The following is a 48,159-nucleotide window of genomic DNA, read 5'->3' on the forward strand; positions in this document are numbered from 1 at the left end:
AATTAATATCATTATTATAAGCTAAAAAGACAGTTAAAGGTTTAATTTATTCAACCTTTAACCGTCTAATAATTTAATGGACTTTTTCAGTGCCCTCCGAGCAGCACCGAGGATACCCATCATTTCTCCGTGGAAAGCGAGTATCCTGAAGCGAAAATAAGTTGTAAGAATCTATAACAAAAATATTATTGCAAAATTCTAATTTTATAGTAAAATTAATTTTATTCAGATAAATGCATAGGAGGTAAGTATGGGAGCAATCGAGAAAGTCAGCAGATTTGCAGGTAAGACATTTACATTTTGGGTGATTATTGTAGCGGTATTAGCCTATATGTATCCTGGAAACTTTAAATGGTTGGGGGGCTATGTTGTTCCGTTACTAGGAATTGTAATGTTTGGGATGGGGCTTACCCTTTCAGCAGCAGATTTTAAAGAAGTATTTCGCAGGCCGAAAGAGGTTGCTTTAGGAGTTGTAGGACATTTTATTATTATGCCGCTACTGGCGTTTTTATTGGCAGTAGGGTTACATTTGCCGAAAGAAGTGGCAGTAGGGGTTATACTTGTTGGCTGTTGTCCGAGCGGTACTTCCTCCAATGTAATGGTGTTTCTGGCAAGGGGGAACGTAGCATTAGCCGTTTCGATTGCATCGGTTTCTACAATTCTTGCACCAATCTTTACTCCTTTGCTTATTTTTCTATTAGCTAGTAAATGGGTACATATTAGCGTCGGTTCATTGTTCTTATCTATCGTTCAAGTAATTATCGTTCCATTATGTCTTGGATTTCTAATTAAAAAGTTTTTTGGCAAGCAAGCTGCTGCGAGTACGAAAGCAATGCCGCTCGTATCTGTTATTGCAATTGTATTGATCGTATCAGGAGTTGTAGCAGGTGCTCAAGCACAAATTGCCAAAACAGGCTTACTTATTTTTGCCGTTGTAATCCTCCATAATATTCTTGGTTATTGTCTCGGCTTTTTCTTTTCACGTTTATTTGGAATGGACTTATCTAAGCAAAAAGCAGTTGCAATGGAAGTTGGAATGCAAAATTCTGGATTAGGAGTAGCAATTGCCTCTACAAGCTTTTCACCATTAGCAGCTGTTCCAAGTGCTATTTTTAGTGTATGGCATAATATTTCAGGATCCATTCTCGCTTTTATTTTTAGCAAAATTGATGACAAACATAAAGAAGAAAAGGATAAGGATAAAAAATTGGCAGGATAATTGTTAGCAACTTTTAAAGTAACTAGTTTCAATAACGCAGAGTGCAGACGAACCCCCAATGAATCTATGGGGGTTTGTCCTGTTTTTTAGCCTTCGGACTCGAGTGTTAGCTTTGGAAAACTGTCTATTTAACATAGAAGACTGCAAGCAAACTATTGATATAGTATTTTAAAATAAAATATAGTACTTTCGTTATGGATACACAGATTCATATTTTATTTTAATCTTTGGCAAACGGTCATATCGCTTTTTGTATTATTTCCCTTAAAACAAATGTTTTTCTTCATCTAGCGAATTGACTAGATAAAAGCAAAAATAGGTCAAAAACATCAATAAATTACTTCAACATAGGCTTTCTTTTTTGGTGGGTTATCTTTTTTTAGGGAATGGGGAAAATTTCCTAATATACAAGACTAATTTTCAATTATAATATAGAAAGTAGTGGTAAAGGTAGGAAGTCGGTGAAATAAATTGGATGTCATGGAACTTGGATATGATCAAGAAAAAGATAAACTACTTCATGAAATTGATCAATTAAAAATAGAAAATGAGAAGTTGAAATCAGAACTAAGTACTACGAAAGAAATTAGCAAGTATCTTAATGAAAGCGAGCAACGGTTCGAGCAGTTGTTTAATAATATTTCTGATGCTGTTTATTATTTGAAAATAGATAAGGAAGGGGTTTCGGGGAATTTTATTGAGGTTAATAAGATTGCTTATAAAAGATTAGGCTATACCCGTGAAGAGATGTTAAACATGTCTCCCTTTGATATCGATTATCATGAAAGAGAAGAGCTTATACAAATATTAGAAAGCATCATGAGCACTGAAACACTCATATTCGAAACGATGCATGTTTGCAAAGATGGTACGCTTATTCCGGTTGAAATTAAAACCCATAATGTAGTCATGGATGGTGAAACATTTACATTGTCGGTTTGCAGGGATATTTCAGAAAGAAAGCAAGCCGAAAGGGTTATACGAGATACGAAAAAACAATATCAAAGATTAGTAGAATCTTCAACAAACGGGATTGCTGTTTTACAAGATGATAAATGGGTTTTTGCAAACGAAGCGGCATTAAAGTTGTTTGGCGCTCATACTAAAGATCAATTACTTGGAAAAAGTATATACGATATGCTTTATCCAGAGTTCATAGAGAAATATAAAATTCTTACTAAGTTTGGAGGGAAACATGCGAGATTAAATAGCACCTGGAAAAACTTAGACGGAAGAGAGATTCATACAGAAATTGTTTCAATTCCAATTATTTTTAGAGATAGAGTCGCAAAGCAACTCATTATTCAAGATGTAACAGAACGTAAACAAGCAGAGGATTTAATGATTCAAGCGGAAAAGATGAATGTTGTCGGTCAGCTTGCGGCTGGGATTGCACACGAGATAAGAAATCCGTTAACCTCATTAAAGGGATTTGTACAGCTCTTTCGCTCAGGAACAGTTCCTAATGATAAATTTCTTAACATTATGGAGAGCGAATTAGAGAGGATCGATGTTATTTCTAGTGAGTTTCTTACACTTGCCAAACCGTATAATGTAGATTTTTCTCCTGTTGATATACAAGAGCTTTTGAAAAATGTTATCGCCCTATTAGGTACGGAGGCTTCTAAGCAACGTATTTCTATTGATACAAGCTTTTTAAATGAAACAATTATTGTAGATGGAGTAAACGCAGAATTAAAAAAAGTGTTTATTAATCTTATCAAAAATGCGATTGAAGTTATGCCTGACGGGGGAACTATTAAAATTATTGTCGAGAATAGCGAAGAGGCCGTTGATATTTCTATTCAAGATCATGGCATAGGGATGACAGATGAACAGTTAAGGCGTCTAGGAGAACCATTTTTTACGACGAAAGAAACAGGAACGGGATTAGGGTTAATGGTTACATATAAGATTATTGATCATCATCATGGTGAAATGAAGGTGAAAAGCAAATTGAATGAAGGGACAACCTTTACTGTGCGCCTACCTGTAATAACATAAGGCACAGTATATTTGGGTTTTCCGCTGATTTTGTTTAATGGATGAAAGGAGAATGAGGGCTTTAACGACGATGTTAGAGTCCTTTCTATAGTCATTTTGGTAAATTGATCATGTCAGTAAATGTTGGATAATCATTACTCATTTTCATAAATAATGGTGAAAGTATAGGATCTGAGCTTTATTACGATCAGGCTATTTTCTTCATTTTTCAAAGCAATTAAAATGAATACATGGTCTCTTTTCATATATATCCACAACTTGTATAATGCAAGTTGTATCAAGAAAGTTTGGAGTCCAATAGCAAGGAGGAGAAGCATGCAGAAATCTATTTTTCACTGTTTATAAGTAATTATTCATATTCGTATGTCTTAAAAATGTTCTTTATGCACGACCATTTCGAAAAAGAAAGAAGGAAAAGGATGTGGCGAAGTATACAATCGTTGATAGAGAAACATGTATCGCGTGCGGATCTTGTGAGGCCGTGGCACCGGATATTTATGGGTATGATGACGAAGGGATTTCCTTTGTCTTGCTAGATGATAATAAAGGTACTGAAGCTGTTCCTGATGAGTTCATAGATGATATCGTTGATGCTTTTGAAGGATGTCCTTCAGAGTCTATAAAAATTGCAGATCGTCCTTTCAATGGCAACCCGCATGCATTTGAATAGAATCTCCATACATTTTAAATAGGTAAAAGAGAATATGATTAAAATTTTCAATATTACAAATATTTTCTGAACTGGAAAGTCGGCGCAAATCTTATACTTAATTTTTTTAATCATCTAAAAATAAACTAGATGATAAATGCTGTCCAAATGAAAGGGGAATTTATGATGACAAAAATGAAAGTAGTTAATCTTGCCTCGGTTACTTTTATGAAGGAATTGGATACTTTGGAGAAAAAGTTAAATCCTTTTCCAATATACGAGGAATTTCGTAAACATAGCCCCGTTCGTTATGATCAAGAAAGAAATTGTTGGGATATATTTCTATATGAGGATGTCGATTACGTTCTTAAACATTATGAATTATTTTCTTCCGAACAGCAGCGATTAATTAGAAGAGATAACATGTTACGAATGGACCCACCCCGTCATAAACAATTGCGCGATCTTGTCAACAAAGGATTCACACCCCGTGCGATTAAGGAGCTGGCACCACGGATTCAGGAAATAACTGAGCAATTAATAAGTAATGTATTGGACCAAGGCGAAATGAAGATGATTGATGACATGGCGATGCCTCTGCCAGTCATTGTCATTGCCGATTTATTGGGAGTACCGGCTGAAGACCGAGAAAAGTTCAAAGTATGGTCTGATATACTAGTAAAAGGTGTGGAAGATCCTCAGCCGGAAGTTTATGAAGCGGTAAAACGTGAGCAGGAAGATGTTCACCAGCAATTAAAAGAATATTTGTCTTACATCCTAGAACGGCGACGTTTTCATCCTCAAGATGATATTATTTCATCATTGCTTTCGGCCGAAATTGACGGAAATAAACTGACAGAAACAGAAATTTTAGATTTCAGTATTCTGTTATTAGCTGCCGGCAATGAAACAACCACTAATTTGATTACCAATGGTGTTCGTTTAATGACAGAGATACCCGACATTCAAAGACAAGCGAAGAGTGATCTTTCTTTAATCCCTTCAATGGTAGAAGAAGTACTCCGCTATTATTCACCGGTTCAAGCTCCATCAAGGATTGCAAAGCAAGATATTGAGCTGCAAGGCGAGTCAATAAAAAAAGGTGATATTGTCGTAGCATGGGTTGGCTCAGCAAATCGTGACGAAGCAAAGTTCCCTGCTGCAAATACTTTTCAAATTGATCGAAAGCCAAATCAACATTTGAGCTTTGGAAAGGGCATTCATTTTTGCTTAGGTGCACCGCTTGCGCGTTTAGAAGCACAGATCGCGTTTGAAAAAATGTTTACTCATTTTACCAATATTCGTTTGAAAGAAGCGGCACAAATTAAAAGAACACCTGCCCCGCAAATGTTCGGAGTAGTTGAGTTCCCGATTACATTTTCTTTGTAAAATATTTAGAGGGTGAGGCCCCCTGAACGTCCGCGGAAAGCGAACCTCTGAAGCTGCTTTCCCTGCTGCCTTTTTTGTACGTAAGAAAGCCTTTTTTAATTTCCTCTTTACCTGACAAGTAATCTTCGATATAATTTTAATTGATAATGATTATCAATATCAAAAAAGTGCAGGTGAAGCTTAAATGGGAAATCTATTAAGAAAGTCTGTCGAACTTAAAAAATCACAACTAATCCATAAATTATTAGATTTAGGTGTTTATAAAAAATATGATAAACAGCTATATGAGCTGCCGCTAACAGTTTTAGAAAAAGAGTATCAGGTAATGAAAGGCGTTCAAAATAATTAAATACTGAAAGGGATAATGCCGCATGTTGCATTTGAAAAATCAATCATTTCAAACATTGATAGATGAGAATCGGCAACAAATATTGGGGAATAAAGAGGAAATAGAACAGATTTATAAGCGAGTAGACCAGAAGGCGATGCTGAATGATAAACGCGACGCTAACAGTCCAGCTCGCAATTAATATTTGGAAAAGGCTGGGATAAAACTCAAAAGTGGTTAGCTCAAGACGAACATTGCACAAATCAGTTCCAGAAATATACGTAGCCGCCTGCGGAAAGCGAAGTATATTGCCAGAACGGGGTTGGAGCGCAATATTCGAGTTGTCTTTAGCTAACATGCTTTTGTCCCAGCTTCCGGACTGTAGACAATCTTCCTGGAAATTAAGTTTGTTTACAGCTTTTTGTTTTAAACTATTTAATGCCGTTTTTATACATAAAACTATAAAACTAACAGGTACGATACAGCCATACAATATGAAAAAAATGTTAAATTTTGTCGAAAAAAGTAAATAAATTTCTTGAAAAGGCAGGTATTACTATTATAATGAGAATAGGACTTCAAAAAATGAATACGAAAAGGGCAAATTCATTGAAAAATGAAGACGCAAAGCTATAGGGACTAACGTGTTGCCAACACTATGTCAGCCAGTTACCGATTATATGATGAAATGAGACACTTATCGGTATAGGTATGTCTCTTTTTTTATGATTAAATAGGCGGTGTCTTCGTATTTGAATTCAGCCCCTTCAATTAAGGAGAGGACAGAAGACGATGGCACAATTTCAAGTTGATCATAAGAATAAGGCATTTATTATTACTTTAGGCGGATTTGCAGAAACTGAGAAGGCTTCTAACTTTGTAGCGGATCTAAAGAAGGAAGTTGCAAAAATTCAAGTCAATCAGTTCACCTTGATCGTTGATTCGGCTAAATTAAGAACGTTTAAAACCGAGATTTTACCAGTTTTAGAAACGAGCTATGGTCTATATATGAGTTTAGGATTTAAAAATATTTTAATGGTTAAACCGGAAAGTGTCACACCACGATTGCAGCTTAAAAGGATTGCAAAGAAAGTGAATTTTTCCGGAGAATTTATTGATAGTTTACAAGAAGCATTGAATGTTTCAATGCATAGTTAAAGTTATTTAAAGATGAATGTTGCATGATGAAACATAAGGAGATTAAAAAATGTCAACAAATGTCATTTTAAAAGAAGTATCTGTGTACCATCCAAAAAAGGTTATGAATAATGACTATTACGTTACACATTTTCAGCGTCAAGGCAATGATATCGGCCGTTTGCTTGACGCTCTTGGCCGCGAGAATCGTTATGTTGCAGATTATAAAACAGAAACGACTTTAACGATGGCGATTGCAGCTTCAAAACAAGTTTTAGAAGAAAGCAGTTTATCGGGAAAAGATTTAGATATGATTGTGTTTGTATCTGGAACACCTGAATATTTTTGGCCCCCTAATGCTGTTGCGATCCATCAGGCTTTACAAGGGAAAGAAGAGGTTATTGTGTACGATATGAATGTTGCCTGTGTTGGAATGGTTGTTGCTGTCGAACAAGTTAGCCGTAATATGCTAGCAAATCCAAATATCCAACGTGCTTTAATTGTCGGCTCAGAGCAGATGCATCGCTATGCAAATGAAGAGGATGCCGTAACATATGCAAGCTTTGGAGACGGAGCTGCTGCAGTCATTTTAGAAAAAAATCAAACAGACAACAGCGGATTTATTGATTCTGCTTATAAAGTAAATACTGAATCGATAGATAAAATTACATTTCCAGCATGCGGCGTTTCGAATATGTTTAATGCAAACATTGCTGATCGGGATAAGAAAATTAAATGGGAAAATGTGAATAATGATAATGCTTTTATGTCTACTGTAGAACTGATTGAAAAGTTACTGAAGCGTAATCACGTCTCAACGAATGAGGTACAAGCTTTTTGTTTTTCACAGCTATCAAGGAAAAATATATATAAAGTAAAAGAAACGTTTAATGAGGATATTAAGAAGTTTCCAATTGTCGGCACTGATTATGGCTATACAGGCTCCGCTAGTCCTTTTATGGCGTTTGAGCGTGCAGTACGCACAGGTCAGGTTAAAAAAGGAGATTATGTCATCTTTTGGTCAGTGGGGGCAGGTACGGCAGCTTGTGCAATGCTATATAAATATTAAAGAGGGTTATTTTTAAGGGGGGGCGTCAGATGAAAATAAAAGGGATTACGTCAGGTACATTTAAAACATATGTATTACCATCTATAATCATCAGTGTTTTTTTGTTAACAAGTCTTTTAACGAAAAATGAATATGTAAAGCTATGGATCATCATCATTGGCGTAATTGCATTGATTGTATTAGGCTTATGGTCATCGATTCGTTTAACGGCTAGAGTAGCAAAAATGAAACAATATGTGCAAGATTTAGAATCCGGAAATTTTGCGAATATCGCTAAAATAAAAAGTAATGATGATTTCGGTACGATTTTCGAGTCATTTCATAAGGCGACTAACCATATTCGAGAGCTCGTTGGGGAATTAAAGAAAGGCATATATGATGTAGATTCTAACTCCGATGAATTATCGGCAACGATGACAGAACTTATTTACATAATGGAAGATGTAAAGGAAACAACAAATGAGATGGCGCACGGTTCATTAGAATTGAGTGCTACTACTCAACAAATCAGTGCATCAATAGAACAAATTGAATCTGGAACGAAAACATTAGCTGAAAAAGCAAATGAAGGAGAGCATATCGTTCAAGAAATTAAAGTGCGGGCAACGCAAGTGAGAGAAGATGCAAAATCGGCGGCTATTTCATCTCATAATATGTATACTGAAAAGGCAGAAAAAATTATGCACTCGATCCAACAAGCGAAAGTAGTGGATGAAATTAAACTATTGGCAGATACGATCGGAAACATTGCAAATCAGACGAATCTCTTAGCTTTAAATGCTTCAATAGAGGCAGCGAGGGCAGGTGAAGCAGGCAAAGGTTTTTCAGTTGTTGCGGAAGAAATTAGAAAGTTAGCTGAGCAATCTTCAAAATCTGTTGATAATATTCGTGAAATCACCCATCAAGTTCAACAGGCATTTTCAAACTTGACTGCCAACTCTAAAGAAATATTAGACTATGTTGATACGAAGGTACAACCTGACTATGAAAAATTAGTGAAAATCGGTGTTCAGTACGAAAAAGATGCGGAATTTATTAATCAAATGTCAAATGAAATTGCCCAAGCAACGACAGAGATGGCAAGTGCGATTGAGGAAGTAAATATGGCAATTCAAAATGTATCTGCTACAAGTCAGCAATCAGCTGCTGGAACAGATGAAATTTTAAATAATATATCAGAAGTTTCCTTAGCTATTAAAGAGACAGCAGATATGGTTCAAGCTCAACATCAATTAGCCATGAACATTAATGCAAAAACAACTCAATTTCAATTATAAGTTGAAATATTCGAGAAACGGAAATGCACCTCAAATTTGGGGTGCATTTCCTATTTGTTCTACATCATTTTTCCTGATTTTTGAAACTTAAATTAGAACAATACGTATTATTAGATATAAAATGATAGCAGATGAGGAGATAGACATTGATACATTTCATTAATGAATTGATCGTTTTAGTTTTGACCTTTCTTACTTTAGTAGGTATAGGGGCTCTTTGGCTTAAAATTAAAGATAAAATAAAAGAAATGATAAAATAAGTCATTATACTAATAGTCAAAAATATTTTGCATCTTATTTTAATCATTGTTATGCTATCCTTGTAATGCAATATAGTTGCATTATGTTTTTTTGGATAACTGTGTTGTTTTGCAATATAGTTGCGAAGGAGGAAATATATTTGTCTTCAACCCAGATTTTAAAAGGGATTCTAGAAGGGTGTTTGTTATCCATTATTGCGAAGAAAGAAACATACGGTTACGAAATGATGGAAAAATTATCCGAATATGGGTTTACTATGGTGAGTGAAGGGAGCATTTACCCGTTATTATTGCGAATGAGAAAAGAGGGGCTTGTCACTACGAGCCAACATAAGATTTCATCAGGCGGCCCAAGGAGAAAATATTATTCTCTTACGGAGAAGGGTCAGAAAGAATTGCTGCAGTTTAAAGAACATTGGGAAGTCATTTCAAATAGTGTAGCTCGATTATTGGAACAGGGGGGATGAAGAATGAAGTTGTCAGTGAAAAGCCAAGATTTTCTAGAGCGTTTAAGACTTTACTTAATTTCAAGCGGGAAAAATGAAAAAGAAGTTAAGGAATTAGTGGAGGAGTTAGAGGATCATTTATATGAGGCTGAGAAACAAGGAAAAAATATAGGTGAAATCATTGGCAAGTCTCCAAAAGACTATATGGAACAATTAGCGAATGAAATGTCTTTTGATCTTATTGGGTTTTTAAAGTATGTTCCGATTATTATTTTTGGTGCCTTAGCCTATATGATTATGGATGATGCACTGAAAGGAAATTTGGCGTACTCCATTTTACAATTAAGCGGGTATCCTGTTCTATTCATCCTTTTAATGCTGATTATCGCATTCTCATTTAGAAGACTTGCGGCTACAAAAATGTCTAGAATAAAAGAAATGTTGATTATTATTCTTCTTGCGTTTATGCAAATTGCCGTCTTTATTGGGTTCATCTATGTAAATAAAGTTGTTGAAACACCAATGATTTATTTCGGGACGATCGGAAAAATCGTTATGATTATTCTTTCGCTTATTTTTTTCATTACGGTTTCTTTTTGGATTAAAGCGTGGTTTCCAATTATGATTCTAATCATACTAATAGTACCAGAAATGATCATTCGGGCAACAAATTTGCAGGAAAGTACCAAACTTTTCATGACAAGCATCAGCATGCCAATTTGTTTTGGCATTTACTCAGTCATTACAATCATTGATAGCAGAAAGAAAAAGAATAAACATCATTCTATTTCCTAGTATTCAATAAACATAGCAATTCATTCAATGTCAGCCTTAATAAAGCTTAAAAAAAGAGAGTACATAGGCATCTCTTTTTTATAAGCCTTATATCAATAAATTAGACCGAAATTTATTGATAAATGGTCAGTAATGCTAAAAGAATAAAAAGAATTGCTTTTTAAATGTCAGCTAGTTCATAGGAGCGCAATGTTTTCTTTAATTGAACTTGTGGGGTTCCTTCTTTTTTTGCCTTTTGCATTTCTCTATGCTCTTGAACATGTTCTTCACGGGAAATCCATGCTTTAAAGTTTTCTTCAGATTCCCATTTTGTAACGATTGCATACTCAATACGATCACGATGTTTTTTTCTCCAAATTTCTGTTGAAAGAATGCCTTCAGCATGTGCATTCTCAGCTTTCGTTTTTTTACATTTAGCGATTAATCTATCCTCATTTTCTTTACTTCCTTCAAAACTAGCATGCATAATAAACATTCTCTTTACCTCCTGCATTTGATGACATCATTATAACAGATATTGATAATCATTATCAATTTTGTGTAAAGGAGATTTTATTAGATATATAGAATGAGGATTGGTGATTTTACAGGGAGTTTCCCGTGGATAAACAGGTGAACGTTTTGACTCGGCCTATTACTGAAGCAGAATTTCCTGAATAACTGTATATCTTTCATCATGCTCATATATTCTTGAAGAGAAAACATAAGCAAAAACCTATAAAGTAAAGATTCTTACGATAAACTTTTATCACTTGGTGATTGAACGCAAGGGGCGACACTCCTGCGGGAACTTGCGACGAGGAGGCTTTCCAAACTTCCCGAGGAAAGCGAGCCCCTATAGCAGAAATCATACCTGAAATTTTAAAAAATAAATATTTGCCTGACTGCAAATCTTTTAAAGAGGATTCTGCTCTGTTAATGAATATTTTTGGTTGCTATCTAGAGGCATCAACTGAAACGATCATAATGTATCCGCAGATGATGGATTTTTACTGTATTTGTTTAACATAATCCTCGAAAATCGCTGGTTCATCGTGAAATGGTGCAATGCATTCAATTGCGTTTTCCGTAAAAGGATGAATCAAATTAAGTTTACGAGCGTGGAGAGCTTGTCTTTGAAAAATTGTTTTTCCGCCGTACAATGTATCTCCAGCAATTGGGTGACCAATAGAGCTCATATGCACTCGGATTTGATGTGTTCTCCCAGTATCGAGCGTACATTCAACTAGTGATAATTGTTGCTTATGAAATTGCTGTTTAACGGCATAATTTGTTTTCGCAGCCTGCCCTGTTTTAGAAACCCTTCTTCTAGTCGGATGATGGCGGTCACGTCCAATTGGTTGTGTGATTACACCTGAAAGCGGGTGGGGTGTTCCATGAACAAGTGCCCAATATGTTCTTTTAATTTCTCGCTTATTCAGCAAATGATCGAGAATTGCATGACCCCATGCATGTTTTGCAAATAGCACTGCTCCAGTTGTATCGTGATCAAGTCGGTGTACATGGCGGACTCTGCATGCTTCACCATTTTGTTGATAATGAAAGGCAATTGCATTTGCTAATGTGTTTGTTTGTCCTTCTACGTTTGGATGAGTATCCATTCCTGCAGGTTTATTGGCAACGAGCAAATGCTCATCCTCATAGAGAATCTCAACCGGATGATATTCAGGAACTACTCCAAAATCTTCTTCTTTAAAAATGGCAATGGAAAAAAGATCATGAGCTTTCAATGGCTTGTTCCAGCTGAGATTTTCCCCATTAATTTGTACAGCCTTATCCATTCTAAATTGGTGCAACATTTTCTTTGGGGTAGACCAATGTTCTTTTAAAATCGTTTCAATCGTCATTCCATTCAACTTATTTGGTAGTTCAAATTCAAATAGATTTCCATTTTTTTTTGCTTTCATCATTATGTCCTTTCATTTAATGCTTTTATTGTGTTAAAACCTCGTTCAACCATCGTTTCAAATAGCGGTGTGCCGCTTAATAGTTTACTTAACATATTATTTGTTTGCTGAAGTTCTTCTTTTGTATAAATGTTTTCCAAAGTCTTATACAATTGTATTTCAGCTTCGATAATAAGCGAATATTTTTCTTCCCCAAGACTTGTAAGAGCAAGCTGGATGTATCGTGAATCCTTTTCATCTTTAATCCGTTTAATTAATCCGTCTTTTACCATTCTTTCAATTAATCTTGATGGGCTTCCGTCTTCACAAATTAATAGCTTTCCTAATGCTTTTAAAGTAATTGGTTGTCTCGTTTTTAAAATGCTAATAACTTCCGCTTGAGAAGGCGTAACTCCAATATGTTTTAGCTGAGTTTTTAGCATTCTGTTTCCTTGCCTTTGCACAGCGAGAATAAGATATCGAAATGCTTCTGCTTCATTAAATAATGGATTCATGCTTATTTTCTCCTAATCTCGTTCTTCAATAATAGCTGGTAATATATTAGGATCGTGGTTTGCGATTACGCGAATGCAGTCTTGCCGTTCGGAAAAATTTTTTATCCATTTTAATGATTGGTAGGCGGCTTTTTTGTTTGTTGTAATCCCTGGTAATATCATGTGTTCCCATGATTGCTGCGAATAACCGACATCACTTGCTAAAACTAGCCACTTATTACCTATTTTAACCAAAATGGAAATCATTCCATCACTATGCCCAGGTGTATGCACAAGATATATTGAGTGATCTCCAAACAAGTCAATTCCTTGGTTGGTTGGACCAAAAGGAATACTTGAAAACGGAAAGGTGTCGATAGCTATATCATGCCACATTGATTGTATATAGCCAATTTTTTTGTGGGCTGCATTCCATTCTATGGCACTTGTAAGAATTTTTTTCGCGTCTTTTACATGTTCTAAACCGCTAACATGGTCTGAATGTAAATGAGTCAGTAAAACAATATCCAAATCTTTACTTTTAAGTCCTAAATGATTTAGTTGCTCGGCGATTGAATCACCTGCAGGAAGATCTCCTTTGAACATAGAGTAGGCTAACTTCCCTAAATGTTTCTGTTGATGATTCCTCATATTTTCGTGCCAGCCGGTGTCTATTAATATTAGTCCTTTCGGATGTTCAATCAAATAAGAAGATACAGGTACCCAGATCTTTTTATTTTTCCCGCGCAGCCAACCTGTATAGGGAAAAGGATGTAAGCTCTTTTCCTTATATGCTAATGCCCGATCAATATAGACCCTTCCCGTATGTAAAATATGTACTTTCATTTTTCGATCCCCCAAAAAAATAAATGATGTGTCATCTATTTCCAATAATAAATGACATGTCATTTATTATCAATCATTATTTGAAAAATTTTATTTTAAAGAAAATTATTTCAATACTGTTGTATAATATTATTTAGAAATAACGATAGAGGGGGAAGTGTAACAGTGGATATTATTTCGATGAGGCGCGATTTCCATCGTCATCCTGAAATTGGTTTTACAGAATTTCGAACGGCTTCAAAGGTTGTTGAACGATTAACATGTTTAGGTTATGAAGTGATTTACGGGCAAGATGCAATGGATGGAAAGTCACGTCGTGGTTTACCATCCGATGAAGTGCTTGAATCGTGCTTTAATAGAGCTTTAAAAGATGGGACCAACCCTGAAATCATTGAAAAGATGAGAGGCGGATATACTGCAGTTATTGGTGTTTTGAAGGGGAAAGCTGATGGACCAACTGTTGCATTTCGCTTCGACATGGATGCATTACCTGTTTGTGAAAGTGCAGAAGTTGATCATATTCCCAATGTCGAAGGCTTTCGATCTGAGTATGAAGGCAACATGCATGCTTGTGGACATGATGGACACACAACAATAGGGTTAGGTCTTGCAGAAAAATTAGCTGATCAGCAGTTTGCGGGGACAGTTAAATTCATTTTTCAACCTGCTGAAGAAGGGGTACGAGGGGCTTATTCTATTGTACAAAAAGGTATGCTTGATGATGTTGATTATTTATTTTGCCAGCATTTAGGGACAGGTGTTCCATTAGGTGAATTTCATGGCGGATCTACTGGATTTTTTGCAAGCACAAAATTGTCAGCCCATTTTCGAGGAGTTTCATCACATGCCGGTGCTTCTCCAGAGGAAGGGAGGAATGCGCTTCTCGGAGCTGCTACAGCTTTATTAAATATTCATGCGATTCCGCGGTTCAGTTCGGGCACAACGCGAATTAATGTAGGTGTTTTGGAAGGAGGGACTGCTGCAAATATTATTCCTGATTATGCAAAGATGGTCATTGAAACAAGGTCTATTTCTGAAGAGGTTAATGAAGAATTAGAGAAACGTGTTCGTGATATTGTCAAACATAGCGCGGCCATGCATGAACTTGAGTTTGAAATTGAAATGATAGGTAAGGCGATTCCGATTAGATGTGATCAATCCTTAGTTGATTTAGCGATAGAAGAGGCAAAACAAGTGGACGGTTTTACTTCTTTCAAGCCATTCAGAGAATCTGGTTCAATTGGTAGTGAAGATGCGAGTTTTATGATAGAACGTGTTCAAAAAAATGGTGGTCAAGCTACATATATGGTCATTGGAACAGACATTCCAGCACCACATCATCATCCAAAGTTTGATATTCAAGAAGAAGTGCTTCCGAGAAGTGTAGAATTACTTAATCGCATTGCAAGGCGAATGTTGTAGTTAATTGTTATGGACGGTTCCTCTAAACTTTATAAAACAATATATTTTAACATACTATAAAAGGGTGGTTTAATTGCATATTTTATGGGATTTTGACGGAACATTATTTGATACGTATCCTGCTTATACAAACATTCTCTCTCAAGTTTTAGGAGATACAGAGAATAAACAAGAAATCTACGAAAAGTTGAAAATTTCTTATTCCCACGCGATTAGTTACTACAACATTTCCAACGATCAAGAAGAAAAAATTAAAAATTTAAAGAAAAAACTACCTCCTCACGAAATTAAGCCGTTTAATGGTGTAGAAGCCATTTTAAAATATGCCAATAAAAATGTAATCATGACTCATAAGCATAGAGACGGAGTTGAAGCCATCTTAAAATATTATGGATGGGATCCATATTTTGTTGATATCGTAACGATTGACGACGGCTTTCCTCGTAAGCCTGATTCATTGGCCTATTTATATTTACACAAAAAACATAAAATTGATTTAGTGATTGGGGACAGAGAATTAGATTTATTACCCGCAAAAGAATTAGGAATTGCAACGTGTATATTTCAAAGCGATAGTAATGTCGCTGATTATCGTTTACAGGATTACTCGGAATTTTTCAATACTACTATTTCATTAGCAACATAATATATAAGTTTTTTAAACGCAATGAATGATGCTTACAATCAGAGTGTAGCGGGGAGAGAGAATCTGCAGGCGAATTCGAGTGGCTTCCGAACTGCCCGCGGACGGCGGTCCCTTGAGGCAGACATCAGCCTCTACGCATATTTGGGCAGCCAAATAAAAAAGCTGTAAACAAATCTCCTGTTTAAGAAGGAGTTTGTTTACAGCATGAGAGGCAGGGACAACATTTATATTAGCTAAAGAAACTCCGAATATTGCGCTCCGATCCCGCTTCGGAAATAGACTTCGCTTTCCAAAGCTGATTCGTGCAATATTCGTCTTTAGCTAAACAGTTTTGAGTTTTGTCCCCAGCCTCATCTTAATGCTCCATTAATTGATGCAGTGGAACACTTTGTTCATATTGCGGTTCGTTAAGCGGAAAGATTCTTGCGGTTTCATTGCTTTCATCCACATGTTGAATATAAATTTGTGTACCGTTATAGGTTACATTTGCCATAATAGGTGAAGAAGCAATTTCTTTTGCCCGTTGTATGTTCACGTTTTAACAACCTCCAGTGCAACGTTTAACAGTTATAATGTCTCCGACTACATATGGCAATATTCTTCACAGATCAAATCATTTCCAAAATGTTGGATCTTTTTTTATCAAAAAAGGATTTAGAGCATATAATTTTTATAAACGAAGTGTAGATGTTAGAAGAAAAATGGAATGAAGGCTAATGCTGCAATAGCGCCGAGTGCTACGCCCCAACCGAAGCCCCAGCCTACGCCCCAACCGTATCCACCGCCATAGTATCCATAACCATATCCGCCTAAATTCGGTCTGCCTAAAGGACGAAGGAACACTCTGTTTGGTGTAACTCTTTCAATAATACCGCGATGAATACGGCCGTTAATCGTTCTGATTTCAACAGCTCTGCCAATTCCTCGCCGACACATGCTGTGATACCGTGACATAGTATGCACCTCCCAGGAAAGATAAATTTTTTTGTAACCACTTATATGGTATGTGATTTTTTAAAAACTGAATGGTTATAAAACACAAGGCTTGTGCGGAAAGAGAGAATTCAAATCGAACAAGCCTAACATATAGTACCTTTCGGAGGATGAAATCATAGGATGGTTACAAAAAGAAGGAGTTGACATAATGACATATGATTATCAGGATGCCTTAGCATATAAGGGAATATCAGCAGCCCATCCTGGAGGATTTTCCCTTACAAAAAAGGTATTAGCGAAAGAACATTTTTCTTCACAGGAGAAAGTGTTGGATGCTGGATGTGGAACAGGTCTTACTTCCGCCTATTTATCGAAGGAGAAACATTGTAAAGTATATGCAATTGATATTCATCCACAAATGATTAAACGTGCAACGGAACGAATGAAAAAGGAAAAACTACAAGTAAGTATTGTAAAGGGATCGCTTGAAAAGCTGCCTTATCCAGATCATTTTTTTCATACAGTAATCGCTGAATCATCTATCATTTTTACAAATATCCCTTTAGCTTTAAATGAACTATATCGCGTTCTTAAACCAGGAGGAAAGCTAATTAGTATTGACATGACATTAGAAGAAGATTTGCGTCCTCATGAATTAGCACAATTAAAAGGCTTATATCATATTGAACATTTTCCTAATGAACAAGAGTGGCTAGGCGCTTTTGAAAAAGCAGGATTTAAAAAGGTTGAAATATTAAAATCTAATACGATCCTTCAAGAGATTGAGGAATATACATTTTCAGACAATGAATTGAATGTAATGCCTGAAGAGCTACCTTCAGATTTTAATGACATTCTAAATGAACACGGCAAAATGATGATGCACTTTGCCGATAGACTCGGTTACCGTGTGTTTAAAGCTGAGAAAAATGATTAGCATGATATCAACCTAGTGATATGTAATATCGCTAGGCTATTTATTGTTAAATTATAAATATTTTTACTTGTTAAATTATTTATTGACATTCCTATTATATTGGTGTATTGTTTGTTTCGTAAACGACAATTTAAAACTATGTTTTATAATATAGAACAAAAGAATAAGATATTTATAGCTTCATTTTTATTTACATAATAAAGAAAACGTTTTCTTTATTAAAGTTATTTACTAGAGCCTTCTAAAATAATGAATAAGAGGTGCTATAATGGGTCATACAAAAGAGATTATCGAAAAATTAGGATTTCCGAGCAGCGATCATCATGAATTGCCAACCTCTACAAAAACGTTTTCCGATGGTGCACAATATCGGATTGAAATTCCAAGTGTTGAAGGTGTAAAGTCGTTTGAAGCTGTATTAGAAATGTCCGCTAAACTAAAAGTTCCTATTCATCGTGTTTCACAGGGGAGCGGGATTATGCTTTTAACAGATAATGAATTAGAAAGCATGGTTCATTTAGGTCGGCAGGAAAATAGGGAGCTTAGTCTGTTCGTGGGGCCGCGTGGAAACTGGGATATTAATCCAATGTCATGGTCGAGCGGAGGCAAAATAATCGGGCAGCGGATTGAAGGTATGGATCAGCTCGTTTATGCAATTGAAGACATCAAAAGGGGATGCAATGCTGGCTTACGAAGCATCCTTGCAGCGGATGAAGGACTGTTATGGCTTGTAAACGAATTTAAAAAATTAGGTGAGCTTCCTCGCGATTTAGTCGTCAAAATTTCCGTACAAATGGGGCAATCTAATCCTGTTTCTATTAAACTAATGGAGCAAATTGGGGCAGATACATTTAATGTTCCAACAGATTTAACGCTGGCACGTCTTTCTGCCATTCGTAAGGTGATTGACATTCCGATCGATATCTATGTAGAAGTGCCAGATGACATAGGGGGATTTATTCGTCATTATGAAATCCCTGAAATTATTAGGGTTGCTGCACCAGTATATATTAAATTCGGATTAAAAAATGCACCTAATATTTATCCGTCAGGCACCCATTTAGAAGAAACCTCTATTGCATTATCAAAGGAACGTGTTCGCCGCGCCCGTATTGGATACGAAATGATTCAAAGGTATGCACCACAACTTAAAACATCAGAACTAAATACTAAGCGTGCAGGGGTTCCTGTTGAAAGCAACACGCCTTTCGTTTTATAACCCGTTACTCATCCTATATTTGCAGCTACCATCCTTAAGCAGTAAAGGGGATGCAATATATTAGGAGAAAGGTAATATTTCTTTAAACATAATGTTGGCAGTTTATCGTTAAACCTATCATTAAGAAATGTGGTGAAAAAATGGAACAACGTCTGAAGGGAATTATTCCACCGATCGTGACACTATTTGATCAACATGGAGAGATCGATTGGAAAGCAAATCAAGCATTAGTAGATTGGCTGATTGATCAGCGTGTGCATGGACTCTTATTAATGGGAAGTACTGGAGAGTTTTCAGCATTGACAAACGCAGAAAGAAAAGAATATGCGGAAAAAATGACAGCATACGTAAATGGAAGAGTCCCAGTATTGATTGGCACAGGAAGCACAGCTTTCAAAGAAGTGGTTGATCTTGCAACACATGCACAGTCTGTTGGTGCAGATGGGATTTTAGTTGTAAATCCTTATTATTGGAATTACAGTGAAGAACAACTATATGATTATTATGCTAAAATATCCCAATGTGTATCAATACCAGTCATTATTTATAATATTCCTCTACTAACAGGTCAATGTCTTTCAGCTGAACTCATTCATCGCTTAGCGGTCAATCATAAAAATATTATTGGCGTGAAAGATACGATTAACGATATTGGCCATATTCGCCAACTGTTAATTACTGTGAAAAAAGATCGCCCAGATTTTCTGATATTCTCAGCTTTTGATGACCATTTACTGCCATCACTGCAAATAGGAGCGGCAGGGTCGATCAATGGTATTGCAAATTTTGCGTCAGAGCTGTTTGTACAGCTATATGAACACTATCAAAGCGGCAATATACAAGCAGCGATCGAATTGCATAAGCAAATAGTGCAATTCATGTCAATCTATGATTATAGTACTCCTTTTTACACTGCTATTAAAGAAGCTGTGAATCAAAGGGTGCTGAAAAGGAGTACTGGTGCTAGATTTCCGATTGAAACAACTGATGATGAGTTAAAAAATAATGTAAAAGAATTTTTATTAAGCAACAAACTTATCCAATGATTGCTGTTGATAACAGACTAATCTGGAGGTGAGTACATTAGCTGCTCACTTGCTAGCTGACAATCTACTCACTGGAAAAACTTCCGTATCAATATTGTTCATTCGTGCTATTAACTTTCTACTCCTTTTATAAGAAAGTTAAAAGCTTATTATATAATTTTTTAACATCGCTTACATTTGAAACTAGGCGATGTCTTTTTTTGTTAGCGATTGACTATAGGTATCATGCCGTTGCTTTCAAGGGGATAAGCGACTGTAAGCAGGAATTGAAACTTTCTATATAGAATGTTGTAATGACAACTGTCGGGAGGGCGGTAGAATGAAAAGGGGTTTGGTAATTAGTGCGGGAATAGTATTAGTTGTTATGGTAATTGGAATTGGATATTTTTATATGAAGAAAGGGGAAGCTGAAGCAACTCAAGCACCAAAAAGTAAGTTGACGAAGAGCGAAGAAGCAAAAGTAAAAACAGAAATTAGCAATAGCTTCTATTCAACAAAAGGGAAAATACCGGACTATCAAAACATGAGTGAAAACGAACTAATGCAGGAAGTTCATGTGATGACACATCAAAAAGTTGCAGCAGAGGAAAAATGGGGGTCTTCTGAAATTACAAAAGCTAAAGTTGATCAATTATATAATGTTATAAAAAATAAACAGTTTACTGATCATGATCTTCAAACAATGCTGTTGAGCATTTTACAGCCATGGAAAAAAGGCGACTTTAGCAATGCTGTTAAGGCCCATAATGAAATTTGGAAATATCAACATGGAGATGTTGGAAAAGCAACACGCCTATTAACAGCTGAAGAGGAAAAGAAATACATAGATCAACATTTTAATCAGAACAAGTCAAACGGATAAACCTTTATCTAGTCATTTTAATCCGTTGCATACATAAGAGGCTGGGACAAAACTCAAAAGTGGTTAGCTAGAGACGAACATTGCACAAATCAGCTCCGCAAATAAATGTTGACTACTGCGGGGGGCTCATCAGCCGCCCGTGGAAAGCAAAGGACATTTCCAGAGTGGGGTTGGAGCGCGCAATATTCAGAAGTTCTTTAGTTAATATTCTTTTGTCCTAGCCTCTGTTTGTGATTCCGTTTGTATGCACTTTTTTATTTGCAACTGATAGTTTGATACAATGTTAGCATTAGCAGTTGAGAAAAAGGGGAATATTATATGTTCAACATTTTTATTATTGAAGATGATAAACAGCTAGTAACATTACTAGAGAGTCATTTACATAAATTTGGATTTGCAACAAAGTCAGTCGCTAACTTTGCTGCAATTACCGAGGAATTTAAGCAATTTGACCCGCATCTTGTGCTTCTAGACGTGAATCTTCCTAAGTTTAACGGCTATTACTGGTGTCGCCAAATTAGAGCGATATCTACATGCCCAATATTATTTATTTCAGCTCGTGCCAGTAAAATGGATCAAGTGATGGCACTTGAAAATGGGGCAGATGATTTTATTACAAAACCATTCGATTATGAAATTGTGACAGCGAAAATTAATAGCCAATTAAGACGAGCGTACGGGACTTATGCAAATGCCAGTAATGAACGAATGGTAAATGTCGCTGGCTTGCAGCTCGATGTTGAGCGCTTAGTACTTTCAATAGACGATCAGTCTGTCGATTTGAGCCATACTGAGGTTAAAATTTTAGATGAATTAATGAAAAAGGTTGAGAAAGTTGTAAGCCGTGAACGGTTATTAGAAAAAATTTGGGATGATCAGGCGTTTGTTGATGATAATACATTAAATGTATATGTTACACGGGTGCGAAAAAAATTAACCGAATTACATATTTATGATGCGATTGAGACGATTCGTGGTCAAGGATATCGCTTAGTGCCGAATTGGGGTACAAAGTTATGAGGATTTTTATTCGTGAACAGCTGCCCCTCATTGTTCTTTATTTTTTACAATTATTCATCGTCACAGCGATTTACTTGTTAGATGGTTATCACCATTTAATGATTAGTTTATATACCATTTTTTTAAGCACTTGTCTTTTGGCTGGCTATCTTTGCTATCGATATATAACAAACCGCTCATTTTATCGTCTACTAGAGAGACCGTTGTCAGCAATGGAAGATTTTAAGAATGAGGTCGGAAAATCTCCCTTATCTGAAAGTTTACAACAGCTTCTTATGAGTCAATTCGCTCATTATAGAGCAGACATACATCATTACAAATATAAACTTGAAGACCATATACAATTTATCAATCAGTGGGTACATCAAATGAAAACGCCGATTTCCGTTATTCATTTAATTATCCAAAATGAGGACGATGCCCGGTTTCATGCGATTGGCGATGAGCTAGAGCGTTTAAGAAAAGGGTTGGAAATGGTCTTATATACGGCTCGTTTAGATTTGTTCGAGCGTGATTTTTATGTAGAGACATTGGAACTTGAAAAAATTGTTCGAATGATAACATCAAGTCAAAAACGGCTGTTTATTCGCAATCATGTTTTTCCATCCATTAATATTCCTCAAAACTTAACAATTACTTCTGATGAAAAATGGTTATCGTTTGTCATTACCCAGCTCATTACAAATGCGGTCAAATATACAATTGGTGAAAATAAAAAAATCTATTTTTATGGGTACAAGCATGGAAACCATCAAATATTAGAAGTGCAAGATCAAGGAGTGGGGATCCAGCAGGCTGATTTACCACGCGTATTTGAACCATATTTCACAGGCGAAAATGGAAGGCAATTTCAAGAATCAACAGGGATGGGATTATATTTGGCAAAACAAATTTGTGAGAAATTAGGTCATCAACTTGAAATCGAATCAACGCTTGGCGAGGGGACGACTGTTCGTATCATCTTCTAAGGGAAAACAAAACCTTACAAATCTGTAAGTGAACTGTAATGTTGCTCCATAGTTTAGAAGCCGGGTTCTAGACTAAAATGAGGATATAAAAGAACAGGGAGTGAAATCCGAATGTCCATTTTACAAGTGAAGCATTTAGAAAAAATTTATGAAGGAAAAGTTGCCTTTAAAGCGTTAAATGATATTAACTTTTCCATAAATAAAGGTGAGTTTGTCGGAATTATGGGTCCATCAGGCAGCGGGAAAACAACGTTGTTGAATGTCGTTGCTACAATCGATAAACCTACTTCTGGAGAAATTTTAATTAACGGGAAAAATCCCCATCGTTTAAGCAGGAAAGAAACAGCATTATTTAGAAGGCATGAACTTGGTTTTGTCTTTCAATATTTCAATTTATTAGATACGCTAACCGTTGAAGAAAATATTGTTCTGCCGCTTACACTTGATGGAGTGAGTGTGCGGGATATGGAAAAGGAACTGGAGACTGTCGCTGAAAAGCTTGGGATTATTTCTATTTTAAAAAAGCGAACGTATGAAATCTCGGGTGGACAGAAGCAAAGAACGGCTATTGCACGAGCAATCATCCATAAACCATCTTTATTATTGGCAGATGAACCAACTGGTAATTTAGACTCGAAATCTTCAAAAGACGTAATGGAAACTTTTGAAACAATTAATGAACGGGATGGAGCAACATGTTTAATGGTCACACATGATGCTGTCGCTGCCAGCTATTGTCATCGTGTTATTTTTATTAAAGACGGCCAATTTTATAATGAAATTTATCGTGGTGATAATCGTCAAGCGTTTTTTCAAAAAATTATAGATATGCTTGCATTGTTAGGGGGTGACAATCGTGAGCTTTCGACAATTCGTTTTTAGAAATGTAATTCGCAATAAAAGAACTTATTCAGCTTATTTTTTGAGCAGCTCTTTTTCTGTTCTCATTTTCTTTGTTTATGCACTATTTATTTTTCATCCGGATATTAAAAAGGGTGTTACTGCAGCAACTGCAGTTCAATTAATGACAGCGGCAGAAGTTATCATGTACGTCTTTTCATTTTTGTTTGTATTTTATTCTGTCAGTACGTTTTTAAAAACGAGAAAACGTGAGTTTGGTATCCTCATTATGCATGGAATGACAAGAGGACAACTTGTGCGTATGGTCTTTTTAGAGAATATGATCATTGGAATAGGAGCGATCATCCTTGGGATTATGATGGGGATCATAACTGGAAAGCTCTTTCTGATGATAGGTTCGAACATGCTCGGAATTAAATCACTTCCATTTTATTTATCTCCGAAGGCATTATGTTTAACGATTATAGCTTTTTTTGTTTTATTTTTTTGTATTTCCTTATTTACAACCATTCTTGTGCAAGTGAATAAGTTAATTGATCTATTCCAATCAGGGGAGAAACCTAAGAAAGCGCCTAAAGTTTCAATTATTTTATCATTATTGTCAGCTATTCTTTTGTTTGTCAGCTATTATTTAGCTGCGACGACAACGCTTAAGACAATACTATTCCGTATATTGCCAGTTATAGGTATGACAATTATTGGAACTTATTTTTTCTATACGCAGCTATCTGTTTTTATCATAAAGTTATTGCAAAAAAATCGTTTAATCTTTTGGAAGAAAACAAATATCGTTACAATCTCAAGTTTAGCATATCGTCTGAAGGATAATGCTAATATGTTTTTTATGGTAACAATTGTTTCAACAGTTGCATTCTGTGCCATTGGAACTTTAGCTTCGAGTAATGCCGTGAACCGGGAGATTAAGACTGATTATCCAGCAACAGTCAGTTATATCGCTCAAGATCATAACCCAATTCACGAGCAGCATTTGCGCGAAATTAAAGAAGAATTTAACAAAAGAAATTTATCATATAAAAGTACAAATGTAGCAATTAAAGTAGTTAAGGTTCATGACAATTCGCAAGAAAAACCGAAATTGCAAATCGATCAATTTCCAGTTATTTCATTTTCTAGTTATAAGAAAATGTCCAAGCTTGCAGGTTTTGATGTAGATGAAAAAGCATTGGTTGGAAATGAAGCAAGACTTATGTTAGCGTCACATTTAAAGATAGACCTAAAACCTCAATCTTATACAATTCAACAAGGAAATATTACATTAGATCATTTGCAATCAACAAAAAATATCGTTTTTCCATACGAAATGATCTTAAGTGAAGGACTTGTTGTCAGTGATGAGTTATTTCGCAAACTTAAGCCTGTAAAAACAGAGATGTATACTGGATTTTATACAAAATCATTGCCAGAAACTGCTGGAATGGCAAGCAATCTCGTTGAAAAAGGAATGGCATTTCCGAATGAGAAAAATACTTATTCTATGATTGTTAGTGGTACTTTATATGCGAATCAAATGAGTATGTACAAGATGATGCTATTTGTTGCATTATTGGTTGGGCTTGTCTTTTTCGTTGCAGCAGGCAGCTTCTTATATTTCCGTCTATATAGTGATCTAGAATACGATACGCGCCAATATTTAACAATTAAAAAGATTGGATTGACAGATCGGGAATTAAACAGTATTGTGACCCGGCAAATGGCATTGCTGTTCTTTGTACCAATCGTCGTTGCCTTTGTTCATAGTATTTTTGCTTTTATAGCTTTGCAAACTTTTTATACAGTATCAATTGTAAGAGAAACAGTCATAGTATTAGCATGTTTCTTCATTGCCCAATTATTATATTTCTTTATTATTCGGTCTCGCTATTTGAGAAATTTAAAAAAATCACTGATTTAATTGGAAGGCTTTTTATCAACATTATGTCCTGGGAAATGTGGCATATGCTTTAAATATGATATAAGAGGCTAGGACAAAAGGATATTAACGAAGGAAAGCTTTTAGCTAATTACTTTTGAGTTTTGTCCTTGCCTCCTTTTGTTATATTTTATTTTCATCGCATTTGTAAATCCCAATAATTAAGAGCAATAAATAAATTTTCCTGTAAAAGTAAATATTATTGAATAATACTTACTTAGGAGGCATTTGACATGGGATACTATAAGCCGCAGCAAATTGCGATGCAGACAATTAGTAATGGAACAACGAAAGCCAGTCTCCCATTTATGAGTATGTTGCTGCTAGGATTTCTTGGGGGAGCATTTATTTCTATTGGCTATTTACTGGATATTCGTGTAACTGCAAGTTTGCCGCCAGCTTGGGGAACATTTGGATCATTTTTAGGTGCCGCTGTCTTTCCGTTAGGTTTGATCCTAATTATTTTGGCAGGTGGAGAATTGCTAACAGGAAATATGATGGCGGTGGCTTTAGCGTGCTTTGCTGGAAAGGTTTCACCTGGAAGACTTATTTACAATTGGATTATGATAACAGTGAGTAATTTTATTGGTGCCATTTTTGTTGCTTATGTTTTTGGACATTTGGCAGGATTGACAAGTGAAGATCCTTTTTTGGCTAAAACAGTTGCATTTGCAAAGGCAAAAATAGATCAGGGATTCTGGCCTGCTTTTTATTCAGCTATTGGCTGTAATTGGTTAGTCGGTCTCGCTGTTTGGCTTTCTTATGGATGTGAAGAAATGAGCAGCAAAATTCTTTCTATATGGTTCCCTATTATGGGATTTGTGGCCATCGGATTTCAACACGTTGTGGCAAACATGTTTGTCATCCCTGCCGCGATTTTTTCCGGGCATTTTACATGGAACGATTATTTTTCAAACTTTGTTCCTGTCTTTTTAGGTAATGCTGTTGGAGGAAGTATTTTCGTCTCCCTATTCTATTGGCTCTCATATAAAGCAGTTATAAAGGATTAGTATAGGGCTTTTATCGAGCTGTTATGGAACTTTTTCTAAAAAAGTGGAAGCTAATTTCGCTTCAGGATACTCGCTTTCCGCAGGCGGAGCCATTGACAAAGAAAAACATCGCTTCCGGATTGAACTGTCCTTGAGCGATGTTTTTAATTTTTATGAAATATTACTTTTTAAGGAGAGGTAGAATAGATATCTCAAACAATTTTTTAATGAGAAGCGCTATTTGCGATACGATGTTTCGTATGACGGTTTTTAAAGTAATTTTTTATTGCTGGTAAGACGAAGCGGTCTAATCCCCAATAATAAGAAGCACAGCCAGTAAATAATAATAGAATTGCAACAGTATATAAAATTGGGTTTGTGCTTGTTGTTCCAGCGAGCATAAAGTTTAGATTCATAAATGCGCCAGCAAGTAGGGCGGGAATAGTAGCTAAACCAACGATAAGTCCTAATCCTATTAATACTTCCCCTAATGGAACGATCACATTAAAGACTGCAACATTTGGTAAAGCAAAATGTTGAATAAATGATGCATACCAGCCTTGGACAGCAGGGTTTTCTCCGCCGCTGCTTTGAAGGGCATGGGTTAAAAAGCCAGAGGCATCAAAGCCGTCTTTTAATTTATGGATACCTGCTTCAAGCCATTGTACTCCGAGCCAAATTCTAATTACTGCCCATATAAGACTTATTTTAGAATTTTGATACCATTTCATCATTGCTCACTCCCATCTCATTTTCATGAACTTCCACATGCGGGCAAGAATGTGAAATAATTCACATTCTTTACACTTCTATAATATGCCATTATGTTTCAGTATTCAACTAGTTTGTGAAAAACGTCACATATTTGTGATATTTCAATGTTCAAGGGATGAGGAAGATAAAATCTAACAAGGATTTGATCGGGAATGATGTGGCACAGCCAGTAAAGTTTAAATAAATGCTTGTTGGAACATCTAAAAAGTCATTTTTCATTAGCGGCTTAAAAAAAGGAAGCGTTGGTTTCAGCTCGAGGATGCTCGTTTTATGCGGGAGGTAGAGGTTCACCTCTGTGGCTTTTGCTCCACGAAAACAGCAAGTGACTTTTATGAAATATTGTTGTTTCATCGTTCTGCTAACTTTTGAGTCTCATCGTAAATTTTTTCACCACAATCTACAGTAACAGAGTAAAAGGAAAGGGGGAAGTAATACTAGTGAACTATTTAAATAGTTCACTAGTACTCTACAATTTTTTTTGTGAAAAAAGCCAATTAACTAATTCTTGTTTCTCGTAAGTTGGTATCCATGACATATGAGGATGATGTAATGAGCCTGCAGGGTATTCCGTATATTTAATTGGACTTCGCAAAAATTGGAGCGCTGCTACCATATGTCTTGAACCTGAAACTGGAACAATTTTATCATCTGCCGCATGAAAAGCCCAAATAGGCATATGCTTAATTATGCCTGCATTACTTGGACTGCCTTGGCCACAAATGGGGATCGCTGCTGCAAAGATTTGCGGGTTTTTCTGAATGAAGTGCCAAGTGCCAATTCCGCCCATTGACATACCAGTAACATAAATACGACTTTCATCAATCGGATAAGTTTTCTGCATGTCTTGAAGTAATTGAAGCAATAGGGAATAGTAAGGATCGGCTGCCCATCCATTTTTAGTGGGAACATCCAATGGAAGCTGCGGTGCTAGCACGAAGGCAGGGTGCTGCTTTTGAATTTCAGGAGAAGCCCACATAGCTGCTCCTTTGTTGGCAAGGATATGAACAGCATTGTCATTTCCTTTTTCTCCAGCACCATGTAAAAAAAGGACAAGCGGATATGTTTGATCTGTTTCAACTTTTGGTTCGAACAATCGATAGGGCAGATTATTTCCGAATTCATCTGTAATTGCAGCTTGCTTAAAGTAATCGATGATTGGATTCATTTCACCATTATTTCTTAATTGTTTGTCTGAGGGGAAAAGAGGATTACCATTATGCGTGTAGACTGTTTCTGTTTGCGAAACGGCGTAGTTAAGCGGTGGCTTTCTGTTTTGATATTGTTCGTCGTTCCAAACGATTGTATTTGCGTGTTCATCATGTTCATCTAATTCAATGATCACATACGGTCCGTTAACTTGGGACTTTGACAATTCGGGTTGATGATTGCTGTAAACATTTGTAATCGTTCTTTGTTGCCAAGCTCCATTAACAGATGCTTTTACAGTAAAGCTTTTGTTTGATAACGATGCTCCATTGATTTCTTCATTAAACTTTAAAATGGCCGCAATTACTTTTTCGCCATCTGCTGTAATATTCGTTACTAAGTCTATTCTTTGAATAGGGCTTTTTGTCTTATCTACGCGCATACGATCATCTCCTCCTTATATAAAACATCTAAGTCTCCCTTAAAGATGAATACTGCCATTTTATATTGAAAACGCTTTATTTTCAAGAGAGTTTTTTTATCTATTATAAAAAAGAATGATTTCGTGTCTTTTTCGATGAAATGTACTAATCTATTTAATAAGAGAAAATATTGAATAGGAGCTAGCTTCATGAACGAGCAATATTATGATGGTTTACTTAATATTAAAACGATCGGTGAACAAAAAGGATTTTCAGCTTCCTTCCACTATCACCGCTATGAGCCGACACCTTATCAAGCTTTGGAAAGATTGCTTGCTCAATATGAACTACGAAGCACTGATCGTCTCATTGATTTTGGATGTGGAAAAGGAAGATTAAATTTTTTTATTAATCATGTTTGCCGAGCTTCTGTTGTAGGAATTGAAATGAATGAAACATTTTACCAACAAGCATTAAAAAATAAAATAAGATACTTGAAAAAACACGGTGATCAAATAGAGCGTATTCATTTTCAGTGCTGTTTGGCTGAGGAATATCTTATTGAACCATCTGATAATCGCTTTTATTTTTTTAATCCCTTTTCAGTGCAAATATTTATGAAGGTGATCCATAATATTTTGCGGTCAGTAGAAGAAAATCCTCGGGATGTCGAACTGATTTTGTATTATGCATCGGACGACTATCGATATTTTTTAGACAACCAAACTATATTTGAATTAAAGGATGAAATTATCCTTCCACATTTATATGAGCACAACCCTTATGAGAAATTTTTAATCTATCGATTAGCCTATTGAATTTGACAAACTGCATATTATATGCTAAATAAATAACTGATTAGCACTCGATGCAATAGAGTGCTAATCGGTTTAACAGGCGATATTTATGTTTACATATACTATTTTTGAAGGGAGAGTTCATAATGGCAATGAAGGAATTTAAAGCAGAATCGAAGAGACTGTTGGAGATGATGATACACTCCATTTATTCACAAAAGGAAATCTTTTTAAGAGAGATTATTTCAAATGCAAGCGATGCAATTGATAAAATTTATTATAAAGCACTTACAGATGAGAATTTAACTTTTAATAAAGATGATTACTATATTAAAATTACCGTAGATAAAGAGCAACGTACGTTAACGATTTCTGATACAGGAATCGGCATGACAAAGGAAGAGCTTGAACATAATTTAGGAACGATTGCGAAAAGCGGTTCTTTGGCGTTTAAACATGAAAATGAGCTAAAAGATGGTCACGATATAATCGGCCAATTTGGCGTAGGATTTTACTCTGCCTTTATGGTAGCGGATGTCGTTACAGTGATTTCAAAATCATTAGGCAGTGATGAAGCATATAAATGGGAATCACAAGGGGCAGATGGATATAGTATCGAACCATGTGAAAAAGATGCTGTTGGAACAGATATTATATTAAAATTAAAGGAAAATACTGAGGACGAACGATACGATGAGTTTTTAGATGAGTACCGTTTGAAAGCAATCATAAAAAAATATTCTGATTTTATTCGTTATCCAATTAAAATGGATGTAACAGAAAGAAAGCTGAAAGAGGGCAGTGAAAACGAATTTGAAGAAGTTAAAGAGGAACAGACGATTAACAGTATGGTTCCAATTTGGAGAAAAAATAAAAACGAATTAACAGATGAAGATTACGAAAACTTTTATCAGGAAAAACATTACGGGTTCGACAAGCCCATTAAACATATCCATATTAGTGTTGATGGTGCAGTACGTTATCAAGCTATTTTATACATTCCCGAAAATATACCATTCGACTATTATTCAAAAGAATATGAAAAAGGTTTAGAGCTTTATTCGAGCGGTGTTCTAATTATGGAAAAATGCCCTGAATTGCTCCCAGACTATTTCAGTTTTGTAAAAGGAATGGTGGACTCCGAAGATCTATCTTTAAATATTTCGAGGGAAATTCTTCAACAAGATAAGCAGCTAACATTCATAGCGAAAAATATTAAAAATAAAATTAAACGTGAATTAGAAAATCTACTGAAAAATGACCGTGAAAAATATGAAGCCTTTTATCAATCTTTCGGCAGACAATTAAAATTTGGCGTTTATAATGAATTTGGCCGTGATAAAGAAGTATTGCAGGACTTATTACTGTTCTATTCATCAAAGGAAAAGAAACTTGTTACATTAGATGAATACGTATCAAGAATGCCAGAAGACCAAAAATATATTTATTATGCTACAGGTGAGACAAATGAACGAATTGAAAAGCTTCCGCAAACAGAGCTCGTAGCGGATAAAGGCTATGAAATTTTATATTTCACAGATGATATTGATGAATTTGCGATTAAAATGTTGATGAAATATAAAGATAAAGAATTTAAATCAGTATCCAGCGGTGATCTCGGCATAGAAGAAGACAAGCAAAAAGAAACAGAGGCAGAACAAAAGGAACATCAAGAACTATTTGACTTTATGAAAGAAGTTTTAAATGGAAAAGTAAAAGATGTGAAAGTGTCAGCAAGATTAAAATCTCATCCTGTTTGTATTACAACTGATGGCGAATTGTCAATTGAAATGGAAAAAGTATTAAGTTCAATGCCAAATAGCCAAAATGTTAAAGCCGAAAAAATATTAGAATTGAATGTGCATCATGATGTATTCAATTCATTAAAACAATCATTTGAAGAAGATAAAGATAAATGTAGGCTCTATACAAACTTATTATATAATCAAGCGCTGCTTATTGAAGGCTTACCAATAAATGATCCAGTTGAATTTACAAATGATATTTGTAAAATTATGCGGTAATTTATGGCCCGAGTTATGGGCGTCCTATAAGGTTACTATAGGACGCCTTTTTTCGTGGCTTTGAATGATGATAAGGAAACAGTATAGATGGTAGATATGCAGATGAATAGAATGATTGACGATTATGGCAGACATGTTGGTGGAGAATATTTGTAATCATTTCTTCCATTATTTTTTACTTGATACATAGCATGATCAGCCTTTTTAATTAAAACTTGAATATCATCTCCATCCTCGGGATACCGGCTAACACCAATGCTCATCGAGAGAGAGACTTTACCATCAGGAATGTTTAAAGGTTTGCTTACTGCACACTGTATACTTTCGATGATCTTAGAGAGTGCAGCATTGTCTTTATAGTTTAAAACCAATGCAAGAAATTCATCCCCGCCCAGTCTGCATAAAATATTGTTCTTTCCGAGGACAGCTTTAATTCTAGATGCAATCTCTTTTAAAACAATATCTCCGACAGAATGATCGTGTTGATCATTAATCGCTTTGAAATAATCAAGGTCAAAAAAAAGAAACCCAATCTTTTTATATTTGTTTTTCCAGCCATCCTTGAAAAAGGCTTCAAGATAGCTTCTACTAAAAACATTTGTTAATGGATCGTGAAAGGCCATATGTTCAAGTTCAGTAACAGAGGAAAGGAAGGCAGCGATTGATTTTAATAGCTTTATATCTGTTTGTGAAAAAGCTTTCTTTTTACGATCCATTCCACAAATTGTCCCTACGATCGTACCATCTTTGAGCTTTATTGGAATTCCAATATAGGTAACGTTTCCTATATGCGCGGTTGGTTTCATCTTTTTTGTTAAAGGATTGTCTGTTGTGTCCGTAATGATTAGGACGTTATTCTGTTCATTTTCTTCAACTAAACTGCAGTATGCTTCTTCAAAAAGTACTTCTCCTTCTACAACCATTTTTTCCTGACGATTATAAGCGGATAGAACATAATTTGTTACTTTATCATTGACAGCAACGAAAACGGTATTTATATCAAGTGCATTACTTAAGGCTGAAAGGATATGTTTCGAAGCAATCTTCAAATCATTAAAAATAAAGAGATGTGTCTCTAACATTTAAGTTTCTTCCCCCTACAAAATCTTCCCTAGAAGCCTCTATTCACCATAATGAAATAGTTGTTCTTTAAAACTACTATTCATTATACAATTAAAATAGTGAATAAGTCCCGTTTTTTGTTACCCTTTTTTGTTTTTTCCTAAACCTAATGAACGATTTAAAATTTGTTTATTATTAGATTTTTTCCCTATAAGTTTATAATCAGTCCTTGATTTCCTTGAAAATACGGTTTAAGTATATGTTTCTTTCAATCTAATCTTTACATGAAAAGAAAAAATGATTTTAAATAAACATATTAAATAATGTTAAAATAATGAATAGATAAAAAATATATAATACTTTATCATATAATTGAGTACATAAATATATGTTTAATCGGCAACGAACGACTGAGACCTTTCTTTAAAGTGGCCTGAATTTTGCGTTGTTATTGAAGTAAACGATTTCAATAAAAAGGAATTATACATCTATTTTTTCCGTCTCTTTCTGGAGTAAAGGTGTATTAAATAAATATTAAATAGAAAGGATCTTTGTTATGAAACAATACGATATTGCTGTTATACCAGGAGATGGCATAGGAAAGGAAGTAGTACCAGAAGGTTTAAAGGTATTAAATACTGTGGCCGATATCCATGGGGGAATCCATTTTAATTTTACGGAATTTCCATGGAGCTGTGATTATTATGCAAAACATGGGAAAATGATGCCTGATGATGGGCTGCAAACGTTAAAAAACTTTCATGCTATTTTTCTAGGGGCTGTTGGAAATCCTAGTATTGTCGATGATCATATCTCTTTATGGGGACTTCTATTAAAAATTAGGCGCGAATTTGAACAAGTTTTAAATATTCGTCCTGCAAAATATTTTAAAGGTTTGCGATCGCCATTGGCTAATCCAAATAATTTTGACTTTATTGTTGTAAGGGAAAACAGTGAGGGTGAGTATAGTGAGGTTGGCGGAAGAATTCATAAAGATGAAGACGAAATCGCTATTCAAAATGCTATATTTACACGTAAAGGAACAGAAAGAGCAATGAGATATGCGTTCGAATTAGCCCAAAAACGAAGAGGCCATGTTACGAGCGCAACAAAATCGAACGGAATTTTCCACACAATGCCCTTTTGGGATTCGATATTTAAAGAGATAAAAGAAGTGTATCCTAACATTGAAACCGCGTCTTACCATATTGATGCACTGTCGGCGTTTCTCGTTATGAAACCACAAACGTTTGATGTCATTGTTGCTAGTAATCTCTTTGGAGACATTTTAACAGACATTGGCGGTGCCATTATGGGAAGTATTGGCATCGCCCCAGCAGCAAATATTAATCTTAATGGGAAATATCCGTCAATGTTTGAGCCTGTCCATGGTTCAGCACCAGATATATATGGTAAAGAAATTGCAAATCCAATCGGACAAATATGGACAGCGAAAATGATGTTAGATCATTTTGGGGAAGAGGAACTAGGAGCAAAAGTATTAGAGGCAATTGAATGGGTAATAGAACAGGGGATTAAAACAAGTGACATAGGCGGATCATCGGCAACGAAGCAAGTATCAGAGGCAATATGTAAACGGCTGTTATCATTATAAATGTTAAAGGACTTTCACAATGGGGAATGTGAAAGTCCTTTTTTCGGCTATTTTTTAAAAGATTGTTGTTGCTCACATAAATGATTCATCAAGCGAACTGGAGCGAGCATTATGGAGTGGAAATGAACTTCTTTCTTTGATGAAAAAGCAACAAAATTTATGAAAACAGCCCTTTTCTACGGTGATGTATTCTACGTAGAATAAACGAAGGAAAAGGTACAATGATTAATAAGTTCGGCTATTACTTGTTCTTCAATAATTGCATGATTTCTTCTTGTCTATCTTCAATGCCCTTCACCGCTAATTCCATTTTATCTAATCTTTCTAGCAAAGGGGTAAGCACATCCTTAAGTATATTGTTTAGGCGTTCAGCTTTCTCTTGATCCATCACAGACAACCTCCTCATTAACAAACAATAAAGATGTATTTTTAATACTTCTTTATAATACTCGAATGATTCATGAAAAAGAATAGAAATAATGAATGTGTAATAAAGTTGTCAAAAATCGACGGAACAAATGTTTAAACCTACTTAATTTAATGGAATTCTCAATTGTAAAGGAGAATCATAATAGTTATTTTTAGTAGTAGAATACTATTTTTTTAACCAAAAGGTCATTCCCTGTATGAGAATGACCTTTGGTTAAATGCAAATTCAATTAATAATGATAAAAAATTACTTATTTCAAAGCGATTGAGATAAATTTCGTTTCTAAGTATTCTTCTATTCCGTGATGTCCGCCTTCCCGGCCAAGTCCGCTTTGTTTAAATCCGCCGAATGGAGCTTGTGCAACAGAAGGAAGACCATCATTTAAACCAACAATTCCATATTCAAGCTTTTCGCTTACTTTAAATGCTCTATTAATATTTTCTGTAAAAATATATGCTGCGAGACCATATGGTGTATTGTTTGCACGTGCGATTACTTCCTCATCGCTTTCAAACGTGCTAATTGGTGCTAAAGGTCCAAAAGTCTCTTCGTTCATGCAAAGCATTTCTTCTTTAACATTTGTTAATACAGTTGGCTCGAAAAAGAAGCCATCTCCTAAAGAAATTTTTTTACCACCAGTCTTGATTTCTGCACCTTTCGATACAGCGTCTTGCAATTGGTTTTCTACTTTTTCGACAGCGCGGCTATCGATCAGTGGACCAATATCGGTTTCAGCATCCAAGCCATTGCCAACTTTTAAATTTTTCACAGCCTCTGCATATTTTTCGGCAAACGTTTGAGCAATAGACTGATGCACATAAAGGCGGTTTGCACATACACATGTTTGACCAGCATTTCTAAATTTAGATGCAATTGCCTGGGAAACAGCAGTATCGATATCAGCATCTTCAAAAACAATAAGTGGGGCATGACCTCCGAGTTCTAAAGAAACTTTTTTGACAGTATTAGCTGCCCCGCGCATTAATATTTTTCCTACTTCGGTTGAGCCAGTAAACGTAATTTTGCGGACCCGATCGTCTTCAAGCCAAGTTTTTCCGATTTCTTCGGCATTGCCAGTAATCATATTGATAACGCCTTTTGGAATTCCAGCTTTTTCAGCTAGCTCAACTAGTTTTAATGCTGTTAAAGGTGTTTGTTCTGCCGGCTTTACTACGACGGTACAGCCTGAAGCTAGTGCGGGTGCAACTTTTCTTGTAATCATTGCGACAGGAAAGTTCCAAGGTGTGATTGCTGCAATAACACCGACTGGTTGCTTCAATACAATAATCCGTTTATTTTGTGCTGATGCAGGAATTGTTTCTCCGTAAATTCTTTTACCTTCTTCTGCATACCAAGAAATAAAGCTATTGCCGTAACCTACTTCACCAATGGCTTCTTTTAATGGTTTTCCTTGTTCGCGAGTCATTAATTCGCCGATTTCTTCTTTGTGATCATCAATTAATTGATACCATTTTAGTAACAGTGTTGCACGTTCTTCAGCTGTTTTTTTCGACCAATCAGGAAAAGCTGCATAAGCTGCATCTACAGATTGTTTTGCTTCTGTAGCACTACAGTTTGGCACATTGGCAATTTCTTCCCCTGTTGCTGGATTGATAACAGGAAAGACAGATAAATTCTTTCCAATCCATTCTCCGTTAATATAAGCTAGTTGAGTATCCATTTATTACACTCCCATCAGATAATATGCTCTTCTAAATTATAGATGAATCAAAGGAATAGCACACATATATTGCTTCGAGCTATTCCTTGATTTTTCCTCGTTATAAAGAAATTTTTTCAACGGCGGCTGCCGCCAAAATAGATTGTTCAAGAATTTCTAAGCCTTCTTGTAATTGGTCATCTGTAATTGTAATCGGCATCAATAAACGAATGACATTACCAAATACACCCGCACTTAATAGCAGTAAACCACGTTTATTGGCTTCAGCTATGATTTGATTGGTTAACTCTTTGTTCGGTTCTTTAGTACTTCTGTCTTTTACAAGTTCTATTGCACACATTGCTCCCAGTCCACGAACATCACCGATAAATTCAAAACGGTCATACCAATTTTTAAAAGTGTTCATGATAGTTTTGCCAATTTGTTCACCGCGGCTATTTAAATCTTCGGTTTCGATGATGTCCAATACTGCTAATGCTGCGGCACAACCGAGAGGGCTCCCGCAATATGTTCCTCCTAATTCTCCTGGGGAAGCAGCGTCCATAATGTCGCTTTTGCCAATAACACCACTTAAAGGTAATCCGGCAGCAAGTGATTTAGAGACGGTAATTAGATCAGGAACAATGTCAAAATGTTCAATAGCAAAATAACGACCTGTTCGGCTAAAGCCTGATTGTATCTCATCAGCAACAAATAAAATGCCATGTTTATGACAAATGTCGTAAACCGCTTGAACAAATTTTTTACTAGGAACGATGAAACCACCTTCACCTTGAACCGGTTCCATCACAACAGCGGCAACCATTTCTGGAGCAACATCATTTTTGAAAAAGTTGTTAAATTCTTCGATCATAAAGTTTTCATATTCTTCGTCTGAAAGGTTGCCTGGTTTTCTATAAAAATAAGGATAAGGAGCTTTATAAACCTCTGAAGCAAATGGACCAAATTCAAATTTATAAGGCTTCACTTTGCTTGTCATCGACATCGTCATTAACGTGCGACCATGAAAACCTCGTGAAAAGCTGATAATGCCTGGTCTTTTTGTATATTTTCTAGCAATCTTTACGGCATTTTCTACTGCTTCGGCACCGCTATTGAGAAGAATAACTTTTTTATCATCATTTCCTGGGGCGATAGCTGCAAGTTTTTCGGCTAATTCGATATATGGTTCATACATGACAACATTAAACCCTGTATGAATATATTGATCAATTTGTGCTTTTAATGCATCTACAACCTTTGAATGTCTATGGCCTACATTGATCGTACCTATTGCGCCGGCAAAATCTATAAAAGTATTACCATCAACATCTGTTACGAGTGCACCTGTTGCTTCTTTAGCAAAGGTGGGGATCCCATAACTAACACCTTTTGGAACAGCTTTTTTTCTTCTTTCTAATAAACTTTTAGATAGGCTTCCTGGTAAACTACTTTTCACATTTGCGTATTTCATTTGTACCAATCCTTTCACTTTTAAATAGATTTTTGATCAAGTTGTAATTCTTCCGGATTCTCAGCACTTTGAAAATCCATTTCAGGTGGTGCTATTTTAAAGCCTTTTGTTAAAAAGGCTAGATAAACGATTCCAATGATGGTCCAAATGGATCCAAGAATTTTTGCGTTTTTATCTAAATTTAAAAACAATCCAAAATCTAAAATGGCGCCTATTAAAGGAATGAGGAGGTAGAAAAACATATCTTTAGTTGAACGCTGCTTTTGCTTTATAAAGTAATGAAAAATCACATCGAGATTCACAAATATGAATGTCAGAAAGGCCCCAAAGTTAATAAAGGATGTAGATGTCGTAACGTCCATATTCACAGCTAATAAAGAAATAGCTCCAACGATTACAATATTAATAATTGGCGTTTTTGTTTTTGAATTTAAATAGCCAAATATTTTCATAGGTAAAACTCTATCTCTGCCCATCGCATATAAAAGGCGTGCGCCGCTTGCTTGTGCAGCAATTCCAGAAGCGAATTGGGCAATTATCATACCAGCTAGGAAAATAGCACTGAATAAAGTTCCGCCAATTTGTTTGGCAATTTCAAATGCAGCTGAATCAATATTTTTAAAATCGGTGTAGCTTGGTTGAACAAGGTATAAAAAACAAGAGGAGATAACAAAGATGATTCCACCAATTAAAGTTATGAGGAAAATAGCTCGTGGCAGCGTTTTTTCAGGTTGTATCGTTTCCTCAGACATTGTTGTGACAGCATCAAATCCTAAAAATGAATAACAGGCAATTGACGCTCCTGCAAGGATAAATGAAAGGGAGGAGTGGCTGTTGAAAAACGGGTTATGAGCAAATACATTAACTCCGGTATTTAAAGTAATATTCATAATCGATAAGATGAGAAAAATAGCAACGACTAGAAGCTGAAATACCATCATGATAAAATTGACATTTGTTGTCATTTTTACGCTAATTAAATTAATAATAGATGTGACGATAATAAAGGCAACAATCCATGACCAAAGCGGTACAGATGGAAATGCAGAATTCAGATAGACAGCTCCGATTAACCAGATGACCATCGGCAGGAATAAATAATCTAGTAATATTGCCCAGCCAATAATAAAGCCTAAATGAGGACTGATTGATTTTCGGGTATACGTATAGGCAGATCCTGAAGTTGGATACGCTTTTACCATTTTTCCGTAGCTATAAGCAGTAAACAGCATAGCGACCAAAGCAACGATATAGGCAGTTGGAACGGTTCCGTGGGTAGTTTCTGCTAAAATGCCGTAAGTTCCAAAAACGATCATAGGCGCCATATAGGCAAGACCGAATAAAATTACTTGTGGAAGCTTTAACGTTCGTTTCAATTGTAGCTGATCTTTCATATACATTTCATCTCCCTTGATTGGTTTTTAGTACCAGATATACTAAGAGGTTTTATCTAGTAACTCGGCGTATAGGTCTGTTCTGCGATCTTTCATATAACTTAACTGTTCATCCAGTTGCTCATTTAATGGCACATGAATGGTTTGGAGCTGTTCTTCATCGTTTAGCTTAATTAATAATGAGCCATCGCTGCTAACGATAGCGCTTTCGCCAAAGAAATGGGTGTCATTTTCTGTTCCTGTACGATTGCATAAAACAATTGGTATTTGATTTTCCATTGCCCGACTTTGTAAATAAATGAACTGATATTTTTCATATGGTTGCATGTTTGCTAATGGTACGAGCAGAAGCTGAGCCCCTTTAAGACGAAGGATTCTAGCGACTTCTGGAAATTCAAGATCATAGCAAATCATAATTGCCATTTTTCCAAGTTCAGTATCGAAAACAGGCAGCTCTGTTCCACTGCTAAACACGTCTCCTTCATTCGCAAAGAGATGGGATTTTCGATAAATTCCTTTTATTAAACCTTTATCATCAATTAGTGCAGCAGCGATATAGAAAGTACCATTAAGATGCTTTTCGGGAAAAGAGATTACTGCATATATTCCATGTTCTTTACAGGCGGTTTGCAAGGTCTGAATACTTTTACCTGATAGTGGTTCAGCCAACTCACTCAATGATTCTGAAATAAAATATCCGGTCAGGCATAATTCTGGAAAGACAATGAGCTGTGATTGCTGTTCTTTTGCCTTTTTCATCATGTTGATCATGTTTTTAATGTTAGCGCTTTTATTACCTAGTTTTGGTGTGAATTGAGCAATTGTAACTCGAAACATCCACAATCCCTCCTTGGCATTTCGTATTCTTTTAATGTATACATAAATTGTATACAATTTATGACATCGTTCTATACATAACGATTAATCACTTGTGTAATGGAGACTGGATAAGTGAACTCTTTTGAAAAATCAATATCATGTTGAATTGAAACAATATGGTTAATGGCTAATTCTTCTGCAACTTTGGCTTGTCTATTTTTAATCGAATCTACTAATTGCCCGTGTTCACAAATGGCATTTGCCTCTTTATGTTCTGAAACATCATAGAAGCTTAATATAATGTGGGATAATGTAATAATTTTTCTAAGAAATTCTATTAAATATGTGTTTCTCGATGATTCAATAATGCTTAAATGTAAATTTTTCGTTGCAACTAATGACTTATGAAACAATTGGTCTTTCATCAACTTTCTTTCTTCCTCTAAAAAAAGATACATACGGTCAATTTCAGACGTTGTTGCATAATTGGCTGCAAGTGCTGTTGCTTGTGGTTCTAACATTTGCCGGACACTGAAGATTTGTTCCGCTTCAGCTGGAGTAGGACAATATACAAAGGCGCCCCTTTTTGGTTTTAGTTCAATCAATGAATCGTATTTCAAACGTTGAAAGACAGTTCGAATAGGGGTCCGGCTTACTCCAAAAGCTTCTGCTAGCAAACTTTCTTTTAATTGCTGCCCAGGAGGAAAATCTGCGTTTAAAATTGCATCACGGAGAATGTTATAGATTTTCTCTTCAGTCATTTTAGGTGCAGCTTCCATTGCATCATTCCTTTCTAATTAAATCTCACTTATAAATTACCATGAATTTTCAGAAATAACAATCTTTTTGTTAGGTTATCTCTCATATTTTTTTCATTGTAACAGTAAGTTAAATGACAGATTGATTCACGTAACTATGATAAAATAAATGCATAGTGGAAAGCGCTTTATTGGTTAAAATATTGAAAGTTGTTCACTGTTCCTGCATGGGATTGAAGGGAGATATATCTATGTTTAAAAAAATATTTGGAAAAAGAGAAGAAGTTTTAAAAAGTATCCAATTAATTGCGCCTGTTAGTGGGAAAATGCTTACGATCGAAGAAGTACCCGATCCAGTTTTTTCACAAAAGATGATGGGGGATGGCGTTGCATTTGAACCTCAAGAGGGCAAAATTGTTGCACCGGCAGACGGTGAAATCATTCAAGTATTTCCAACTAAGCATGCCATCGGAATTAAGGCTGTGAACGGAGCTGAAATATTGATTCATATTGGCTTAGAAACAGTAGGAATGAAAGGCGAAGGTTTTACCGTTCATGTTTCAGAAGGAAAAAAAGTAAAACAAGGGGATGTTCTTGTTACAGTTGATCTTAATCTAGTAAAAGAGAAAGCAAGCAGCATTATTACACCTATGATTATTACGAATCTTAACGATATGCAGTCTATTGAAAAAAGTTCGCTTTCTTCTGTTATTGCTGGTGAACAGGCTGTTATGACAATTGAAGCAAAATAAATTTTTGAATGATAAGAATCTATGATACTTTATGCCTGTATGAATAGTCTATTTTTGTTTAAACTTGCAATTTTCACTACGAACTTTTTATGATTTGCTTAAACGGCATTATATTTTCGTATCATTTGCTTGTGAAAGATGAAATGAGGCTGGGACAAAACCAAAAAGTGGTTGGCGAAAAACGAATATTGCACAAATCAGCTCCGGAAATATACGTAGACTTTTGTGGGAGGCTCGCCCTCCGCTCGGAAAGCGAAGTATATTTCCGGAGTGAGGTTGGAGCGCAATATTTGGTGTTTCTTTCGTTAACGTACTTTTGTCCCGGCCTCATTTTTTTATAGGTAAGATGATAATCCATTTTTGTCCCTATCACTTAAAACAGTAATAAGACATATTCTATTATCAAATTTGTATATTATCACATTTTAATTTTTTCAATGAAAGAGGTAAAGAGATGGCTTATCTTTCAGGAAAGACTGTTCTAGTGACTGGCGGTACAGGTTCGTTTGGAAAAAAATTTATTCAGACCATTCTCAAACAGGATGTAAAGAAAGTAATTGTTTTTAGTAGAGATGAATTGAAGCAATATGAAATGGCTCAAGAATTTACTGACTCACGCATGCGTTTTTTTATCGGGGATGTTAGAGATAAGGAACGTTTATATAGGGCGTTTGAAGGTGTCGATGTCGTTATCCATGCTGCTGCGTTAAAACATGTTGGTGCCTGTGAATATAATCCTTTCGAAGCAATTAAAACAAATATTCACGGGGCACAAAATATTATTGAAGCTGCGATTGATAAAGGGGTACAAAGAGTAATCGCACTTAGCACCGATAAAGCAGCAAGCCCAATTAATTTATATGGAGCAACTAAATTAGCATCCGATAAATTGTTTATTGCTGCAAATTCATATGTCGGTGAAAAAAATACGAAATTTTCGGTTGTACGTTACGGGAATGTTGTAGGCAGTAGAGGGAGTGTCGTACCATTCTTTAAAAAAATTCGCGATACAGGAACATTACCGATCACTGATATAAGAATGACACGCTTCTGGATAACACTCGACCAAGGTGTTCAATTTGTTCTCGATAATTTGGAAAGAATGCATGGCGGAGAAATTTTTGTTCCAAAAATTCCAAGTATGAAGGTCGTTGATTTAGCAAAAGCAATCGCACCAGATTGCAAAACAGAAATTGTAGGCATTCGACCTGGTGAAAAGCTTCATGAAACGATGATTACAGAGGATGATGCTCGGCATACATTGGAATTCGACAGTTACTATATTATTCAGCCAGAATTCCCATGGTGGTCGGAAACATATGCAAAGGGCGGAAAAACGTTGCCTGAGAATTTTAAATATACGAGTGATACAAATAAGAAATGGCTAACAGTTGAAGAATTGCGTGCATTGGTAAAGGGATTGTAATGATGAGCTTTTCGTATAGGAGATGTCATGGAAATGTTTAAACCAATTCGGAGCACCTATTTACCATATGGAAAACAATCGATTGATGAGGATGATATTGAAGCAGTTGTTCATGTGCTGAAAAGTGATTATTTAACGACAGGGCCTAAGATTAATGAATTTGAAAAGAAAATTGCTGACTATGTAGGTGCAACATATGCTGTCGCATTCTCGAATGGGACAGCAGCACTTCATGGCGCATGCTTTGCAGCAGGAATATCTGAAGGAGATGAAGTCATTACCACACCTATCACATTTGCTGCCAGCTCCAATTGTGTTTTATATATGGGCGGAAAAACGATTTTTGCTGATATAGATGAGAAGACATACAACATAGATCCTCATGAGATAGAAAAGAAGATTACAAATAAAACGAAGGCAATTATTCCAGTAGATTATACCGGTCAGCCGGCTGCCCTTGATGAAATATTAGAAATTGCCCGCAATAATGAACTTATCGTCATTGAAGATGCTGCACATGCTTTAGGGGCCAGTTATAAAGGGAAAAAGGTTGGATCACTCAGCGACATGACCATGTTTAGTTTTCATCCAGTAAAGCATATTACGTGCGGTGAGGGTGGAGTCATAACGACGGATCGTAAAGATCTGTACGAGAAACTACTTATGTTTCGATCGCATGGGATTACAAGAAATAAACAGCAATTAATAGAAGATCATGGTCCATGGTATTATGAAATGCAATGTTTAGGATATAACTACCGAATGACAGATATTCAAGCTGCATTAGGTGTCAGTCAAATGAACAAACTTGATCAGTTTGTACAATTGAGAAGGAAATATGCAGAAATGTATACGGAAGCTTTTCAAGAAACGAAAGAGATTGAGATTCCATATCAACATTCGGATGGTCAATCAAGTTGGCATTTGTATGTAATTCGTTTAAAACCGGACCTGCTTTCAGTAAGTCGTAAAGAAATTTATGAATCTTTACAAAGCCAAAATATTGGTGTAAATGTGCATTATATTCCTGTTTATTTATTGCCATATTATCAACAATTAGGATATCAGAAAGGGTTTTGTCCTAGAGCAGAGCGTTTGTACCAAGAAATCATTAGCCTGCCATTATTTCCAGCGATGACGGAAAAAGATGTGCAGGATGTTATTCAAGCAGTTAAAAGAACTGTTCAACATTATGCAACATAAATAGGTGATACGATGAAGATTGCAGCTATCATCCAGGCAAGAATGGGATCTACGAGATTGCCTGGAAAAGTATTAAAAAAAGTATTGGATAAACCATTACTAGAGTACCAAATTGAAAGAATTCAAAAAGCAACATTAGTGGATGAAATTATTATTGCTACAACTGTTGAAGAAAGAGATACTCCAATTGTAGCATTATGCGAGCAAATGGGAGTTTTATCTTATCGAGGTTCTGAACACGATGTGCTGTCCCGTTACTTTGAAGCAGCGCAAGCCTTTAACGTTGATGTCATTGTAAGATTGACTTCTGATTGCCCTCTTATTGATCCAGTCATCATTGATAAAGTAATTGCTCAATTTTTAAAGCAACAGCCGCACGTTGATTATGTTTCCAATACATTAAAAAGAACATACCCAAGAGGGCTCGATACAGAAGTATTTTCTTTTAATGCCTTAAAAGAAGCTGCAAATAATGCTCAGTTACCAAGAGATAGGGAACATGTCACCTCTTATTTCTATACGAATCCAACAATATTTACACTTGAAAATATTGAACATGATCAAAACTATAGTCATTATCGATGGACTGTAGATACCCCGGAAGACTTCACATTAGTCACTCATATTCTCACAGAAATGTATGATGCTAATAAGCTATTTCATTTGGAAGATGTTATTCAGCTTTTAAAAGAGCATCCAGAATGGAATGAAATCAATGCAAATATCGAACAAAAGAAATTGTAGGTTGTGGTTTAATGAATATTGTCATTAGAACGGACTCCTCAGTAGAAATAGGAACAGGCCATGTAATGCGCTGTCTTACTTTGGCAAAACAGCTTATGCAGTTCGGAGCTAATGTTTCATTCATTTGTCGTGATTTTCCCGGAAATAACAGTTCATATATAAAAGAGCAAGGCTTTTCTGTGTATAAACTTCGATCTAGATGCACAGAACATCATTGGCAATGGGTAAAAGAATATTGGGAAACAGATGTAGAAGAAACATTGGCGATTTTAAATGGCTTCAATCAGAAGCCGCACTTATTAATTGTTGATCATTATGGTCTTGATTCAAGATGGGAGGATAAACTCCGTGCGCATGTCAAGAATATAATGGTCATAGATGATCTAGCTGATCGTCCGCACAACTGTGATGTTTTACTTGATCAAAATTATTATTTAAATATGCGGGACCGCTATCGAGCACTTGTGCCTGATGCTTGCTTTCAATTGTTAGGACCGAATTATGTTCTTCTAAGAGATGAGTTTTTATCGATCGATACAGAAAATATTCAACGCGATGGGAAAATTCATAATGTGTTAGTGTTTTTTGGTGGAACTGATCCGACAGCAGAAACGATGAAGACCCTTCAAGCACTTCATGAATTACATTTTCCAAGCTTAGCAATTCATGTCGTTGTTGGAGCAACGAACCCCAATAAGAAGCAAATAAAGGATGTTTGTGCGAAAATGCCTCAAACCTTCTATTATTGTCAAATTGATCATATGGCAGATCTCATGATGAAAACAGACCTTGCGATTGGAGCTGGAGGAACAACAACATGGGAGAGGTGCTATCTTCAATTACCTTCATTAACAGCGATCATCGCTGACAATCAAGTCGAAGTTACAAAAGCAGTTGCGGCGAAAGGAGCTACGATCTCGTTAGGACGGACCAATGAATTTGATAAAGAAACGATAAAAAAAGAAATGATCTCTCTTATTAAGAATAAGGAAAGACTTCGAGAAATGTCTGAAAATTGTAAAGGGATTGTAGATGGAAGCATTGTAAAGGGAAGGCCTGTGGCAAGATTTGTTATGGAGCTGTGTTTATGAGCATATTCAACAGAGTGATGTTAAAAGACATGACAGAAGCGGATTTACCACTCGTTTTAAGTTGGAGAAATAAAGATCATGTTCGGAATATGATGTATAACAATGACATCATTACAATCGAGCAGCATGTAAAATGGTTTGAAACGATACAAAAAAGTCCTACATCTTTAGCGAAAGTTTTTTACGTTGATGAGCGACCATATGGTGTAGTAAATATACATCAAATCGATCATAACAATTATACGTGTGAATGGGGAATATATATTGGTGAAGAAAATACTCCTGCAGGTTTAGGCACAGTTATGGGATATTTAGCGATCCAATATATTTTCTATGAGCTTCGTTTAAAAAAAATACATGCAGAAGTGTTGGCTTTTAATCAACAAAGTTATTATTATCATAAAAAAATGGGGTTTGAACAAAAAGATGTATTGAAAAAGCATATAAGACCAGATGGAACTTTTATAGATACGATCGTATTCAGTTTAACGATTACGCAGTGGGAACAACAAAGAGAAGCCATTCAGACAAAAATAGAGCAGAAGTTTAAAGAAAATCATTTACAGTGAATAATTGAGAAAACGTTGTAGTCATTTCTCCTGCCTTACATGTTGAATTAAGAATGGTAAACCTATTATTGGTCTTAGATTTTTTTAGTTAAAGCGAAAGTCCTGATCCTGCTATCTTTTGTATTGCGGGGATATCCATCAGGAAGTTATGAATAGGAGGAGCGATGGATGAAAGAGATTACGATCATGCATCAAACAATTGGCAGTAATCATGCCCCGTTTATAATCGCAGAAATGTCCGGCAATCATAATCAATCACTGGAAAGAGCGTTAGAGATTGTTGAAGCGGCTGCGAAAGCAGGAGCACATGCGTTGAAAATACAAACTTATACAGCGGATACAATGACATTAAATATTGAAAATCCTGATTTTAAAATTGATGATTCCAATAGTTTATGGAATGGTGATTCCTTGTATCAATTGTACCAAAAAGCGTATACACCATGGGAATGGCATAAACCTATTTTTGATAAAGCACTTGAACTGGGCATGATTCCGTTTAGCACCCCCTTTGATGAAACAGCAGTAGATTTTTTAGAAGATTTAGATGTTCCAATGTATAAAATTGCTTCCTTTGAAAATACTGATCTACCATTAATTAAGAAGGTTGCTGCGACAGGAAAGCCACTCATTATTTCGACGGGGATGGCTTCAGTTGCTGAATTAGATGAAACAGTGAGAATCGCAAGAGAATCGGGGTGTAATGAGTTAATTTTGCTTAAATGTACGAGCACATACCCAGCAACGCCTGAAAATACAAATATAATGACAATCCCACATATGAGAGAGCTATTTAATGTTCAGGTTGGTTTGTCAGACCATACAATGGGAACGGGTGTTGCGGTTGCGAGTGTCGCATTAGGAGCAACAGTAATTGAGAAACATTTCACTTTAAGGAGAGCAGACGGTGGAGTAGACTCAGCTTTTTCTTTAGAGCCAGAAGAATTTCATGCTTTAGTAACTGAAACAGAGCGGGCATGGCAAGCATTGGGAAAGGTAACATATGGTCCAACCGAACATGAAAAGGCTTCGTTGAAATTTAGAAGGTCCATATACACAACAGCGGATATTAAAAAGGGTGATGTCATTACGAATCAAAATATACGAGTAGTAAGACCGGGATTTGGACTACAACCTAAATACTTAGATGTCATATTAGGAAAGAAGGCTAAAACAAATATTTCAGCGGGAACCCCAATTACATGGGATTTATTGATCTAATGATATCTTCACTACATTGGATTGTTATTGAATAAACCCGCTACAATATTGATATGCTCCCCTTTAGGTAGACAGATTAAAAAATAAAAATCTGGCTGCTTATGGGGGAGTATTTGTTATGTCCAAAAGATCTTACTCTGCAG

General features: G+C 35.8%; 47 protein-coding genes and 1 riboswitch. Of the genes, 32 read left to right on the plus strand and 15 right to left on the minus strand.

Annotated features, from left to right (window positions below; genetic code table 11):
* Positions 1 to 250 precede the first annotated feature (250 nt).
* The 11 genes from G4D61_RS14895 to G4D61_RS14945 all read left to right on the plus strand — a co-directional run bounded on the left by G4D61_RS14895 (position 251) and on the right by G4D61_RS14945 (position 10,573).
* Positions 251 to 1,219 (plus strand): bile acid:sodium symporter family protein, encoded by a 969-nt coding sequence (locus G4D61_RS14895; protein ID WP_025729471.1) that lies wholly within the window; start codon positions 251 to 253, stop codon positions 1,217 to 1,219.
* Between the two features lie 480 nt (positions 1,220 to 1,699).
* A complete protein-coding gene (locus G4D61_RS14900) occupies positions 1,700 to 3,223 on the plus strand; it encodes a PAS domain S-box protein (protein ID WP_161783364.1) in 1,524 nt (507 codons plus the stop codon).
* Positions 3,224 to 3,644: 421 nt separating this feature from the next.
* A complete protein-coding gene (locus G4D61_RS14905) occupies positions 3,645 to 3,893 on the plus strand; it encodes a ferredoxin (RefSeq protein ID WP_025729475.1) in 249 nt (82 codons plus the stop codon).
* Between the two features lie 165 nt (positions 3,894 to 4,058).
* Positions 4,059 to 5,261, plus strand: a complete 1,203-nt coding sequence (locus G4D61_RS14910; protein WP_235929379.1) for a cytochrome P450 — start codon at positions 4,059 to 4,061, stop codon at positions 5,259 to 5,261.
* 184 nt (positions 5,262 to 5,445) lie between these two features.
* On the plus strand, positions 5,446 to 5,610 hold the full coding sequence (locus G4D61_RS14915; RefSeq protein ID WP_035348760.1) for a Fur-regulated basic protein FbpA: 165 nt from the start codon (positions 5,446 to 5,448) through the stop codon (positions 5,608 to 5,610).
* A gap of 22 nt (positions 5,611 to 5,632) precedes the next feature.
* Positions 5,633 to 5,791, plus strand: a complete 159-nt coding sequence (locus G4D61_RS14920; protein ID WP_081750033.1) for an FbpB family small basic protein — start codon at positions 5,633 to 5,635, stop codon at positions 5,789 to 5,791.
* A 387-nt stretch (positions 5,792 to 6,178) separates the two neighbouring features.
* A riboswitch (cyclic di-GMP riboswitch) is annotated at positions 6,179 to 6,266 on the plus strand.
* Positions 6,267 to 6,381: 115 nt separating this feature from the next.
* Entirely contained in the window at positions 6,382 to 6,747 is a 366-nt protein-coding gene (locus tag G4D61_RS14925; protein ID WP_025729479.1) for a hypothetical protein, read from the plus strand.
* A 49-nt stretch (positions 6,748 to 6,796) separates the two neighbouring features.
* Positions 6,797 to 7,795: a 3-oxoacyl-[acyl-carrier-protein] synthase III C-terminal domain-containing protein gene (locus G4D61_RS14930; protein WP_025729481.1), complete on the plus strand. Its 999-nt coding sequence runs from the start codon at positions 6,797 to 6,799 to the stop codon at positions 7,793 to 7,795.
* Positions 7,796 to 7,824: 29 nt separating this feature from the next.
* Positions 7,825 to 9,072: a methyl-accepting chemotaxis protein gene (locus tag G4D61_RS14935; RefSeq protein ID WP_025729482.1), complete on the plus strand. Its 1,248-nt coding sequence runs from the start codon at positions 7,825 to 7,827 to the stop codon at positions 9,070 to 9,072.
* Between the two features lie 400 nt (positions 9,073 to 9,472).
* Positions 9,473 to 9,799 (plus strand): PadR family transcriptional regulator, encoded by a 327-nt coding sequence (locus tag G4D61_RS14940; protein WP_025729483.1) that lies wholly within the window; start codon positions 9,473 to 9,475, stop codon positions 9,797 to 9,799.
* A 3-nt stretch (positions 9,800 to 9,802) separates the two neighbouring features.
* Positions 9,803 to 10,573, plus strand: a complete 771-nt coding sequence (locus tag G4D61_RS14945) for an HAAS domain-containing protein (RefSeq protein ID WP_025729485.1) — start codon at positions 9,803 to 9,805, stop codon at positions 10,571 to 10,573.
* A gap of 160 nt (positions 10,574 to 10,733) precedes the next feature.
* Here the strand turns inward: G4D61_RS14945 and G4D61_RS14950 are convergent, their stop codons facing one another.
* From G4D61_RS14950 to G4D61_RS14965, 4 genes are all read right to left on the minus strand, one after another.
* Positions 10,734 to 11,048, minus strand: coding sequence for an antibiotic biosynthesis monooxygenase family protein (locus tag G4D61_RS14950; protein WP_035348762.1), 315 nt, complete (start codon positions 11,046 to 11,048; stop codon positions 10,734 to 10,736).
* A 514-nt stretch (positions 11,049 to 11,562) separates the two neighbouring features.
* Positions 11,563 to 12,480: an RluA family pseudouridine synthase gene (locus G4D61_RS14955; RefSeq protein WP_163174244.1), complete on the minus strand. Its 918-nt coding sequence runs from the start codon at positions 12,478 to 12,480 to the stop codon at positions 11,563 to 11,565.
* Positions 12,481 to 12,482: 2 nt separating this feature from the next.
* On the minus strand, positions 12,483 to 12,974 hold the full coding sequence (locus tag G4D61_RS14960) for a MarR family winged helix-turn-helix transcriptional regulator (RefSeq protein WP_035354015.1): 492 nt from the start codon (positions 12,972 to 12,974) through the stop codon (positions 12,483 to 12,485).
* Positions 12,975 to 12,986: 12 nt separating this feature from the next.
* Positions 12,987 to 13,799: an N-acyl homoserine lactonase family protein gene (locus G4D61_RS14965; protein WP_163174246.1), complete on the minus strand. Its 813-nt coding sequence runs from the start codon at positions 13,797 to 13,799 to the stop codon at positions 12,987 to 12,989.
* Positions 13,800 to 13,979: 180 nt separating this feature from the next.
* On the opposite strand from G4D61_RS14965, the gene G4D61_RS14970 reads away from it, so the two are divergent.
* Together G4D61_RS14970 and G4D61_RS14975 are read left to right on the plus strand one after the other, a co-directional pair.
* Positions 13,980 to 15,221, plus strand: a complete 1,242-nt coding sequence (locus G4D61_RS14970) for an amidohydrolase (protein WP_163174269.1) — start codon at positions 13,980 to 13,982, stop codon at positions 15,219 to 15,221.
* Positions 15,222 to 15,294: 73 nt separating this feature from the next.
* Positions 15,295 to 15,867 (plus strand): HAD-IA family hydrolase, encoded by a 573-nt coding sequence (locus G4D61_RS14975; RefSeq protein ID WP_025729493.1) that lies wholly within the window; start codon positions 15,295 to 15,297, stop codon positions 15,865 to 15,867.
* Between the two features lie 355 nt (positions 15,868 to 16,222).
* On the opposite strand, the gene G4D61_RS14980 is transcribed toward G4D61_RS14975, so the two are convergent.
* Together G4D61_RS14980 and G4D61_RS14985 are read right to left on the minus strand one after the other, a co-directional pair.
* Positions 16,223 to 16,402, minus strand: coding sequence for a small acid-soluble spore protein H (locus G4D61_RS14980; protein ID WP_025729495.1), 180 nt, complete (start codon positions 16,400 to 16,402; stop codon positions 16,223 to 16,225).
* Between the two features lie 155 nt (positions 16,403 to 16,557).
* On the minus strand, positions 16,558 to 16,821 hold the full coding sequence (locus G4D61_RS14985; RefSeq protein WP_025729497.1) for a hypothetical protein: 264 nt from the start codon (positions 16,819 to 16,821) through the stop codon (positions 16,558 to 16,560).
* 157 nt (positions 16,822 to 16,978) lie between these two features.
* Here G4D61_RS14985 and G4D61_RS14990 point away from each other — a divergent pair, with 157 nt between their 5' ends.
* From G4D61_RS14990 to G4D61_RS15030, 9 genes are all read left to right on the plus strand, one after another.
* Entirely contained in the window at positions 16,979 to 17,740 is a 762-nt protein-coding gene (locus tag G4D61_RS14990) for a class I SAM-dependent methyltransferase (RefSeq protein ID WP_367613783.1), read from the plus strand.
* 268 nt (positions 17,741 to 18,008) lie between these two features.
* The gene (locus tag G4D61_RS14995; RefSeq protein ID WP_025729501.1) at positions 18,009 to 18,959 is read left to right on the plus strand and encodes a U32 family peptidase; all 951 of its coding nucleotides are present in this window, start codon (positions 18,009 to 18,011) and stop codon (positions 18,957 to 18,959) included.
* A gap of 140 nt (positions 18,960 to 19,099) precedes the next feature.
* Positions 19,100 to 20,005 (plus strand): dihydrodipicolinate synthase family protein, encoded by a 906-nt coding sequence (locus tag G4D61_RS15000; RefSeq protein WP_163174250.1) that lies wholly within the window; start codon positions 19,100 to 19,102, stop codon positions 20,003 to 20,005.
* A 319-nt stretch (positions 20,006 to 20,324) separates the two neighbouring features.
* On the plus strand, positions 20,325 to 20,867 hold the full coding sequence (locus tag G4D61_RS15005; RefSeq protein WP_025729505.1) for a DUF6241 domain-containing protein: 543 nt from the start codon (positions 20,325 to 20,327) through the stop codon (positions 20,865 to 20,867).
* Positions 20,868 to 21,185: 318 nt separating this feature from the next.
* Positions 21,186 to 21,887 (plus strand): response regulator transcription factor, encoded by a 702-nt coding sequence (locus G4D61_RS15010; protein ID WP_025729507.1) that lies wholly within the window; start codon positions 21,186 to 21,188, stop codon positions 21,885 to 21,887.
* Complete coding sequence (locus tag G4D61_RS15015) at positions 21,884 to 22,855, plus strand: sensor histidine kinase (RefSeq protein ID WP_025729509.1); 972 nt, start codon at positions 21,884 to 21,886, stop codon at positions 22,853 to 22,855. The genes G4D61_RS15010 and G4D61_RS15015 overlap by 4 nt, the downstream gene beginning before the upstream one ends.
* A gap of 111 nt (positions 22,856 to 22,966) precedes the next feature.
* On the plus strand, positions 22,967 to 23,737 hold the full coding sequence (locus G4D61_RS15020; protein WP_025729511.1) for an ABC transporter ATP-binding protein: 771 nt from the start codon (positions 22,967 to 22,969) through the stop codon (positions 23,735 to 23,737).
* On the plus strand, positions 23,712 to 25,628 hold the full coding sequence (locus G4D61_RS15025) for an ABC transporter permease (protein ID WP_025729513.1): 1,917 nt from the start codon (positions 23,712 to 23,714) through the stop codon (positions 25,626 to 25,628). The genes G4D61_RS15020 and G4D61_RS15025 overlap by 26 nt, the downstream gene beginning before the upstream one ends.
* A gap of 251 nt (positions 25,629 to 25,879) precedes the next feature.
* Positions 25,880 to 26,656, plus strand: a complete 777-nt coding sequence (locus tag G4D61_RS15030; RefSeq protein ID WP_025729515.1) for a formate/nitrite transporter family protein — start codon at positions 25,880 to 25,882, stop codon at positions 26,654 to 26,656.
* A 203-nt stretch (positions 26,657 to 26,859) separates the two neighbouring features.
* Here the strand turns inward: G4D61_RS15030 and G4D61_RS15035 are convergent, their stop codons facing one another.
* Together G4D61_RS15035 and G4D61_RS15040 are read right to left on the minus strand one after the other, a co-directional pair.
* Positions 26,860 to 27,366: a DoxX family protein gene (locus G4D61_RS15035; protein WP_025729517.1), complete on the minus strand. Its 507-nt coding sequence runs from the start codon at positions 27,364 to 27,366 to the stop codon at positions 26,860 to 26,862.
* A 509-nt stretch (positions 27,367 to 27,875) separates the two neighbouring features.
* Positions 27,876 to 28,997: a dienelactone hydrolase family protein gene (locus tag G4D61_RS15040; protein ID WP_163174252.1), complete on the minus strand. Its 1,122-nt coding sequence runs from the start codon at positions 28,995 to 28,997 to the stop codon at positions 27,876 to 27,878.
* Between the two features lie 189 nt (positions 28,998 to 29,186).
* Between G4D61_RS15040 and G4D61_RS15045 the strand changes: the two genes are divergently transcribed.
* Together G4D61_RS15045 and htpG are read left to right on the plus strand one after the other, a co-directional pair.
* A complete protein-coding gene (locus G4D61_RS15045; RefSeq protein ID WP_025729521.1) occupies positions 29,187 to 29,795 on the plus strand; it encodes a class I SAM-dependent methyltransferase in 609 nt (202 codons plus the stop codon).
* Between the two features lie 125 nt (positions 29,796 to 29,920).
* Positions 29,921 to 31,798, plus strand: coding sequence for a molecular chaperone HtpG (gene htpG / locus G4D61_RS15050; protein WP_025729523.1), 1,878 nt, complete (start codon positions 29,921 to 29,923; stop codon positions 31,796 to 31,798).
* A 122-nt stretch (positions 31,799 to 31,920) separates the two neighbouring features.
* Here htpG and G4D61_RS15055 read toward each other — a convergent pair whose 3' ends face one another.
* The gene (locus tag G4D61_RS15055; protein ID WP_025729525.1) at positions 31,921 to 32,880 is read right to left on the minus strand and encodes a sensor domain-containing diguanylate cyclase; all 960 of its coding nucleotides are present in this window, start codon (positions 32,878 to 32,880) and stop codon (positions 31,921 to 31,923) included.
* 536 nt (positions 32,881 to 33,416) lie between these two features.
* Between G4D61_RS15055 and G4D61_RS15060 the strand changes: the two genes are divergently transcribed.
* Entirely contained in the window at positions 33,417 to 34,475 is a 1,059-nt protein-coding gene (locus G4D61_RS15060; protein ID WP_025731465.1) for a tartrate dehydrogenase, read from the plus strand.
* Positions 34,476 to 34,716: 241 nt separating this feature from the next.
* Here the strand turns inward: G4D61_RS15060 and G4D61_RS15065 are convergent, their stop codons facing one another.
* The 6 genes from G4D61_RS15065 to G4D61_RS15090 form a co-directional block, all read right to left on the minus strand.
* The gene (locus tag G4D61_RS15065; RefSeq protein ID WP_155918559.1) at positions 34,717 to 34,863 is read right to left on the minus strand and encodes a hypothetical protein; all 147 of its coding nucleotides are present in this window, start codon (positions 34,861 to 34,863) and stop codon (positions 34,717 to 34,719) included.
* Positions 34,864 to 35,155: 292 nt separating this feature from the next.
* Positions 35,156 to 36,586: an NAD-dependent succinate-semialdehyde dehydrogenase gene (locus tag G4D61_RS15070; protein ID WP_035353998.1), complete on the minus strand. Its 1,431-nt coding sequence runs from the start codon at positions 36,584 to 36,586 to the stop codon at positions 35,156 to 35,158.
* 100 nt (positions 36,587 to 36,686) lie between these two features.
* Positions 36,687 to 38,039: a 4-aminobutyrate--2-oxoglutarate transaminase gene (gene gabT, locus G4D61_RS15075; protein ID WP_163174254.1), complete on the minus strand. Its 1,353-nt coding sequence runs from the start codon at positions 38,037 to 38,039 to the stop codon at positions 36,687 to 36,689.
* 20 nt (positions 38,040 to 38,059) lie between these two features.
* A complete protein-coding gene (locus G4D61_RS15080) occupies positions 38,060 to 39,433 on the minus strand; it encodes an APC family permease (protein ID WP_035353992.1) in 1,374 nt (457 codons plus the stop codon).
* A 42-nt stretch (positions 39,434 to 39,475) separates the two neighbouring features.
* Positions 39,476 to 40,270: a carbon-nitrogen hydrolase family protein gene (locus G4D61_RS15085; protein WP_163174256.1), complete on the minus strand. Its 795-nt coding sequence runs from the start codon at positions 40,268 to 40,270 to the stop codon at positions 39,476 to 39,478.
* Between the two features lie 71 nt (positions 40,271 to 40,341).
* Positions 40,342 to 41,031 carry a GntR family transcriptional regulator gene (locus G4D61_RS15090; RefSeq protein ID WP_025731460.1) on the minus strand — a complete coding sequence of 230 codons (690 nt, stop codon included), beginning with the start codon at positions 41,029 to 41,031 and terminating at the stop codon, positions 40,342 to 40,344.
* Between the two features lie 230 nt (positions 41,032 to 41,261).
* On the opposite strand from G4D61_RS15090, the gene G4D61_RS15095 reads away from it, so the two are divergent.
* The 7 genes from G4D61_RS15095 (at position 41,262) to pseI (ending at position 48,016) form a co-directional block, all read left to right on the plus strand.
* Positions 41,262 to 41,762 (plus strand): PTS sugar transporter subunit IIA, encoded by a 501-nt coding sequence (locus G4D61_RS15095; RefSeq protein WP_163174258.1) that lies wholly within the window; start codon positions 41,262 to 41,264, stop codon positions 41,760 to 41,762.
* Positions 41,763 to 42,216: 454 nt separating this feature from the next.
* The gene (gene pseB / locus G4D61_RS15100) at positions 42,217 to 43,188 is read left to right on the plus strand and encodes a UDP-N-acetylglucosamine 4,6-dehydratase (inverting) (protein ID WP_025731458.1); all 972 of its coding nucleotides are present in this window, start codon (positions 42,217 to 42,219) and stop codon (positions 43,186 to 43,188) included.
* A 27-nt stretch (positions 43,189 to 43,215) separates the two neighbouring features.
* A complete protein-coding gene (gene pseC, locus G4D61_RS15105; RefSeq protein WP_163174265.1) occupies positions 43,216 to 44,391 on the plus strand; it encodes a UDP-4-amino-4,6-dideoxy-N-acetyl-beta-L-altrosamine transaminase in 1,176 nt (391 codons plus the stop codon).
* Between the two features lie 12 nt (positions 44,392 to 44,403).
* Positions 44,404 to 45,135 carry a cytidylyltransferase domain-containing protein gene (locus tag G4D61_RS15110; RefSeq protein ID WP_025731456.1) on the plus strand — a complete coding sequence of 244 codons (732 nt, stop codon included), beginning with the start codon at positions 44,404 to 44,406 and terminating at the stop codon, positions 45,133 to 45,135.
* 11 nt (positions 45,136 to 45,146) lie between these two features.
* Positions 45,147 to 46,226 (plus strand): UDP-2,4-diacetamido-2,4,6-trideoxy-beta-L-altropyranose hydrolase, encoded by a 1,080-nt coding sequence (pseG, locus tag G4D61_RS15115; RefSeq protein ID WP_025731455.1) that lies wholly within the window; start codon positions 45,147 to 45,149, stop codon positions 46,224 to 46,226.
* Positions 46,223 to 46,795, plus strand: coding sequence for a UDP-4-amino-4,6-dideoxy-N-acetyl-beta-L-altrosamine N-acetyltransferase (gene pseH, locus G4D61_RS15120; protein WP_025731454.1), 573 nt, complete (start codon positions 46,223 to 46,225; stop codon positions 46,793 to 46,795). Before pseG ends, pseH begins: the two co-directional genes overlap by 4 nt.
* A gap of 168 nt (positions 46,796 to 46,963) precedes the next feature.
* A complete protein-coding gene (gene pseI, locus G4D61_RS15125) occupies positions 46,964 to 48,016 on the plus strand; it encodes a pseudaminic acid synthase (RefSeq protein ID WP_025731453.1) in 1,053 nt (350 codons plus the stop codon).
* Positions 48,017 to 48,159 lie beyond the last annotated feature (143 nt).

It is taken from the genome of Heyndrickxia ginsengihumi (assembly GCF_011008565.1).
Taxonomy (GTDB): domain Bacteria; phylum Bacillota; class Bacilli; order Bacillales; family Bacillaceae_C; genus Weizmannia; species Weizmannia ginsengihumi.

Bases quoted from the DNA above. Each gene is read 5' to 3' on its own strand.
- pseH (WP_025731454.1), top strand. From the start codon at position 46,223: ATGAGCATATTCAACAGAGTGATGTTAAAAGACATGACAGAAGCGGAT.
- G4D61_RS14970 (WP_163174269.1), top strand. From the start codon at position 13,980: ATGAGGCGCGATTTCCATCGTCATCCTGAAATTGGTTTTACAGAATTT.
- G4D61_RS14920 (WP_081750033.1), top strand. From the start codon at position 5,633: ATGTTGCATTTGAAAAATCAATCATTTCAAACATTGATAGATGAGAAT.
- G4D61_RS15095 (WP_163174258.1), top strand. From the start codon at position 41,262: ATGTTTAAAAAAATATTTGGAAAAAGAGAAGAAGTTTTAAAAAGTATC.
- G4D61_RS15070 (WP_035353998.1), bottom strand. From the start codon at position 36,586: ATGGATACTCAACTAGCTTATATTAACGGAGAATGGATTGGAAAGAAT.
- G4D61_RS14930 (WP_025729481.1), top strand. From the start codon at position 6,797: ATGTCAACAAATGTCATTTTAAAAGAAGTATCTGTGTACCATCCAAAA.
- G4D61_RS14950 (WP_035348762.1), bottom strand. From the start codon at position 11,048: ATGTTTATTATGCATGCTAGTTTTGAAGGAAGTAAAGAAAATGAGGAT.
- G4D61_RS14995 (WP_025729501.1), top strand. From the start codon at position 18,009: ATGGGTCATACAAAAGAGATTATCGAAAAATTAGGATTTCCGAGCAGC.
- G4D61_RS15055 (WP_025729525.1), bottom strand. From the start codon at position 32,880: ATGTTAGAGACACATCTCTTTATTTTTAATGATTTGAAGATTGCTTCG.
- G4D61_RS15060 (WP_025731465.1), top strand. From the start codon at position 33,417: ATGAAACAATACGATATTGCTGTTATACCAGGAGATGGCATAGGAAAG.
- G4D61_RS15010 (WP_025729507.1), top strand. From the start codon at position 21,186: ATGTTCAACATTTTTATTATTGAAGATGATAAACAGCTAGTAACATTA.
- G4D61_RS14985 (WP_025729497.1), bottom strand. From the start codon at position 16,821: ATGTCACGGTATCACAGCATGTGTCGGCGAGGAATTGGCAGAGCTGTT.
- G4D61_RS15045 (WP_025729521.1), top strand. From the start codon at position 29,187: ATGAACGAGCAATATTATGATGGTTTACTTAATATTAAAACGATCGGT.
- htpG (WP_025729523.1), top strand. From the start codon at position 29,921: ATGGCAATGAAGGAATTTAAAGCAGAATCGAAGAGACTGTTGGAGATG.
- G4D61_RS14900 (WP_161783364.1), top strand. From the start codon at position 1,700: ATGGAACTTGGATATGATCAAGAAAAAGATAAACTACTTCATGAAATT.
- G4D61_RS15020 (WP_025729511.1), top strand. From the start codon at position 22,967: ATGTCCATTTTACAAGTGAAGCATTTAGAAAAAATTTATGAAGGAAAA.
- G4D61_RS14915 (WP_035348760.1), top strand. From the start codon at position 5,446: ATGGGAAATCTATTAAGAAAGTCTGTCGAACTTAAAAAATCACAACTA.
- G4D61_RS15030 (WP_025729515.1), top strand. From the start codon at position 25,880: ATGGGATACTATAAGCCGCAGCAAATTGCGATGCAGACAATTAGTAAT.
- G4D61_RS14925 (WP_025729479.1), top strand. From the start codon at position 6,382: ATGGCACAATTTCAAGTTGATCATAAGAATAAGGCATTTATTATTACT.
- G4D61_RS14960 (WP_035354015.1), bottom strand. From the start codon at position 12,974: ATGAATCCATTATTTAATGAAGCAGAAGCATTTCGATATCTTATTCTC.
- G4D61_RS15110 (WP_025731456.1), top strand. From the start codon at position 44,404: ATGAAGATTGCAGCTATCATCCAGGCAAGAATGGGATCTACGAGATTG.
- G4D61_RS15065 (WP_155918559.1), bottom strand. From the start codon at position 34,863: ATGGATCAAGAGAAAGCTGAACGCCTAAACAATATACTTAAGGATGTG.
- G4D61_RS15005 (WP_025729505.1), top strand. From the start codon at position 20,325: ATGAAAAGGGGTTTGGTAATTAGTGCGGGAATAGTATTAGTTGTTATG.
- G4D61_RS14945 (WP_025729485.1), top strand. From the start codon at position 9,803: ATGAAGTTGTCAGTGAAAAGCCAAGATTTTCTAGAGCGTTTAAGACTT.
- G4D61_RS15035 (WP_025729517.1), bottom strand. From the start codon at position 27,366: ATGAAATGGTATCAAAATTCTAAAATAAGTCTTATATGGGCAGTAATT.
- pseI (WP_025731453.1), top strand. From the start codon at position 46,964: ATGAAAGAGATTACGATCATGCATCAAACAATTGGCAGTAATCATGCC.
- G4D61_RS14895 (WP_025729471.1), top strand. From the start codon at position 251: ATGGGAGCAATCGAGAAAGTCAGCAGATTTGCAGGTAAGACATTTACA.
- G4D61_RS14965 (WP_163174246.1), bottom strand. From the start codon at position 13,799: ATGAAAGTACATATTTTACATACGGGAAGGGTCTATATTGATCGGGCA.
- G4D61_RS15085 (WP_163174256.1), bottom strand. From the start codon at position 40,270: ATGTTTCGAGTTACAATTGCTCAATTCACACCAAAACTAGGTAATAAA.
- G4D61_RS14955 (WP_163174244.1), bottom strand. From the start codon at position 12,480: ATGAAAGCAAAAAAAAATGGAAATCTATTTGAATTTGAACTACCAAAT.
- pseC (WP_163174265.1), top strand. From the start codon at position 43,216: ATGGAAATGTTTAAACCAATTCGGAGCACCTATTTACCATATGGAAAA.
- pseB (WP_025731458.1), top strand. From the start codon at position 42,217: ATGGCTTATCTTTCAGGAAAGACTGTTCTAGTGACTGGCGGTACAGGT.
- G4D61_RS15080 (WP_035353992.1), bottom strand. From the start codon at position 39,433: ATGAAAGATCAGCTACAATTGAAACGAACGTTAAAGCTTCCACAAGTA.
- G4D61_RS15000 (WP_163174250.1), top strand. From the start codon at position 19,100: ATGGAACAACGTCTGAAGGGAATTATTCCACCGATCGTGACACTATTT.
- G4D61_RS14935 (WP_025729482.1), top strand. From the start codon at position 7,825: ATGAAAATAAAAGGGATTACGTCAGGTACATTTAAAACATATGTATTA.
- pseG (WP_025731455.1), top strand. From the start codon at position 45,147: ATGAATATTGTCATTAGAACGGACTCCTCAGTAGAAATAGGAACAGGC.
- G4D61_RS15040 (WP_163174252.1), bottom strand. From the start codon at position 28,997: ATGCGCGTAGATAAGACAAAAAGCCCTATTCAAAGAATAGACTTAGTA.
- gabT (WP_163174254.1), bottom strand. From the start codon at position 38,039: ATGAAATACGCAAATGTGAAAAGTAGTTTACCAGGAAGCCTATCTAAA.
- G4D61_RS15015 (WP_025729509.1), top strand. From the start codon at position 21,884: ATGAGGATTTTTATTCGTGAACAGCTGCCCCTCATTGTTCTTTATTTT.
- G4D61_RS14910 (WP_235929379.1), top strand. From the start codon at position 4,059: ATGACAAAAATGAAAGTAGTTAATCTTGCCTCGGTTACTTTTATGAAG.
- G4D61_RS15090 (WP_025731460.1), bottom strand. From the start codon at position 41,031: ATGGAAGCTGCACCTAAAATGACTGAAGAGAAAATCTATAACATTCTC.